This window comes from Halalkalicoccus sp. NIPERK01, from assembly GCF_030287405.1.
In the GTDB taxonomy this organism is placed as follows: Archaea; Halobacteriota; Halobacteria; order Halobacteriales; family Halalkalicoccaceae; genus Halalkalicoccus.
In genome coordinates, this window is the sequence record NZ_JASVVV010000004.1 from 122,006 (window position 1) to 175,589 (window position 53,584).

The following is a 53,584-nucleotide window of genomic DNA, read 5'->3' on the forward strand; positions in this document are numbered from 1 at the left end:
CTCGACGGCGAGGTAGACGACGGGCAGGTCGCCGTGGGTCGGCCGTTCGAACGTCTCGATCCCGGTCACCCGGGCCTCGAACGGCGGGGTGCCGGCGATCGCACGGCGGACCGCCGGGACGAGGCGCGCGTACTCCGCCGGCGTGTGTTCGCCGAGGCGTTTGACCCCGAGCGTGTGGGTCCTGCGGACCCGATCGAACGTGTAGAGGGCGGGTTCGAGGTCGCCCGCGAGGCGCTTTACCTGCCCCGGAACCGGGACGTTCAGGCTGATCGGCACTACCGCTGTCGGACGTACCACAGCAGGATAAGCACGATGATCAACAGGGCGATCGGCGACCGACTGAACACGGGCAGAAGCCCGACGACGGCGTCGACCAGTTCGAGAACCAACAACGCGACCACCAACACGAGGATCACCGTCAACAGCGCCTCGGCGTCGAGTCTGCCGCGCACGTCCATATATTTCGGTTGTGGTTTTAGGATAAAAAAATCGTCGCAACGGATCGTCGAGCCGGAAGGCTTTAATAGGGCCAACGGTGTTGGTTCGGGTAATGAGCGAGACGGCCGCCACGGACTCGTTTCCCGCCGTGAGCGCCGCCGCCGTCTCCCGGGGCGTGGCCCCGCGCTCGTGGCCCGTAGCGCCGCGTGCATCACCCGCGCAGGCCGTAGCCCCGCGCGCCCGACGACCGCGACCGGGCCTCCTCTAGGCCCACCACTATCCTCATCCCGATTCCGACGACTTCGCCCACCAGACGATTCGCCTGCGTTTCCGGTTAGCGACGCCTCTGCGCTTATTTTTCACGATTAAAAAGGAAGAATTTATGTCCCCGTAGGCGCTCGGTTCAAGCAACGATGGAACGCGTGGCACTCGCCTTTTCAGGGGGACTGGATACGACCGTCTGCGTACCGCTGCTCGAGGAGGAGTACGGCTACGACGAGGTGATCGGCGTCACCGTCGACGTCGGCCAGCCCGAAGCGGAGTTCGCCGAGGCCGAGGAGACCGCCGAGGCGCTCGGTCTCGAGAACCACGTCGTCGACGCCAAATCGGAGTTCGCCGAGACGTGTTTCAGTGCCGTAAAAGCGAACGCGACCTACCAGGGATATCCCTTGGGTACGGCACTCGCGCGCCCGGTGATCGCACAGGCCATCCTTGAGGTCGCCGAGGAACACGGCTGTTCGGCGCTCGCCCACGGCTGTACGGGCAAGGGCAACGACCAGCTCCGGTTCGAGGCGGTCTGGCGCGGCTCGGACATGGAGGTCATCGCGCCCGTGCGCGAACTCGGGCTCACCCGCGAGTGGGAGATCGAGTACGCCGACGAGAAGGATCTACCCGTGGAGGCGGGCAACGAGGGCGTCTGGTCGATCGACACGAACCTCTGGAGCCGCTCGGTCGAAGGGGGACAGTTGGAGGAGCCGAGCTACGTGCCTCCGGAGGAGATCTACGACTGGACCGCCGAACCAACTGCTGAAACGGAACTCGTCGAGATCGAGTTCGACGAGGGAGTGCCGGTCGCGGTGGATGGCGAGGAGATGGACGGGGTCGAGTTGATCGAGCACCTCAACGAGGTCGCGGGCGCCCACGGCGTCGGCCGGACCGACCTCATGGAGGACCGCATGCTCGGGCTGAAAGTGCGCGAGAACTACGAGCACCCCGCGGCGACCGTGTTGCTCAACGCCCACGAAGCATTGGAGGACCTCGTCCTGACGAAGGGCGAGCGCTCCTTTAAGGTCGGCGTCGACCACGAGTGGTCCGAAAAGGCCTACGAGGGGCTGCTGTTCGCCCCGCTCGTCAAGGCCCTGAACGGCTTCATCGACGAGACCCAGACGAAGGTGACGGGGACGGTGACGATCAAGTTCGAGGGCGGAAAAGCCCGTCCGGTAGGAAGGGAAAGCGAGTTCGCGGTCTACTCCGCGAGCGCGGCCTCGTTCAACACCGAGACCGTCGACGGGATCGCACAGGAGGACGCCACCGGCGTCGCGAAGTACCACGGCCTGCAGGAACGCCTCGCGAATGCGGTCGAGGCCGACGTGGGCGGAAAGACGCCCGCCGTGACCGACGGCGGGGACGCGGGCGAAAGCGGGAACGGGGAGGACGAGTAGAATGGACGGGGAATCCGGGGACGTGGTCCGCCGCGAGCGCTTCAGCGGCGGCCCCGCTCGCGGGTTCCTCTCCTCGATGGGTGCGGATAAACGGATCTTCGAGGCCGATCTAGCGGTCGATCGGGCGCACGTCGTGATGCTCGCCGAGCAGGGGATCGTTTCCGAGGAGGAGGCCGACGAGATCCTCGGGGCGCTCTCGGAGGTCGAGGCCGCGGGCTACGACGCGCTGCCCGACGGCGAGGACGTCCACGCCGCGATCGAGACGGGCGTGATCGATTCCATTGGACCGGTCGGCGGAAAGATGCACACCGCCCGCTCGCGCAACGACGAGGTGGTGACCTGCATCCGCTACCGGCTGCGCGAGGACCTCGTCGAGGCCCTCGAAGCGACGCTGGCGTTCCGCGAGGCGCTCGTCGAGGCCGCCGGAGAGCATACAGAAACGCTGATGCCCGGCTACACCCACCTCCAGCCGGCCCAGCCGACGACGGTCGCCCACTGGCTCCTGTCGTACGAGGGGGCGGTGGCGCGCGACACCGAACGCCTGCTCGACGCCTATAGTCGGGTGAACCGCTGCCCGCTGGGGGCGGCGGCCTTCGCGGGCACGCCGTTCGACATCGATCGCGAGCGCACCGCGGAGCTGCTGGGCTTCGAGTCAGTACTCGAAAACTCGATGGACGCCTCCTCGACGCGGGACTTCCTCGTCGAGGTGATCGGAACGCTCGCGACCCTCGCGACGACGCTGTCCGGGATGGCCGAGGACCTGATCATCTTCGCGAACAGGGGGTACGTGGAGCTCTCGGACGACTACGCCTCGACCTCCTCGATCATGCCCCAGAAGAAGAACCCCGATACCCTAGAGCTGGTACGGGCGACCGCGGGCGACGCCTCCTCGGGCCTATCGGGGCTGCTGACGACGCTCAAAGGCCTACCGAGAGCCTACAACCGCGACCTCCAGCGCGCGACCCCGTACGCGTGGGAGACGGTCGACGCCGTGTGCGAGGCGACGACCGTCGCGGCCGGCGCGGTCGCGACCGCCGGGTGGAACGAGGGGATTCTGAGGGAAGCCGCCGGCGAGGGCTTCTCGACCGCGACCGGGGTCGCCGACGCGCTCGCGATGGCGGGGTTGCCGTTCCGCACGGCGCACGAACTCGTCGCGCTCGCAGCCGAGAGCGGGAGCGACTACGCCGCCCTCGACGCGGCGAGCGAGGAGGTCCTCGGCGAGCCCCTCACGGAGCACGTCCCCCGCGAGGCGATCGAGGCGGCGCTCGACCCCGCGGAGAGCGTCGCGAGCCGGGACTCGCAGGGCGGGCCCGCGCCCGGGGCGGTCGAGGGGACGCTGACGGCGACACGGGCGGCACTCGCCGCCGACGAGACGGCCGTCGACGGGATCCGGAAGGCGCTCGATGCGGCCGCCAATGACCTGAACGAGGAGGTGCGGTCGTATGATTGAGCGACCGCCCCGCCCGGGGCATGTACACACACCTCATCGCTGATACTCGCGGCGCGATTCGCGGCCTGACGGCTTTTCTGCACGCTTAGAGGGTACCATAGTCATGTTAATTAAACGATAAATTCGACGGGTTTAAGGTGAGTCGCGGGATACGTGGAGGTACAATGGCAGACGACAGCACCATCACGGCGGAGGACCCCCTGACCGGCGACGAGATCGAGATTCCGGCCGACGTGGAGGTCGGCGAGATCATCGACAGTCCCGTGAGCGGGGCGGAACTCGAGGTCGTCTCGACGGATCCCGTCGAGCTCGAGGAAGCGCCCGAACTCGAGGAAGACTGGGGCGAGTGATGGCGACGGCCGGCGACAGCGCGAACGCGATCGAACAGCAATGAACACCGACACAGTAACCCGCTTTCTGGCCCGCCCGAGGCGGAGTCAACACGAATGAACGTAGGTATCCTCTACTCCCGGATCCGCAAAGACGAGAAGCTCCTGCTCAACGAGCTTCGCGAGCGCGACCACGAGATCACGAAGATCGACGTGCGAAAACAGCAGTTCAACGTCCACGACCCGCCGGAGATCTTCGAGGGCGTCGACATCGTGCTCGATCGGTGTCTGGCGACCAGCCGGAGCCTCTACGTGACGCGCTTCTGTGAGGCCTACGGGCTCCCCGTGGTCAACGGCCCCGACACCGCGGAGACCTGCGCCGACAAGGTGAAAAACAGCCTCGCGCTCGCGAGCGCGGGCGTCCCGACGCCCGATACCGACGTCGCGTTCACCACCGAGGCCGCCCTCGAAAGCATCGAGCGCTTCGGCTACCCCTGCGTTCTCAAGCCCGTCATGGGGTCGTGGGGGCGGCTGATGGCCAAACTCGAGTCGCGCTCGGCCGCCGAGGCGGTCCTCGAGCACAAGGAGACGCTGGGTCACTACGAGCACAAGGTGTTCTACATCCAGGAGTTCGTCGCCAAACCCGACCGCGATATTCGAGTGGTGGCCGTCGACGGCGAACCGATCGCCGCGATGGCCCGTTCCTCCGAGCACTGGCTGACCAACGCGGCGAAAGGGGCCGAAACCGAGGTGTTCGAGCCCGACGCGGAGGCCCTGGAACTGGTCGCGCGCGCGAGCGACGCGGTCGGCGGCGGCCTGCTCGGGATCGACCTGATGGAGACCGAGGAGGGATACACCGTCCACGAGGTCAACCACACCGTCGAGTTCAAGGCGCTCAACGAGGTCGTCGACGTCGACGTGCCCTCGAAGGTGGTCGACTGGCTCGAAGCACAGGTCCCGGCCGAGGCAGAGGTGACCGTCTGATGGCGGACGGGGAGAGTTCGGAAGCGCTCAGCGCGGGCGTCGTCGGCGGGAGCGGGTTTACGGGCGGGGAGCTTCTCAGGCTCCTGGACGGACACCCGAACTTCGAGATCGCACAGGCGACGAGCCGATCCTACGAAAACAAGACCATCGGCTCGGTCCACCCCAACCTGCGGGGGCGAACGCTTCGTTTCTCGGATCCCACGGATCTCGAGTCGGTGGACGTGCTCTTCGCGGCGACTCCTCACGGCGTGTCGATGGAGCGCATCGACGCCTTCGAGGACGCGGCCGATACGGTCGTGGACCTCTCGGCCGACTTTCGGCTCGACACGGAAGAACAGTACGAGGAGTGGTACGACGGCCACAGCGCGCCGGAGTACCTCGAGAAGAGTGTCTACGCGCTGCCCGAGCGCTATCGCGAGGAGCTTCCGGGTGCCGAGTTGATCGCCTCGGGGGGCTGTAACGCCACCGCGACGATGCTCGGACTCGGCCCGCTGTTCGACGCCGGACTGCTCTCGGGCGACGAGCAGGTCGTCGTCGACGTGAAGGTCGGCTCCTCCGAGGGAGGTTCGGGCGGCGGCGCGGCCTCCTCGCACCCCGAGCGCTCGGGGATCGTCCGGCCCTACGCGCCGACGAGCCACCGCCACGAGGCCGAGATCGAACAGGAGTTCGGGATTTCAGTGTCCTTCACCGTCCACGCGGTCGACATGATCCGCGGGGCGAGCGCGACCTGCCACGTCTTTCCCGACGGGCCGGTCTCGAAGAAGGAGCTGTGGGGTGCGTACCGCGAGAGCTACGCCGACGAGCCGTTCATGCGGATCGCTTCCGGTGGTGGTGGCGTCTATCGCTACCCCGAACCGAAGGCCGTCGCCGGGACGAACTACGGCGACGTGGGCTTCGAGCTCGATCCAGCTAATAGGAGAATCGTCGTCTTCTCGGCGATCGACAACATGATGAAGGGCTCGGCGGGTCAGGCGGTTCACGCCGCGAACGTCGCGCTCGGACTCGAGGAGACGGCGGGCTTGGAGTTCCAGGGCCTGCATCCCGTGGGGGCTCCATAATGACTTCGCCAAGACGTTCCTGCTCGCGGTGCTGCGCGGTCGCCAGCACGATAAGTGCTGGCTGCCAGAGGGATCAAGGGTCCCTCGCAGGCTGCGACTCGTCTAGTCACATCTGCTCGCGGGCAAAGCCCGTTCGCACGGCTCGAGGGACTCCATCGGAGTCCCTCGCTGCTCGCCACCGGAGGTGGCTCGCGTGACCGTCGTCGTCAAGATCGGCGGCGCGCGCGCCGTCGAACCGGAGGGCGCGCTCGCGGACGTCGCACACCTGACGGCCAACGGCGAGCGGGTCGTGGTGGTCCACGGCGGCTCGACCGCGGTCGACGAACTCTTGGCCGATCTCGGTCGAGACCCCGAGTACGTCACCACGCCGGGCGGCGTCACCGGGCGCTTCACCGACGAGAAGACGATGGAGGCGTTCACGATGGCGATGGCCGGCCGGGTCAACACCGACCTGACGACGGCGCTTCGCAACGAGGGCGTCAACGCGCTCGGGCTTTCAGGAGTCGACGGCGGCCTGCTGACCGGGGCCCGTAAATCCGCGGTCAGGGTGATCGAGGACGGCAGGAAGAAGATCAAACGCGGCGACCACTCGGGGAAGATCGAGTCGGTCAACGCCGACCTGCTCGACACGTTGCTCGAAACGGGCTACACGCCCGTCGTGAGCGTTCCCATGTTGGCTGACGACGGCGTCGCGGTCAACGCCGACGCCGATCGTGCCGCCGCGGCAGTGGCGGGCGCGCTCGATGCGTCGCTCGTGGTTCTCACCGACGTTACGGGCGTCTACGAGGACCCCGACGACCCCGAGACGTTGATCGAGAGCGCCGAGGCGCCCGCCGAGTTGGAGCGCGTCGAGGAGGCCGCCGAGGGGTTCATGACGAAGAAGGTGATGGCCGCGAAGGAGGCGCTCTCGGGGGGCGCCCGCGAGGTGATCGTCTCCGATGCGAACCTCAACGATCCCATACTGGCGGCGCTCGACGGCCACGGCACGCGCTTCGGTCGCGGCGCGCTCGGAGGTGAGGACGAATGACGGGCGGGTTCGTCTTCTCGGAGAAGCCGATCCGTATCCAGCGCGGCGAGGGGCCGTATCTGTACGACGACTCCGGTACTGAATACCTCGATTTCGGCGCGAGCTACGCGGTCACGCCCGCGGGCCACTGTCACCCCGAGGTGGTCGACGCCGCGAAAGACCAGTTAGAGGAGCTGATGTTCGTCCAGGCCTCGTATCCCAACGACGCGCGCGACGCCTGCTACGGGAAGTTGGCGAGCGTGGCACCCGGCGACATCGACAACGTCTGGCTCTGTAACTCGGGCACCGAGGCCAACGAGGCGGCCCTGAAGTTCGCGCGCAGCGCGACGGGACGGAAGAAGATCGTCGCCACCCGCCGGGGCTTTCACGGCCGGACGATGGGCGCGCTCGCCGCCACGTGGAAGCAGAAGTACAAGAAGCCGTTCGAGCCCCTCGCGGGAGCGTTCGAGGCGGTGCCCTACGGTGACGCGGAAGCGCTCGCCGAGGCCGTCGACGAGGAGACCGCCGCGGTGATCGTCGAGCCGATCCAGGGCGAGGGCGGGATCAACCCCGCACCCGAGGGCTACCTCGCGGCCGCCCGCGAGGCCTGCGACGAGACGGGCGCGGCGCTCGTCTTCGACGAGATTCAAACGGGTTTGGGACGGACGGGCGAGTTCTGGGCCTGCGAGCACGACGGTGTGGTGCCCGATATCCTGACGAGCGCGAAGGGACTCGCGAGCGGCCTGCCGCTCGGGGCGACCCTCTGTCGGGACTGGATCGCCGAGGACGCCGGCCCGCACGGCTCGACCTTCAGCGGGAACCCCGTGGTCTGTGCGGCCGCCTCGGCGACGCTCGACGTACTCGTCGAGGAGGATCTACCCACCCACGCCGCCGAAATGGGGACGTATCTCCACGAGGAGATCGAGGCCGCGGACCTGCCGATCCGCGATATCCGGGGGAAGGGACTGATGACCGGGATCGAGGTCAAACGGGGCTCCAATCGCCTCCTGCGGGACCTCGCGTTGAACCACCGGGTGCTCGCGCTGCCGGCGGGTCGGTCGGTTCTCAGACTGTTGCCGCCGCTCGTGATCGACGAGGCGCACGTCGACCGGATCGTCGGGGCGCTCTCGGAGACGATGGGCGCGACCGCCGAATCATGAGCGTTTCGAGCGACTCGGCGCGCGACCTGCTGGTCGACCTCGTCTCGATCCCGTCGCCCTCGGGCGAGGAGCGCGCGGCCGCCGAGCGGTTGGTCGAGTTCTTCGAGGCCCACGACCGCGAGGTCCGGATCGACGACGTGGGCAACGTCCGCGCCCCCGCCGACGACCGCGTACTCTTGACCTCGCATATCGACACCGTTCCCGGGGAGATCCCCGTCAGGACCGAAAACGAGGTCCTCTGGGGTCGGGGTAGCGTCGACGCCACCGGCCCGCTGTGTGCGATGGCGGTCGCGGCCGTCAGTTCTGGAGCGAGCTTCGTCGGCGTCGTCGGCGAGGAGACCGACTCGCGGGGCGCCTGGCACCTGATCGAGGACCGCGAGGAACCCGACGCCGTGATCAACGGCGAGCCCAGCGGCTGGGACGGCATCACCCTGGGGTATCGGGGCATGCTCGCGGGCACCTACGTCGCCACCAGCGAGTCGGGCCACACCTCCCGACCCGAGCCCAACGCGATCCAGCACGCGATCGGCTGGTGGAGCCGCGTCGAGGAGCGTTTCGCGCCCGACGAGGACGAGGAGTGGGAGCCGGTCTTCGAGCGCGTGACGACCAAGCCCGTCTCGGTCGAGGGCGGAACCGACCCCGACGGGCTGTCGGTCTCGGCGACGCTCGACGGCCAGTTCCGCGTCCCGCCCTCGTTGACGATCGAGGAGGTCCGCGAGATGGCGGAGCACGAACTGTACAGCAGCTCGAACCGGTCGAGCGGGCGTGGCCCGCGAGACGGCGAACTCGGCCCCGACACCGACGCCGCGGGCACCGTCAACTGGGGGCGGCCGATCCCGCCCGTCATGGAGAGCCCGCGGACCGATCTCGCGCGGGCGTTCCGGGTCGCCATCCGCGGCGAGGGCGGCGACCCCCGCCTGCTTCGCAAGACCGGCACCAGCGACATGAACGTCTACGCCTCGGCGTGGGACTGTCCGATGGTGACCTACGGTCCCGGCGACTCGGACCTCGATCACGCGCCCGACGAACGCCTCGATCTGGCCGAGTACGACCGCTCCATCGCGGTGCTTCGGGAGGTCGCAAAGCGCCTATGACACGCCACTTCATCGACGTCGACGACCTGAGCGGCGAGGAACTAGATGAGGTCCTCGACCGCGGCGCGGAGTACAAGTGCGAACGCCGCGAGGGGATCGCCCACCCGGATCTGGAGCGAAAGACGCTGGGCATGCTCTTCGAGAAGCCGAGCACTCGTACCCGGGTCTCGTTCGAGACGGGGATGACCCAACTCGGCGGCCACGCCGTCTTCCTGGGCTCCGAGGACATCCAACTGGGCCACGGCGAGCCGCTGAAGGACACCGCGCGGGCGCTGTCGGGCTACGTCGACGCGCTCATGGCCCGCGTCTTCGAGCACGCGCACGTCGAGGAACTCGCGCGCTACGCGACGGTGCCGGTGGTCAACGGGCTGACCGACGACGCCCACCCCTGCCAGACGCTCGCGGATCTGCTGACCGTGCGGGAGACGTTCGACGATCTGGAGGACGTTTCCGTCACCTGGGTCGGCGACGCCAACAACGTCGCCCGATCGTTCGCGCTGGGCTGCGCCCTCGCGGGGATCGACCTCACCGTGGCGACGCCCCCCGAGTACGCGCTCGACGAGGACGTCGTCGAGCGGGCGGATTCGCTGGGAACGGCGCCGACGGTCACCGAGGACCCCAGCGAGGCGGTCGAGGGCGCGGACGTCGTCTACACCGACGTCTGGGTCAGCATGGGCCAGGAGGGCGAACGCGACGAGCGCCTCTCGGCGTTCGAGGGGTTCCAGGTGAACGGGGACCTGCTCGCTCACGCACCTGACGCGCGGGTGATGCACTGCCTGCCGGCCCACCGCGGCGAGGAGATCACCGACGACGCCATCGAAGGCGAGCGCTCGCTCGTCTTCGAGCAGGCCGAGAACCGCCTGCACGCCCAGAAGGGGCTGTTGTCGTTCCTGCTGGCGTAGCCCGGGCGAGGCGCGACGTCCGGCGATCGGAGCCGGGCGTCTCGGGCGAGCCGCCTACCGGACGACCGCGTAGACCGCGCCCAGCACCACGCCGTAGACCGCGTGGCCCACCATGCTCATGGGGTCGAAATTCGGCAGCGGCGGCGCCATCGGGAAGCCGACCGCCGAGAGCCAGACCGGCATGACGACCGCCGCGAGGGCGACCCAGAGGACGATCCCGTAGGCGAGTCCCACGCCGGCGAGCGTTCCGGTGCCCGAGAGGTCGCTCGCGCCGACGATCGCGCCGAAGACGACGCCCAGCACCGCGCTGTTGGACATGTGGATGATCCAGCCGGTGAGGCCGGCCGGTCCCTCGATCCCGTACAGCGCCGGAATCCCCATCTCGATGACGTCCGGCATCATCATGCTCATCATCGCGCCGAAGACCAGCCCGCCGACGAGACCGCCGACCAGTCCGGCCTGCCACGGTTCGAGGCGCGTTTTCGCCGTCGTCGCCGTCTCGGTTCGTGTTTCCGTGCTCATGAATCACCGGAGGCCTGCGACGATAGTAACGATTGTTCGGTAGGGTTCTCGGGGTGCACGGACGATGAAGGTTCATATATGTGAAGCGAACGCTGATTACGCGGAAGGCCGTCCTCGGAAACGGATGGCCGAACCGCTACGCGTCCAGCCGGGTGAACGTTCCGCCGGGGAGCTGATCGAGCTGCTCGACTCCGGCCGCCGGGTGCTGATCGAGGTCGAGATCGCCGGCACGACCCGCCAGGTCGCCCTCAGGCATCGAAACGGCGTCTACTACTGCGACACGCCGACGACGCTCCATACCCACGAGACGAGGGCCGGAATCAAGGAGTGTCTCGAGAACCAGGGGTATGCAGCCGAGAGCGAACGCTGATTACGGCCGGGCGATTCTAGAAGGGTGATGGCCGAGTCCGACGCCGACTTCCACGATCTCGTGCTGATGGACGAACCCGGATTCGAACACGTCATGGGGTGCGTGTTCGGGATTCAGGACCACGAGTGTCGGGCCTACGTCGAACTGCTGGACGTACCTGGGAGCACCGTCGCCGAGTTGGCCGAGGACTTAGAGCGGGATCGGAGCAACGTCAACCGGTCGCTCGCGACGCTCCGGGAGAAGGGGTTGATCGAACGGGAACGCCGACTGCTGGATTCGGGCGGGTACGTCTATCAACACACCGCGGTTCCGCTGCCCGAGGCCAAAGCGCGGATGCACGAGGCTCTAGAGGAGTGGAGCGAACGGGTCCACGGTCGTATCGACGAGTTCGGTTCGCCCGCGTAGCTAGGCGCTTTTGACCCCACGTACCCTCCACCCGACAATGAGTCTCGACCTCACCGACGAGGAGCCACCCGAAGCCGAGGACGGCGTCTGGCTGTCCTGTATCGAGTGTGGGGACGCGATCGCCCCCTTCGAGGACGTCGTCTACCGGTGTCCCGCCTGTTCGGGGCTGCTCGAGGTCCGCTACGGCGACCTGCCGACGTTCGAGGATTTCTCCGGACGCGGCGTCTGGCGCTACGACGCGGCGCTGCCCGTCGAGCGGGGGGTCACCATCGAGGAGGGCGCGACGCCGCTGTACGAGGTTCCTCGACTCGAAGGCGACCTCGGCGTCGAATCGCTCCGGATCAAACACGAGGGGATGAATCCTACAGGCTCTTTCAAGGACCGGGGCATGACCGTCGGCGTCGGGGTCGCCCATCGGTTGGGTGCCGACCGACTGGCCTGCGCTTCCACCGGAAACACCAGCGCCGCCCTCGCCGCGTACGGCGGCCGGGCGGGGATGGAGACGCTCGTCCTCCTCCCCGCGGGGAAGGTCGCGGCGGGCAAGATCGCACAGGCGAGCCTCCACGGCGCGCGCATCCTCGAAGTCGACGGGAACTTCGACACCTGTCTCGACATCGTGCAGGATCTGGCGAGCCAAGGCGAGGCCTACCTGCTCAACTCGCTGAACCCCTTCCGATTGGAGGGGCAGAAGACGATCGGCTTCGAGATCCTCGAACGTCACCGCGAGGAATATGGAGCCTTTCCCGACCGGATCGTCCTCCCCGTCGGGAACGCGGGCAACACCGCGGCGCTCTATAAGTGCTTCCGGGAACTCGTCCGGTCGGGATCGCTCGCCGAGAGCGAGGTCCCCAAACTCACCGGCGTGCAGGCCGAAGGGGCCGCGCCGATGGTCGAGGCCGTCGAGAACGGGTGGGACGAGGTGAAACGCTGGGAGGAGGTCGAGACGCGGGCGACGGCCATCAGAATCGGCAACCCGGTGAACGCGCCCAAGGCGCTGCCGGGGATCCGCGCGACCGGCGGCACCGCGGTCGCCGTCTCTGATGGGGAAACCACCGACGCCCAGCGCGCGCTTGCAAGCGAGGGGATCGGCGTCGAACCCGCCTCGGCGGCGAGCGTCGCGGGCCTGCGGAAACTACGCGAGGACGGAGTGGTAGGGAGCGACGACCGCGTGGTCTGTCTGACGACCGGTCATCTACTAAAAGACCCCGACGCGGCGGCCGAAGCCGGGGTAGAGCCCGAACCCGTGCCGAGCGATACAGCGGGCGTGTTGGAACACCTCGGCGAATGAGGCTTCGTTTTATAGCGAGGTCCGAACCGTGTCCGCCCCGTCGAGGGTGATGTACCGGGCCTCGATGATCCGCTCGTCGTCCTCCAACTGCTCGAGAATCTCGTCGCTCACCTCCTCGTCTAAGTCGTAAACGGTGATCGCCTCGCCGCCGATCGCCTCGCGGGCGTTGAACATCCCCGCGATGTTGATGTCGTTCTCCCCCAGTACCGTGCCGATGAATCCGATGGTACCCGGCTTGTCGTAGTTGCGCGCGACGAGCATGTGCCCGTGCGGAATGGCGTCGACCCGGTAGTCGTCGATCCGGACGATCCGGGGGTCGTCGCCGGCGAAGAGAGTACCGGAAACGCCGAGTTCCGTCTCGCCGTCGCCGTTCCCCACGGTAACGGTGACGACGCTGCGGAAGTCCTCCGCCTGGTGGCTCTTGGTCTCGGTGACGTCGACGCCGCGGTCCTCCGCGACCTGCGGGGCGTTGACGGCGTTGACCTGCCACTCCAGCGGCGAGAACACGCCCTTGAGCGCGCTCGCGGTGACGAGGTCGACCTCCTCCTCGGCGATCTCGCCGGCGTACGTGACGTCGACGCTCTCGACGCGCTCGTCGAGCAGTTGGGCGGCGATCCGTCCTGCGGTTTCGGCGAGTTCGATGTAGGGGCGCACGCGAGGGAACGCGCTCTTGTCGATCGAGGGCGCGTTCAGCGCGTTGATGACGGGTTCCTCGTTGAAGGCGGCGAGCACCTGCTCGGCCGTGCTGACGGCGACGTTCTCCTGTGCGGCCTCCGTGCTCGCGCCGAGGTGGGGCGTGACGATGACGTCCTCGACCCCCAGGAGGGGATTCTCAGGCGAGATCGGCTCCTCGGCGAAGACGTCGAGCGCCGCGCCCTTCAGGGTGCCCTCCTCGACGGCCGCCGCGAGCGCGCTCTCGTCGACGACGCCGCCGCGTGCGCAGTTGATCAGGTAGCCCCCCTCGAGCATCGCGAGTTCGTCGTGGCTGATCAGCCCCTCCGTCTCGGGGGTCAACGGGGTGTGGACCGTCAGGAAGTCCGCGCGTTCGAGACACGCCTCGAACTCGACGAGGTCCGCGCCGATCTGGTCGGCCCGGTCCTCGGAGATGTAGGGATCGTAGGCGACGAGGTCCATCCCGAGGTTGTTCAGGCGCTTTGCGACCTCCTGGCCGACGCGCCCGAGGCCGACGATCCCCAGCGTCTTGTTGTTGACCTCGGTCCCGAGGAAGTCGCCTTTCGCCCACTCGCCGGCCTTCAGCCGCGTGTGGGCCTGCGGGATCGATCGGGCGGCGGCGAACGTCATCGCGACGGTGTGTTCTGCGGCCGCCCGGACGTTGCCCTCGGGGGCGTTGGCGACGATCACGCCGTGTTCGGTCGCCGCGTCGATGTCGATGTTGTCGACGCCGATGCCGGCCCGCCCGACGATCACCAACTCGTCGGCGCCGTCGAGGACCTGCCGGGTCACCTCGGTTCCCGAGCGGACGATCAGGCCGTGAACGTCCCGGAGGGCCTCCTCGAGGTCGGCCCCGCCGTCGATCCCGTAGTCCGTGACGACCTCGTGGCCGGCCTCGCGCAGCGTCTCCAACCCCGCCTCCGCGATGGGGTCCGTAACGAGAATCCTCATGCGAGAGCAGTCCCCCGCGGCGGGGTTAACGCTTGTGTCATCGGCAGGGCTGGCCTTTCGTGCGGGTCGCTACCGCCCTTCACTGGGAGTGATGGACGAGCGGTGCTAGCCCCGTGTATGGCCGACGCCTTCGGACGGATGGTCGAGGACTTCCACCGGGATCGGTCGACCGAACGTCCGGTCTACCGCCGGGACGACGGGCGGGTGAGTGAAGCACACCTAGAGGGATATTTCGCCGACTACGACGAGTGGAGCGACCTCGAAAAACGGATGGTCGAGCGCGTTTCGGGATCCGTTCTCGACGTCGGCTGTGGCGTCGGGCGAACCGCCCTGTGGGCGCGACGGGAGGGCCACGCCGTGTGCGGGGTCGACCGGAGTCCCGGCGCGATCCGGGTCGCCCGCGTCACGGAACCGGGCGGACGGCTCGTCGCGGACCTGGACAACCCGACCCGTCCCGACGGGCGGGCGGAGCCGGAGTGCATGGCCGAACGAACCGTGGAGGACGGGCTTGCGTACCGGCGGTTCCGCGTCGAGTACGACGGGCGGGCGGGCCCGTGGACCGATCTGTTGATGGCGAGTCCGGCGGTCCTCCGCGGGGTCGTCGGGGAGACGGCGTGGACGGTCGAGGAACTCGTCGAGGGCGAGACGTCCGCCTACGCGGTCGTGTTGAGCCGGTAGGTGTCGGAAACGGAGGGTGTAAGTCGCCAGCGGGTCTCGTGGTCGGCGGTCCCCGTCGTGGGTGCCTCTGACGGTTTGCCGCGGTCGACACTGGGCCGGGTTCACGAAAATACCTGCCGTTCGCTGATTCGGCCCCACGACACCCTTGTCGTATGACCGGGAGCGCGTTGGATCGCGAGAGGACTCGTCGTTGATTCAGCGCACGAACGGCCCGAACGATCGTCCGACCCCGAGTTCCCCTCCGAGACGCCCGTTTCGGGGCGATCGGGCGGTCGGCGACCTATCGGATTCGTGTCCGATGCGCTGTCGTCTAGCGGGGAGGTTCGGCTCGCGTCGATGACCGCTCGGATTCGCGTCCCTGGCGGTCGAAGGGGTCTCATACTGTCGGTCATAACTACGTCCATCGCCGGTGACAACGACGGGTACTAGGCGCCGTTGATGATGAATCGTGCCACGGACGGTCATAGTCCCATGACCGACGGTATCAGTCGAGGGCGTCGCGGGCGACCCGCTTGTGGTCGGCGTGCCAGTTCGTGATCGCCCCGACGGGCCGGTACGCGAGGTCGAGGCCCTCGTGGGAGAGCGAGAGGTCGCCGCCGACGCGCTCGCAGCGGTAGGCGATGCCGACGAAGTCGTGGGGGCCGTACCGCCCGGGCGGTCGGTAGTAGACCCCGACGAGGTCCGCGACCCGGACGTCGAGGCCGGTCTCCTCGCGCGTCTCGCGGATCGCCGTCTCCTCGGGGGATTCGCCGGGTTCCGTGTAGCCCGAGGGGAGACACCACGTGCGGTCGTCGACGCGTTTCATCACCAGCAGGCGACCCTCGTCGTCGGTGACGACGGCCTTCGCACCGGTCTTGGGCGTGACGTAGCCGAGTTCGTCGGCGAGGCGGTCGCGGACCTCTTCGGACGGGCGTTCGAGCGCCTCGCCGTAGCCCTCGGCGGCGAGTTCGAGCAGGCGTTCGTAGCGCTCCCGGTCGTAGGGGTCGTCGGCGTCGACGAGGCCGTTTTTCGCCATCACGCGCAGTTCCTCGAACAGGGCGAGCGCGTCCATGCCGGGGGTGGGATGGCAGGGTTGAAAGCCTCCGCGAACGAACCCCGGACGATGACACTGGTGGCGTTCGACTTCGACGGGACCCTCTCGGACTCGGAGATGACCGTTCTGCTCGGCAGGCGGCTCGGAGTGGCGGGGGAGATGGCCGAGATCACCGAGCGCGCGATGAACGACGAGATCGGGTATGCGGAGAGCCTCCGCGAGCGTGCCGGCCTCCTGAAAGGGCTCTCGCAGGGGGAGGCCGAGGACGCCTACGGCGAGGTCCGCCTGCGGCCGGGGGCGGCCGGGTTGATAGAATCGCTCAACGAGGCGGGCGTCCACACCGCCGTCCTCACCGGCGGATTCGAACGCGGCGTCGAGCGCGCGCTCTCCCGCGAGGAGGTCACGGTGGACTCGATCGTCGCCAACCGCCTGCCCATCGAAGGCGGCGAACTGACGGGGGAGGTCGAAGGCTCCCTGATCGAGGGGACGAAGGACGACGCGCTCCGACGACTGGCGAGCGCACAGGGGGTCGATCCCGAGGAGACCGTCGCCGTCGGCGACGGCGCGAACGACCTACCGATGCTCCGGGTCGCGGGACTCGCCGTCGGCTTCCTCCCGAAGCCCGCGGTCGAACCCCACTGCGACGAACTCGTCACCGACATGGCCTCGCTGCGCCGCCTGTTCGAGGAGCGGGGAATCCTCCCTGCCGCCGAATGATTCAGACAATTCATTAAAGATAAAATAGGTAAATATTTCGTACTCCGGGTTTTGTACAATGTATGATCTGGCAAGATTTAGTGTTCCTCGTGGGCAGCAGCCTCTCGATCGTCTTCCTCGCGCCGACGTTACGCGACGTCGACGCGCGGGTCCCGCTGGCGACGAGTTTCCCATCGATGGCGATTGGGGCGGTCTACGCGACGACGTTCGCCTCCCTCGGGATGACTTTCTCGGCGGTCGGGTCGCTCGCGGCGGGCGGGATGTGGTGTCTGATCGCCCTGTTCCGGTCGCCGCCGCGGGTTCCCGAGACGGTGTTGACCCGCCCCGAGCAGGTGCGACTGTTCCTGACCGATCTGGGGCGGTGGGGCCGACGGACCCTGGGTCGTCGACGCGCCTTCGACCGGTACGTCCTCGAGTGAGGACCGAAACAGGGTAGTGAGTCGCCCCCTCATCACGGGACGATGGACCTCACACTCCTGCACACGGGGGCGGAACACCCCGACCTGACGCTGCTCGTGCTGACGGGAATCCTCTCGTTCGCCGCCGGGACCGGACTGGGCGCGTACGCCGCGCTGCGAGGAAAGGTCGCCGACGCCCTCGGCACCACGACGGAGAACTAGCGCGGAAACAGGCTCGCGTGGACCGGCGCGAAGTCGCTGCTCTCGTCGGTTTTCGTGTCGGTTATCGCCTTGCCCGCGAGGCCGTCGTCGATGAAGTCCGCGAGCGGCGGCCCCACCTTCTGGGGTTCGACGAGGAAGGCGTCGTGGCCGTGGTCGGACTCGACGACGTGGTGGGCCACGCCGCTGCCGGTGGCGCGAAACGCCTCCGCGAGGCGTTCGGACTGGGCGACGGTGAAGTGCCAGTCGCCCGTAAACGACATCACCAGCGCCTCGCCCGTGAACGCCGCGAGCGCGTCGGCGTCGGACTCGTAGCCCGAGGCGAGGTCGTAGTCGTCCATCGCCCGCGTGAGATAGAGGTAGCTGTTGGCGTCGAACCGGTCGACGAACTTCGTCGACTGGTAGTCGAGGTACGATTCGACGTCGCGGTAGGGGAAGAACTCCGCGGCGGGATCGGCGGGAAACGCCTCGCGGTGGGCGTCCCGTCCCGCCGAGCGCCGATCGAACTTCCGCTCCATCGAGGCCTTCGAGAGGTACATCATGTGGCCGATCTGGCGGGCGAGCGCCAGCCCGTTTTGCGGTTCGGGCCCCCCGTAGTAGTCGCCGCCCTGCCAGTGTGGGTCGGTCGTGATCGCCCGGCGGGCGATGGCGTCGAGGCCCAGACACTGGGCGTCGAGGCGGCCGGCGGCCGCGACCGGCGCGACCCGGCGGACGTCGTCGGGGTACCGGACCGCCCAGTCGAGCGCGTTCATCCCGCCCACGGAGCCGCCGACGACGGCGTGCAGGCGGCCCACGCCGAGGTGATCGAGGAGTTTTCGCTGGGCGCGCGTCCAGTCGCCGACCGTGACAGGGGGGAAGTCGGTGCCGTAGGGCTCGCCCGTCTCGGGGTTCTCGCTCGCGGGACCCGACGAGCCGTAACACGATCCGGGGATGTTGGCACAGACGACGTAGTACTCGGCGGTGTCGACCGCCTTGCCGGGCCCGACGATGTCCTCCCACCACGCCGAGGCCTGATCCGTCCGCCCCTCGCGAAAGGAGCCCGCGACGTGGGCGCTTCCGGTGAGCGCGTGACAGACCAGCACGCAGTTTTCTCCTGAGAACTCGCCGTAGGTCTCGTAGGCGACCTCCAGATCGGGGATCGACTCGCCACACTCGAAGCGAAACTCCCCGAGCGACGCGACCTCCCGGTTCGCGCTCATCGGTCCCCGGTGGCGGCCTCGATCGCGCGATCGAGGTCGGCCAGTATGTCCTCGGGGTCCTCGATCCCGACCGAGAGGCGAACGAGGTCCTCGGTGACGCCGCTTTTCGCGCGCTGTTCGGGCGTGAGCTGGCCGTGGGTGGTCGATGCGGGGTGGATGATCAGCGACTTGGCGTCGCCGATGTTGGCGACGAAACTCACCAGTTCGACCGCCTCACAGACGCGTTTCCCGCCCTCGAAGCCGTTCTCGAGGCCGAACGCGATCATGCCGCCGAATCCGTTTTCTAGGTACTCGCGGGCGTTGTCGTGGGTCGGATGCGATTCGAGTCCGGGATACGTGACCCACGCGACGTCCTCGTGGCCCGCGAGGAACTCGGCGACGATCCGGGCGTTCTCGCAGTGGCGCTCCATCCGGAGGGGGAACGACTCGAGCCCCTGGAGGGTCTGCCAGGCGTCGAACGGGGCCTGCTGGGCGCCGAGCGCCCGCAGCGAGCGAAACCGGGCGGCGGCGGCGAACGGGGCCTCGGGGAAGTCACGGCTGAAGTTGATCCCCCGGTAGGCGGGGTTCTCGCCCGCGAGTTCCTCGTAGCCCGTCCAGTCGAACTCGCCGCCGTCGACGAGGACGCCCCCGACGGTGGTGCCCGAGCCGTGGAGCCACTTCGTGGTCGACTCCCAGACGAGGTCGGCGCCGCGTTCGAGGGGCCGACACAGCGCGGGCGTCGCGAACGTGTTGTCGACCACGAGCGGGACGCCGTGCGCGTGGGTGATCTCGGCCACTCGCTCGATGTCGGGCGTTACCAACGACGGGTTGCCGATGGTCTCGAGGTGGACGTACGCCGTCGAATCGTCGATCGCTTCCTCATATCCTTCGTAATCGAGGGTGTCGACGAAGCGCGTCTCGACCCCTCGGCGGCCGGCGACGTGGTTGAAGTAGGCCGTCGTCCCCCCGTAGATCGCGGCGGCGGAGACGATCGAGTCGCCGGGCGCAGCCAGCAGGAAGGTCGCGGCGTCGAGGGCGGCCATCCCCGACGACGTGGCGACCGCCCCCGACCCGTTCTCGAGTGCGGCGAGGCGCTCCTCGAGCGCCCGGGTGGTCGGGTTGCTGATCCGGGAGTAGACGTCGCCCTCCGCCGAGAGCGCGTAGAGGTCGGCGGCGTGCTCGGCGCTCTCGAACTCGTAGGAGGTGGTCTGGTAGATCGGCGGCGCGCGCGCGCCCGTCGCCGGGTCCGCACGCGTGCCGGCGTGGACGCTCCGCGTCGCGGGTCCCCATCGGGTCATGTACGTGGTGCATATCCTCGTAGAGTTTTATAACCAGCAATAACGGCAAGATTCGCGGCGATCGACGAATCTCGCCCATTCGAGAAATATCAATTTTTATTGGAAGTGAATTAAGCCGCGTGGACGGGTAGTACGGGTATGGTGACCGTCCCGCAGTCGATCCGAGATCGGCTCGAATCGCTCCCGCACGTCGTCGGCACCGGCGTCGGCAAGAAGCGCGTCGACGGGCGAAAGACCGACGAGACGTGCGTCGTGGTCTTCGTCGACCGGAAGCTACCCGAGGCGCAACTGGCCGAGGAGGAGCGGGTCCCCCGGACCGTCGACTGCGACGGCGAGACCCTCCCGACGGACGTCCAGCAGGTCGGCGACGTCTCGATCCAGGCGGTGCCCGCGGTCGACCGCCAGTCCGAGCGGACGGACAGACACCGCCCCGCGCCGCCGGGGGTCTCGATCGCCCACCCCGCGGTGAGCGCCGGCACCCTCGGCTCGCCCGTGCTCGAAACTGAGGACGGCGATCGGGTGATCCTGACTAACGCCCACGTCGCCGCACCGATCGGGGAGGCGGACGAGGGCGACCCGATCCTCCAGCCCGGTCCCGCCGACGGCGGTGAGCCACCCGAAGGATGGCGATCCTCGTCGGATCGAGAATCCGACGGCGGAGAAGAAGGCGACGAGATCGGCACGCTCGCGGCGTGGAGCGAGATCAGTTCGGAGGAGCCCAACGCGGTCGACTCGGCGCTGGTCGAGGTCGACCCCGACGACATCGACCCGGAGATCCTCGGAATCGGCCCGCTCGCCGGCTTTGCCGAACCCGACCTCGATAGTGAGGAGGAGTACGTCAAGAGCGGCCGGACGACGGGCGTGACGACCGGCGACCTCAGGGGGCGGGACGCCCGGATCCGGGTCGGGGGCTACTACGACGAACCCGTCGTCTTCGAGGGCGTCGACGTCTTCGGCCCGATGAGCGCCGGGGGCGACTCGGGGAGCCTGATCGGGGTGCAGGACGAGGGGTTCTACGCGACGGACCTGCTCTTTGCGGGCAGCGACGAGTCGACCATCGGCGTTCCCATCGGGGTCGCCGAGGCCGAACACGGCGAGTTGCGGCCGGTCGAGGGCGGCGACGACGGGAGCGGGGACGACGGGTCGGGGGACTTCCGCTCGCGGGTGCGAGAACGCCTCGAAACCGAGTACGGTAGCGTCGAGGACGAGGGCGAGGCCTTCCGCGTCGATGCGTGGCCGCTTTCCCTCACGGTTATCGCGACGACCGACCTCGGGGCGGGGATCGAACGGGCGCGCGAGGTGGCGGGCGACGCCGTCGTGCTCGCGGTGCCCGCGGGGACCGAAACGGAGATCCCGTCCATCCCCGCGGGGATCGCGGTCGTCCCGGTCGATCCGTAGAACGTTAGGTGGTCGCCTCCCTAGAGGCGACCGTGACCTCCCCGAGACGCGATCGTGTCGCGCTCGCGACCGTGATATTCGTCGTCCTGCTGGCGCAGGTGTTGCTCTATCCGGGGATCGCGGACCTCGTGGCGGCGCTTGGTGCGAGCACCGACCTCGACGCGAGCATGTGGTTTCTCGTCGCGGAGTTCTCGGCGTTCGTCGTCTGTGCGAGCCTCTGGGGGGCCGCGAGCGACCGGGCCGGCAGGCGCGTCCCCTTCATCGCCGTCGGTGCGCTCGGGGGCGCGGCGGGCTATCTCGTCCTCGCGGGCCTGCCCGCGGTCGTCGACATCACGTTCGGACACGTCCTCGTGATCCGCGTCCTCCAGGGAGCGATGACCATCGCCGCCTTTTCGCTCTCGATGACGATGCTCATGGACCTGCCCGGCGGCCACGGGAAGAACATGGGCGCGGCGGGGATCGCCATCGGCGGCGGCACCGCGACCGGCGCGCCCCTCGGGGGGCAGCTCGCCGCGTTCGATCCGCTGGCCCCGCTGTGGGCCGCCGGCGTGCTCCTGTTGGCGGTCGTCCCCCTCCTCGGGTTCGTCTCCGATCGCGCTCCAGCAGGAGGGCGGCGCTCGATCCGGGCGCTGCTGTCGGGCCTCTCGGAGACGCCCGCCCTGGGACTGCCGTTCGCCTTCGGCTTCGTCGATCGCCTGACGGCGGGCTTTTTCGCGCTCGTGGGCACCTTCTACTTCCGGGACGTCTTCGGGATCGGCCCCGCCGAGACGGGGATCGTCCTCGGGCTCTTCTTCGCGCCGTTCGCCCTGTTGCAGTATCCCTTCGGGATCCTCTCGGACCGGATCGGCCGGACGATCCCCATCGTGATCGGCTCGGCGTGCTACGGCGGGGCGATCGTCCTCGTCGGCCTCGTCCCCACGCTGGCGCTCGCACAGGCGGGGATGGTCCTAGTGGGGATCCTCGGCGCGCTCGTCTCGCCCGCGACGATGGCGCTGGTGACCGACCTGGCGGGCGAGGGCGAACGCGGCGCGTCGATGGCCGGGTTCAACATCGCCGGGAGCCTCGGCTTCCTGACGGGCTTTCTCCTCGGCGGGACCGTCGCCGATACCTACGGCTATCTCGCGGCCTTCCTCGTCGTCGGCGGCCTCGAGGTCCTGATCGCCGCGGTCTGTCTCCCCCTCTTCTTGCGGATCGAGATCCCCGTCGAGGGGACGTTCCGCCCAGAGTGAACCGAAGGTATATATTCATTCTAGTGTGTTATGAAATATGTTCCCCGTCCCGCTGTTCGGCCCGGTTCCGGGCGGCATCGAGCTGACCATCCTTCTGTTGATCCTCCTGATTCTGTTCGGGGTGGTCGGGCGGTGGGTCTACCGGGACGCGCGCTCCCGAGGCAACGAGTGGGCGTGGCAACTGGCGGTCCTGATCGCGGGCGCGTTCTTCCTCGGAGTGGTCCCGGGTCTGCTCGCGCTCGGGGTCTACGTCCTCGCGCGCGGCGAGCGGGGCGAGACGGCATGAACCCCGTACCGCATCGAGAGATGTGTCTGGGCCCCCGTTTGGGCGCCATGACGCGGTTCCGATCGGGGCGAACGAACGGATGACGGGGGCGACCGACCCCACGCGGAGGGCGGTCCTCAAAGGCGCGGGCGCGGCCGCTGCGGGCGCGCTGGCCGGGCGACCGGTCGGCGCACAGGAGGGACAGGAGCCCGCTCTCGCTCCCGCCCCCGATCCCGGGGACCTGGAGACGTTCGTCGACGGGGCGATGGAGACGAACCTCGCGGCCCACGACGTCGCGGGCGCGACCGTCTCGGTCGTCGGCGGCGGCGAACTCCTGTTGGCGAAGGGCTACGGCTACGCCGACGCCGAGCGCGAGGAGCCCGTCCACGCGGAGGAGACGCTCTTTCGGATCGGATCGGTCTCGAAACTGTTCGGCTGGACCGGCGTGATGCAGGGCGTCGAACGCGGCGAACTCGACCTCTCGACCGACGTCAACGAGTACCTGGAGGACGTGACGATCCCCGAGGCCTACGGCGAGCCGATCACGCTCGACCACCTCGGCACCCACACGCCGGGGTTCGAGGAGCGCTATCGTGGTACCTTCGTCGAGAGCGCCGAGGACCTCCGCCCGCTCGGAGAGGTCCTGACCGAGGAACGGCCCGCACGGGTGCGCCCGCCGGGCGAGTTGGCCTCCTACTCGAACTACGGGGCGGCGCTCGCGGGCCACGTCGTCGCCCGGCGGGCCGGGACGACCTTCGGGGAGTACGTCCGCGAGAACCTCTTCGAGCCGCTGGGGATGGAACGAAGCACGTTCGCCCAACCCGTTCCCGACGGGTTCGAGTCGGTTTCGAAGGGCTATCGATACCGGGAGGGCGAGTTCCGCGAGGGCGAGTTCGAGTACGTGGGGGTCCCGCCCGCGGGGTCGATGAGCGCGAGCGCGACCGACATGGCGCGGTTCATGCTCGCGCACCTGAACGGCGGGGCGATCGAGGGCGAGCGGATCCTCGGCCCCGAGACGGTCGAGGCGATGCACCAACGGCGGTTCGCCCACGACGAGCGGGTCAACGGGATCTGTTACGGCTTCTACGAACTGGGCCGGGACGGCGAGCGGGTGATCGGCCACGGCGGCGACACTGAACTGTTCCACAGCCAACTGCTGCTCGTGCCCGAGCGCGACCTCGGGCTGTTCGTCTCGTACAACAGCCCCGGCGGGGCGGCGGCCCGCGAGGAGTTCGTCGACGCGTTCCTCGACCGCTACCTCGGCGACCCCGAACCGCCGGCGCCGACCGACGGGGTGACCCGCGGCGAGGAGCTGTCGGGCTCGTACCGCCCGATCCGGATGCCCTACACCACCTACGAAAAGGTCGGCGCGTTCGGACAGGCGCTCGACGTCCGGGTCGAGGACGGAGCGCTCGTCACGGCGATCCCCGGCGGTGGCGTCGAGCGCTGGGTCGAGGTCGAGCCGCTGGTCTTCCGCCGCGAGGACGGCGGGGACACGCTGGTCCTCCGCGAGGGCGAGGGCGGGATCACGCACCTCTTTCTGGGGAGCGTGCCGGTGTTCGCCTTCGAGCGCCTCGAGTGGTACGAGACCACGACGACGCAGGCCGCGGCGATCGGGCTCTCGGCGCTCGTGTTCCTCTCGGCGGCGGTCGGCTGGTCGACCCTCGGACTCTGGCGGCGTGCACGGGGCCGACCGCCGGGCGAGGAACGGCCGCGTATCGCCCGCTGGAGCGCGGGGCTCGCCAGCGCGCTGTTCCTGGGGTTTCTCGCCGGTTTCGGCTGGTTTCTGCTCACGGACCCGACGCGACTGATCCTCGGAACGCCGACGGCGCTTCTCGCGCTGCTCGTCCTGCCGGTGCTGGCCGGCGTGGCGACCCTCGGCACGCTCGCGTTCTGCGCCCTCGCGTGGCGCGATCGCTACTGGGGGGTGCCCTCGCGGCTCCACTACACGCTGGTGGCGCTTTCGAGCCTCCTGTTCCTCGCCGTGCTTCGCTACTGGAACCTGCTGGGGTTCGCGCTCTGAGGGTCGACCTGCAGGCGCAGGGAGGCTTTTTGTCCGTCTGGGGCGTCAGAATCGGGTATGGCACCGAACCTGCCGGACCTGCTCGGACGGGGCGTCGAACGGGGGACCGAGGCGGTCTTCGCGGTCGATTCGCTCACGCAACTCGTCGAGGCGGTCGACTTCGAGGCGCTCGAACGCGGCGACCCCGAGGCGATGGACTTCGAGCGCATGGGCGAACTGGTCGGCCAGATGACCGGGCGGCTGGTGGTCAAACAGACGGTGGGAAGATACACGCCCGGCCAGTTCGCGGAACAGACCGTGGGATACGCCATCGGCGGGGCGATCGGCCGCGAGGGCGGACGGCTCGTCCTCCAGGTGGTCGAGGACCAACGGGGCGACCCCGTCGAGGTCGACATCGACGTGATCGACGAGGAGGAGGTCGAGGACGCGGACGACATCCACGACCTCGGTGACGGGGAGGACGCCGGCAGCCTCGACGATATAGGGGACGGACTCGACGACGAAGACCGGGGCCCCGACGCCGACGAGGAATAGCCCCAACCTTTTTCCCCTCGACGGCGAGTGCCCGGTATGGAACCACGGATCACGCGGATCCAGACGACGGAGTTCTCCTATCCCATCGAGGACGTCGGCACCGACACCAACGGCTTCAACCTCACCTACGAACCCGGCGCGGTCACGGAGCGAAAGCTGTTCGCCATCCAGATCGAGACCACCGAGGGGATCACCGGCGAGTACGTCGGCGGCAACTCACCGGCCTTTGCCCAGATCAACACCGTCGCCGACTATTTGATCGGGAAGAACCCCCTGCACCGCGAGCGCCACTGGAGCGAACTCAAGCGCGCGCTCAGGAAGTACGACCGCATGGGGATCGGCCCGCTCGACGTCGCACTGTGGGACTTCGCAGGAAAATACCACGACGCCCCGATCCACGAGCTACTGGGGACCTACCGCGAGCGCCTGCCCACCTACGCCTCGACCTATCACGCCGACGACAGCGGCGGGCTCAACTCCCCCGCGGCCTACGCGGATTTCGCCGAGGAGTGTCGCGAACGGGGCTTTCCGGCGTTCAAAATCCACGGCTGGGGCGGCGGCGACGACGCCCGCCAGATAGACAGGGAGATCGCCACCGTCCACGCCGTCGGCGAGCGCGTCGGCAGCGGGATGGACCTCATGCTCGACCCGGCCTGCGAGTACGAGACGTTCGCTGACGCGCTCAAGGTGGGCAAGGCGTGTGACGCACAGGACTTTTACTGGTACGAGGACCCGTATCGCGACGGCGGCATCTCCCAGCACGCCCACCGGAAACTGCGCCAGCACCTCGAGACGCCGATCCTCCAGACCGAACACGTCCGGGGGCTCGAACCCTTTACGGATTTTATCGCGAGCGAGGCGACCGACTTCGTGCGCGCGGACCCCGAGTACGACGGCGGGATCACGGGCGCGATGAAGCGCGCGAAGGTCGCGGAGGGGTTCGGCCTCGACGTGGAGTTCCACGCGCCCGGCCCCGCCCAACGGCACTGCATCGCCGCGACGCGAAACGCGAACTACTACGAACTCGCGCTGGTCCACCCGAAGTGTCAGAATACCCAGCCGCCGGTCTATCTCGGGGGCTATTCGGACCAACTGGACGCGGTCGACGCCGAGGGAACCGTCCCCGTCCCGGACGGCCCCGGTCTCGGCGTCGAGTACGACTGGGAGTACGTCGAGTCGCGGGCGCTGGGCGGCCGGGAGTACGAATAGGTGGACCGTGTCAGTCCGTGTCCAAGGGGTTAAGTAGGGGCTGTCTGTTTCTACCGGTAACGATGGTACTACGTACGATCGGTCACAGGGGGTGGCGCTGATGGCGGGAGAATCGCAAACGATGACGGATCGACTCGGCGGCGGGTTCACGACGCTCGCGTGGGTGCTGATCCCCGTCGCGGTCGGGATCAACGTCGTCGGCGGGGCGCTGACCAACGCGCTTCGCATCCCGCTGTTCCTCGACGTGATCGGCACGCTGCTGTTGGCGATCCTCGCCGGGCCGCTCGTCGCGGCGGTCGGCGGGATCCTGACGAACGTCGTGCTCTCGGTGGTGCGCTCGCCGACGATGCTGCCGTTCGCGCTGACGCAGGCGGCCATCGCGCTGGTCGCGGGCTACCTGGCGATGCGCGGCTGGTTTTTGATCCGCGAGAAGCGCGACTACCTCAAGCTGGCCGGCGTGGCGATCGCGGTCTCGGCGGCCTCGGTGCTCGTGAGCTGGCCGATCCTCGTCTGGCTGTTCGGCGGGATCACCGGCACCGCGCCCGACGTCGTCGTCGCGGTGTTCCTCGCGTCGGGCTTCAGCACCGAACTCGCCGTGCTCGGCTCCCAACTGGTGATGGAGCCGGTCGACAAGGGCGCGAGCGTCGTGATCGCGTACTTCATCGCCAAATCGGTCCCCGAGCGCTACCGGCCCTCGTTCGGCCAGCGGGCGCTCGCACGCGATCGATGAGCGGCGGTGGCACCGCAGGAACGACGGACGTCGACGTCGAGGCGCTGATCGAGAACGCGGAGGGTGCCGACTCGCCCTTCGAGTACCGCCCCGGATCGAGCCCGCTCCACCGGCTGAACCCGGTGACGAAACTCGTCGCGAGCGGCGCGCTGATCCTGATCGCCTTTCTCCTCCCCACCTTCTGGGGCCCGCTCGCGCTGACGGTCGGGCTGTTCGCGCTGGTCGCGACGGCGGGGGCGGGCGTCGCACGCTCGGTCGGAACCGTCCTCGTCGCCGTCGGGGGACCGCTCGCGCTCTCGCTGGTGCTCATTCAGGGGCTCTTCTATCCGCAGAACGAGACGGTGCTGGTCTCGCTCGCCGTGCCCGTGATCGACCGACTGGCGTTCTACGAGGAGGGCATCGAGTTCGCGCTGTTGATCCTCTTTCGGCTCACCGTCCTCATGATCGCGTTGCTGGGCGCGATCGTCACGACCCACCCGAAGAAGCTGACGGTCGCGCTGATGGAGAAGGGCGTCTCGAACAAGGTCGCGTACGTCTTCATGGCCGCGCTCCAGTTCATCCCACAGATGCAGACCCGGGCGAAGGCGATCCTCGACGCCCAGCAGGCCCGCGGGCTCGACACCGCCGCGAACCTCCGCCGACGGCTGAAGTCCTACGTCGCGCTGATGGCGCCGCTTCTGATCGGAACGCTGATCTCGACCGAGACCCGCGCGCTCGCGCTCGAATCGCGCGGGTTCACCCGGAAAGGGGAGCGAACCTACCTGCTCGACGTCTCGGATAGCGCGTTCGACAGGGCGATCCGCTGGCTTTCGGTGCTCGCGGTGATCGCCGTCTTCGTCTGGAGGCTGTTACTGTGACCCGGATCACGTTCGACGACGTCTCGTGGGAGTACCGAACCGGGGAGGGGCGCGCCGTCTCCGGCCTCGACCTGGAGATCGAGTCGGGCAGTTTCATCGGGATCACCGGCCCGAGCGACGCCGGCAAGTCGACGTTCTGCCGGCTGATCCCCGGCTACGTTCCCCACTACTTCGACGGCGAGCTAGAGGGGAGCGTCCGGGTGGGCGACCGGGAGGTGCGCGAGGCCTCGATCGGCGAACTCGCCGAACGCGTGGGCATGCTCTTCGAGAACCCGTTCGATCAGCTGACCGGCGCGAGCACGACGGTGTTAGAAGAGGTCGCCTTCGGCCTCGAGAACCTCGGCTACCCGCGCGAGGAGATAATCGAGCGCGCGGTCGAGAGCCTCCGGCGGGTGGGCATCGAGGAGCTGATCGACCGCAACCCCCAGCGCCTCTCGGGCGGGCAGTCACAGCGGGTCGCGCTGGCCTCGGTGCTCGCCATGCGCCCGGACGTGCTGGTGCTCGACGAGCCGACCTCCCAGCTCGACCCCCACGGTGCGGAGGCGGTCTTCGAGATCGTCGCCGGGATGAAGGAGCAGGGGTATACGGTGATCGTCGTCAGCCAGCGCCTCGACCGACTCGCGCCGCACCTCGACCGCCTGCTGGTGATCGAGGACGGCGAGATAGCGCACGACGCGGGCCCCGAGGAGGTGTTCACCACGTCGGGGATCGACGACCTGGTCGACGTCCCTCAGTCGGTCCGGGTGGGCCGCCGGCTCCGGGAGGCGGGACACGACGTCGACGGGGTCCCGCTGACCGTCGAGGCGGCCATCGAGGAGCTTCGCCCGCACGTGACCGGCGCGACTGACGGGGGCGTGACGGTTCCCTCCGCCGAGGAGGGGAGGGAGGCGGCTGGCGACGCTCGCGTCACCTTCGAGGACGTGCGCCACGTCTACGAGGGCGGCGTCGAGGCGCTCTCCGGCGTCTCGATCGACATGGCGTCGGGCTGTGTCTGTCTCGTCGGGCAGAACGGCGCGGGCAAGACCACCTTCGTCAAGCACATGAACGGGCTGCTCGAACCGACCGAGGGCGTCGTTCTCGTCGAGGAAACGGACACGCGGGAGGCCCGCGTCGCCCAACTGGCCCGGCACGTCGGCCTCTCGTTTCAGAACCCCGACGACCAGCTGTTTCACGACAGCGTCGAGGCCGAAGTGCGCTACGGGCCGAAGAACCTGGCGTTCGACGAGGAGCGGGCCGACGAGACCACGGAGCGCGCGATCTCCCGCCTCGACCTCGAGGACGCCCGCGATCGAAACCCCTACGACCTCGGGATGCCGCGGCGCAAGCGCGTGGCCGTCGCCTCGGTGCTCGCGATGGACACCGACACCGTCGTCCTCGACGAACCGACCGGCGGGCAGGACGCCCCCGGCACCGCCCTGCTGAGCAACGCCGTCGAGGAACTGGTCGCGGATGGACGGCTCGTCGTCGTCATCACCCACGACGTGGGCTTCGCGCGCCGGTACGCCGACCGCGTGATCGCGCTCGGGCGGGGTGAGGTCCTCTTGGACGGGAGCCCGCGGGAGGTCTTCGGCAACCCCGAGATCCTCGCCGAAACCGACGTCGACCCGCCCGTCGTCACCCGGATCGGTCACGAACTCGGCCTGCCGACGCTGCTCTCGATCGACGAACTGTTCGAGTACGTCGAGTGATCTACAGGGCGGACTCGATCGCTCGCGCGAGCGACGCGCGAAACGCCGACACGTCGATGTCGGTCGCCACGCGGCCGTTCTCCGCCTCGTCGGTGACGCCGTACTCGTCGCTGACCAGCGCCCCCCGACACGGCCCCTCGCGCGTATCGATCTCGAGGGCGCGCTCCTCGACGGTGAGGACGTCGTCGGTGAGCTGGGCGATCACCGCCGCGTCGTGGATCGGCGAGTGCTCGATCCCGTAGCGCCCGCGCACGTGGTCGGGGTAGTACTCCAGCCACTCCTCGACGACCTCGCCGCGTCGACCCGAGAGATCGAGGGTAGCGGGGTCGAGCGTCGCCCGAACCGTGACGCCGAGGCCGACGAACGTGGGGTCGAGGGATTGGAGAACTCGGCTGGCGGCGTCGGGATCGGCGTGGAGGTTCGCCTCCGCCGCGGGCGTGCGGTTGCCGGGCGCGTAGACCGCCCCGCCCATGACCAGCACCCCGTCGAGAAGATCGGGCAGATCGGGCTCGATCCCGAGCGCCAGCGCGAGGTTCGTCAGCGGGCCGATCGCGGCGATCGTGAGGTTTCCGTCCTTCCGTGCCTGCTCGACGATGAACTCGGCTCCCGACGTATCGACGGGCCCCCGTCTCGGGTCCGGGAGGTCGCCCTTCAGACCGCCCTCGCCGTGGATGAACTCGGCGGTGTCCTGGCGTTTCACGAGGGGCCGGTCCGCGCCGCGGGAAACGGGCAGATCGCCGTCGAGGAAGTCGAGCAGCGCGAGCGTGTTTCGGGTGGTGTTCTCGACGGAAGAGTTGCCGGCGACGGTCGTCAGTCCGACGATGTCGAGATCGCTTTCGAGCGCGAGCAGGAGGGCGAGCGCGTCGTCACAGCCGGGATCCGTGTCGATCAGAAGGGACATGGCCCCGCCTACGGAGGCCGGAGGGAAAAGCTTCAGTCGGGTTCGGGAGGCTTACAGGTCGGCGACGTCCTCGATGGCGTCGGTGAGCGCTCGAATGCTCTCGACGTCGTGTTCGCCCATGTGGCCGATGCGGAACGTCTCCTCGCCCAGCTGTGAGCCGTAGCCGTTCGAGAAGACCATGTCGTACTCCTCGCTCACCGCGTCGATGGTCCCGGCGACGTCGATCCCCCGGGTGTTCTCGATGCAGCTCACGGTTCGGGACTCGTAGCCCTCCTCGGGGAAGAGGCCGAAGTGCTCGCGGGCCCACCCGCGGGTGTACTCGGCCATCTCGCGGTGACGTTCGCTTCGAGCGTCGTGCCCTTCGGAGAGCATGTGCTTCATCTGCGTTCGGTACGCGAGCATGACCGGGATCGCCGGGGTAGAGTGGGTCTGGCCCTTGCGGTCGTAGTAGTCGAGCGAGCGCTGGAACCCGCCGTACCACGAGGCCGACTCGCTCTCGACCTCGCGCTCGTAGGCGTCCTCGCTGACGACACAGACCGCGAGCCCCGGCGGCATCGCGAAGGCCTTCTGCACGGAGGTGAAGACGACGTCGATCCCATGCCTATCGATGTCGACGTGGTCCCCGCCCAGCGCCGAGACCGCATCGACGACGAAATAGGTGTCAGGAAACTCGGCGACGACGTCCCCGATCTCCTCGATGGGGTTCCGAACCCCGGTCGAGGACTCGTTCATCACGCAGGTGACCGCGTCGTAGTCGGTGTCGCTCTCCTCGAGGGTCTCGCGGACGTCCTCGGGTTTGACCGCCCGGCCCCACTCGTACTCCAGCGTGTCGACGTCCTTCCCGAGGCGCTCGGCGACGTTCGCCTGTCGCTCGCTGAAGCTCCCGCAGGTCGTCACGAGGACGTTCTCGTCGACGAGGTTGAGGATCGAACTCTCCATGAACTCGGTCCCGGAGGCCGTGAGTACGATCACGTCGTGGTCGGTGCCCAGAAAGTCCTTGGTGTCCTCGACGATCGTGGTGTAGAGGTCGGTCATCCGCTCGCTCCGGTGACCGAACATCGGCTGGGCCATCGCCTCGACCACGTCCTCGCGCACTTCGGTCGGTCCCGGGATGTACAGCGTCTTGTCCGTGTAGTCGTCCGTGTACTCGCGTTTCTCGGTCACGTGGATCACCAGGGGGAGTCGATGCCGTCCCGCGCGCTTGCCGAGCGCCTCGAGAGCGGGAGGGTCACCGACCCGTCCGTACCTCGCGGTTCGCGCGCGAGGGGATAAGCCCCGGGGATCTCCGCAAATGGCGCCGTCGGGGAGGTCATGATACCGTCGCCCACGCAAGCACCACGACTTACCGGCGGATCGTCGTACCGAGAGGTGATGTTCTTCCACGAAAACGAACTCCAGTACCCGGTCGAGGTAGAGGAGCCCGACCCGGCGTTCGCGCGGATGCTCCAGCAGGCGATCGGGGGCGTCGAGGGCGAGATCCGGGTGTTCATGCAGTACCTGTTCCAGGGGATGAACCAGCCGCCGGAGAACGAGCGGATGCGAATGTTGCTCTACGAGACGGCGATGGAGGAGCTGGGCCACGTCGAGATGCTCGCGACGGCGGTCGCGAAGAACCTCGAAGGAGCCCCGGTCGGCATGCGCGAGGAGTTCGCCCGGGACGGCGCGGTCAACGCCGCAATGGCTGGCTACCTGCCCCGGCAGTTCCTCTCGGCGGGCTTCGGCGCGATGCCCGAGGACAGCCAGGGCAACCCCTTCAGCACGGACCACGTCTACGCGAGCGGCAACCCCGCGGCCGACCTCTACGCGAACGTGACCGCCGAGGCCACCGGGAGAACGCTCGCGACTCGACTCTACGAGATGACCGACGATCCGGGTATGAAGGACATGCTGTCGTACCTGATCGCCCGCGACACCATGCACCAGAACCAGTGGCTCGCGGCGCTCCAGGACCTCGGGAACCCCGACGACGCGTTCGACCACCTGCCGGTGCCCGACAGCTTCCCGCAGGAGGAGGAGAACCGAGAGTTCAACTACGAGTTCCTCTCGACGACGCGGGAGCCGACCGACGACCCCGAGACGGCGTGGACGACGGGCGAGTCGGTCGACGGAAAGGGCGAGTTCTCCTTCGGTCGTCAACCCGGCGGCGGGAAGCCCGACCTGCCCTCGCCGGACCCGCGGGCGTACAACGAGCCGACGGACTGATCCGACGGCCTGCACCCGTTCGCGCCTTTTTTCGCCGGCCGTAGGCCTATGAGCGTCGCGGCCGAAGGTCGGCGGGATGACGGACGACCTTCGCGTGATCGTCTCGGGCGGGTCGATGGGCGGGCTGTTCACTGCGCTCGCGCTGGGCGAGGCCGGCCACGGGGTCGACGTCTTCGAGCGCGCGGCGGGCGAACTGGAGAGCCGTGGAGCGGGTATCGTCGCCCAGCCTCGGATGTTGCAGTACCTCGAAGAGCGCGGGATCGCGAGCGAGGAGATCACACTCACGACCCAGCGCAGGGAGTACCTGAAGCGCGACGGGAGCGTCCGCGAGGCGCGGAGCGATTCGATGACGTTCACGGGGTGGGACACGCTCTACCGCCGACTTCGAAAGGCGGTCGACGACGAGCGCTACTACGAGGGTCGGGTCGTCGGGTTCGAGCACGAGGACGAGGAGGTCTCGGTGCGGTTCGAGGACGGATCGGAGGGACGAGCGGACCTACTAACTATCGCCGAAGGCGGGCGTTCGGAGACGCGCGAGCAACTCCTCCCGGAGGTCTCCCCGGAGTACGCCGGCTACGTCGCCTGGCGGGGGCTGATCGACGAGCGGGAGCTCTCGGAGAGCCTCGTCGAGCGATTCGAGGGCACCTTCCTCTTTTTCGAGGGCGACTGTCAGTTGATTCTGGGGTATCTGATTCCCGGCCCCGACGGCGGGACGCGGGCGGGAACGCGCCGACTCAACTGGGTCTGGTACGACAACGTGCGCGACGAGGATCGGCTGAACGAGCTTCTGGCCGACTCTCGGGGGGTCGAGCACGACTTCTCGGTCGCGCCCGGCGACCTCCGGGGAGAGGTCGAACGCGGGTTGCGGGCGAGTGCCGAGGAGTTTCCCGACGTCTTCTCCCGGCTGGTCGGGGAAACCGAAAACCCGTTCGTCCAGACGATCTACGACCTCTCCGTACCCGAGATGGCCTTCGATCGGGTCTGCTTGCTGGGCGACGCGGCGTTCGTCGCCCGACCCCACACCGCCGCGGGGACCGCGAAGGCCGCCGCCGACGCGATCGACCTCGGGAGGGCGCTCGACGGGCACGAAAGGGTGGAGTCGGCGTTCGAGAAGTGGGAGGGGAAACGCCTCGCGGCGGGCCGGCAGCTGGTTCGGGAGGGGATCAGGATGGGCGAGAGCTACATGGGCTGATAGGGAGTATCGTAGCCAGCCGGAACCACGGCGCGTCTCGACTGGGTCCGGCGTTCGATGCTCGGAGAGGGGATCGCTGAACGTCTACGATGCTCCCTACGAGTTCGGGTGTGCGTACGGCGGAGACGGCGGCGTTTTTGATCGGCGGGCGAAAAGAGCGGACAATGAGCGACGAGAACCCCTATCTTCGGGAGCCGCCGGAGCAGCTCGCCCCCGTCGACGAACTGAGCGAGGAGGACGCAGAGCGCGAGGCCCGCCGGTTGAGGGAGGCGATCCGACACCACGACCGCCGGTACTACGTCGAGAACGACCCCGTCATCGCGGATCGGACCTACGACACCCTCTTTCAGCGGCTGGTCGACATCGAGGAGTCGTTCGGCCTCCAGACGCCCGACAGCCCCACCCGACGTGTGGGCGGTGAACCGCTCGACGAACTCGAGACGGTCGAACACGTCGCGCCGATGCTCTCGATCCAGCAGAGCGGCGAGGCCCAAGACGTAAGAGAGTTCGCCGACCGGATGGAGCGCGAGGTCGGCGACGTCGAATACACCTGCGAGCCGAAGTTCGACGGGGTGTCGATCGAGGTCGTCTACGAGGGCGGCGTCTTCGAGCGGGCAGTGACCCGTGGCAACGGGCGGGAGGGCGACGACGTGAGCGCAAATGTTAGAACGATCCGCTCGATTCCTCAACGCCTACGCGGGGAGTACCCCGACTTTCTGGCCGTCCGCGGCGAGATCTTCATGCCCCGCGACGCGTTTCAGGAGTACAACCGCGAGCGCGTCGAGCACGGCGACGAGCCCTTCGCGAACCCGCGCAACGCCACCGCGGGGACGATCCGCCAGCTCGACCCCTCGATCACCGCAGAACGCCCGCTCGACTGCTTCTTCTACGACGTTTTGGATGCCAGCCGCGAGTTCGAAACCCAGTGGGAGGAGATCACGACCCTTCCGGAGTTCGGCCTGCAGACCAACGACCGGGCCGAGCGCGTCGCCGACATAGAGGAGGCGATCGAGTACCGCGACGAACTGATCGAGGAGCGCGAATCGCTGAACTACGAGATCGACGGCGTCGTGATCAAGGTCGACGACAGGGCCGCCTGCGAGGAGTTGGGCGCGACCTCCCGGCACTATCGCTGGGCCTTCGCGTACAAATTCCCCGCGCGGGCCGGCGAGACGGCGATCGGGGACGTCGCCCTGCAGGTCGGGCGGACTGGACGGCTCACCCCGGTCGCGCTGCTCGATCCCGTCGATGTCGGCGGCGTCACCGTCTCGCGGGCGAGCCTGCACAACCCCGCGGAGATCAGGGAGAAGAACGTCAACGTCGGCGACGTGGTGCGCGTCGAGCGCGCGGGCGACGTGATCCCCTACGTCGCCGAAGTGGTCGAGAAACGCTCGGAGGGGTTCTTCGAGTTCCCCGAGACCTGCCCGGTCTGTGACAGCGCGATCGAGCGCGACGGCCCGATCGCCTTCTGCACCGGCGGGCTGGCCTGTCCCGCCCAACTGCGGCGGTCGGTGCAGTACTACGCGAGCGATCAGGGACTGGATATCGAGGGGCTGGGCGGCGAGCGGGTCGACGGGCTCGTCGAGGCGGGGCTGATCGGGAGCGTCGCCGACCTCTACCGGCTCGACCGGGAGGCCCTCGTCGAACTGGAGGGCTGGGGGGAGAAAAGCGCCGAGAACCTTCTCTCGGAACTCGAGGCCTCGAAATCCCCGCCGCTCGACGCCTTCCTCGCCGCGATCGGCATTCCCCACGTGGGCCGGGCGACCGCCCGAGAACTCGCCGGCGCCTTCGGCGACCTCGACTCCCTGATGGCGGCGAGCGAGGCCGACCTCGAGGGGGTCGACGAGATCGGCGAGGTCGTCGCGGGGGAGATCCGCGGCTTCTTCGACAGCGAACAGAACAGGCGCGTGATTCGCGAACTCCGCGGGGCGGGCGTCGAACCCGAATCGGTCGACCGGGAGGAGGGCGAGGCGCTCTCGGACCTCACGTTCGTCTTCACCGGCTCGCTCCCCGAGCGGACCCGAAGCGAGGCTCGAGAGGTGATCGAGCGCCACGGCGGGTCGGTCACGGGCAGCGTCTCGGGCAACACCGACTACCTCGTCGTCGGCGAGGGCTCGGGGGCGACCAAGCGCGAGGACGCCGCGGAGAACGACGTACCCGAACTCGATCCGGGGGAGTTCGAGGCGCTGCTCGACGAGCGGGGCGTGTCGACATGAGGGCGGTCCCATGAGCGCCACGCGGATCGCCGTCGCCCTCGGGGCGGGTCTGTCGGCGTTTCTGGTCGTCGGAGCGCTGACGACCGAACTGCTCGCCGGGACGATCGCGTTCTCCGCCCTCGTCGGGCTCCCGGCGGGCGCGCTCGCGGCGTTCGTCGTTTTCGCGTTGGTCTCCGCTCGGTTCGACGGGATCGGCCGGCCGGCGGGGCGGGCCGGCGCCGCCATCGCCGGGTTCGGCTACGCCGTCCTCGCGTACGCGGCGCTCGCGTACGTCGCGGCCGGGATCGCCTTCGACGTTCATCGGGCGGTCGGCCTCGCCGCGGTCGTCGCGGCGGCGATCCACGGCTGGCTGGCCGTTCGGGCGCGAAGCGGGGGCCGACCGAGCTAGAGGTCGGCGTCGCGGAAGGCGAGGTAGCCCAGTAGCGGCGGAACGGCCAGCCACGCGAGGAAGGCGACCGCGACGACCGGGTCCGAGAAGTACGCGGGGAGGGGATCGAGCGCCTGCCCGTACACCTGCCCGGCGAGTCCGCCGCCGAACAGCGAGAGGCGCGCGCCGAGCGCGTCGCTCGTCCAGAGGATCGCCGCCAGCGACTGGTAGGCGTCGACCGGGTTGAGGAGTCGAACGGCGAGCTGGACCCGCACGAGCGTCTCGAACGCCGCGCCGGTGTACTCGTTGAGCAGGTTGACCAGCCCCTCGGCGAAGCTCCCCCAGAACAGCGAGAAGATCACGTAGATGCCGACGTTCCCGAGCATGGCCTGTCGCCGGGTCCCGGCCGCCGCGCTGATCCCGACCGAGAGCGAGACGAACACCACCCCCAGGAGCGCCGACAGCAGCGCGAACGCGAGGTAGTTGCCGGCCTCGAGCGAGACGGGCGTGATCAGGAAGACGACCGCGGCGGCGAGGAAGCCGACGAGCACGGGCAGCACGATCACGGCGCTTCGCCCGACGATCTTCCCCAGGACGACGTCACGGCGCGAGTGCGGCAGCGCGAGCAGCAGCTTCAGCGTGCCCGAATCGCGCTCGCCGGCGACCGAGGCGTACGCGAGCACGATCGCGACGATCGGGATGAGGAAGGCGACGAACGACGCCAGCAGGCTGATGAAGGCGTCCGAGGAGATCTGCTCGCCGGTCTGCTCGACGACGGCCCCGCCGACGCCCTCCGCGAGGAAGTACGCGGGCACGACGAACAGGACGACGAACAGCGCCGAGAGGGCGACGATCCACCACGAGCGGATCGAGTCCTCGAAGTCCTTGCGCGCGACGACCCGCCAGCTCATGCCGCGCCCTCCGTGTAGGCCCGAAAGAGGTCCTCCAGCGAGGCCTCCTCGGTCTCGAAGTCCCGGACCTCCGCGCCCTCCTCCTCGAGGGTGCTCAGGACGGCGGTCTTCGAGCCGTTCTCGACCCCCACCCGGAGGGTCGAGCCGTCCCGTTCGACCCCCGAGACGCCGTCCATCCCGCGGAGTTCGTCGACCGCCCGCGAGGGGAGTTCCCCGACCGTGATCCGCAGCGTCGCGTCGGCCCCGGCGGCCTCCCGGAGCCCGGAGACGCTGTCCTCGGCGACGAGCCGACCCTCGCGGAGGATGCCCACCCGATCACAGACCGCCTCGACCTGCCCGAGGATGTGCGAGGAGAAAAACACCGTCGCGCCGCGATCGACCTCCTCTCGTACTATCTCTCGCATCTCGAGCGCGCCGTTGGGGTCCAGCCCCGTCGAGGGCTCGTCGAGGACGAGCAGGTCGGGGTCGCCCACGAGCGCCATCGCCAGCGCGAGGCGCTGGCGCATCCCCTTCGAGTAGTCGCCGGCCTTGCGATCCGCGGCATCGGCGATTCCCACACGCTCAAGAAGGGCGTCGGGGTCGTCGCCCGCCCCCTTGGAGTCGACGGCGAACGCGACGTGTTTCCGGCCCGTGAGCCGGTCGTAGACGTCGAACCCCTCGGGGAGGACGCCGATGCGCTCGCGGATCCGGAGGCTGTCGGCGTGGGCGTCGTAGCCGAGCACCTCGATGGACCCCCGGGAGGGGTGGACGAAGTCGAGGATCATGTTGATCGTCGTCGACTTGCCCGCGCCGTTGGGCCCGAGGAAGCCGAAGACCTCGCCCTCCCGCACCTCGAGGTCGAGGTCCTCGACCGCGACGACGTCGTCGTAGCGTTTACTCACGCCGTGCAGTTCGATCGCGGCCATGGGCGGGGCTTGCCACAGGTCGGATATAGGTCTTTAGGTCGATCAGATCGACTCGTCGGGGTCGTGGCGCTCGGCCATCCGCTCTGCCTCGCCCGCGTAGCGCTCGGCGTTCGCCTCGTCGATGGGATCGAGCCTCCCGGGGTCGACCTCGACCGCCGCTGTGGCGTCGACGCCGCTCGCGGCCGCGCGCTCGGTGACGAACTGGCCCGATCCGTCAGGAGGGGCGTAGACGAGGCGGATCAGCCCCTTGTCGTCGTACGTGCGCTCGACCAGCCAGCACCGGACGGAGTCTGCCATACCCCCGCTTCGGATCCGCCGGGTTTGTATGCGGCGCTTACTCGCCGCGCACCGGGAACGCGATCTCGACGGTCGCCTTGTACTGGGTGATCTGGCCGTCCTCGACGCTCGCGGTCCAGTCCTCGACCTCGATCCCGCTGATCCCCTCGACCGACTCGTTCGCCCGCTCGATGGCCTCCTTCGCGGCCGCCTCCCAGGACTCCTCGGAGGTGCCGAGCACCTTGATGATCTTGACTGCGGTCATGGGGACCCGATACGACCGACGCGAGCATATAGTTAACCAGATGACTGATTTCGGAGGCGTTTCGCTCAGATGAGGAATCGATAGACGCATTCGGGTGGTGGCCGTAGATCGGGCATGCTCGCGCCGTTGCAGGCGGATCTGCTCGCGCTGGGGCTCGTCTACCTGCTGGTCCCGATAGTCGTCGGCTACTGGACCTACCGCGACGCCGACGGGCGCGGCAGCGAGAAGGCGCTGAACTGGGCGCTGGCGCTGTTCCTGTTCGGCCTGCTGAACCCGCTCGCGCTCGCGGTCGGCGTCGCCCTGTATCTCTCCGTTCGCGGGGAGTTCGAGGTGTCGGCAGGTTCAAGCGATTCGGAGGACTAGTCCGGGTGAATGGACGGGGCCGAACTCAGGGAGCGCGCAGCGACGCTGCCGCACGAGCCGGGGGTCTACCAGTTCCTCGCGGACGGGACGACGCTGTACGTCGGGAAGGCCGTCGACCTGCGCGACCGGGTACGCTCGTACGCCGACCCCAGAGGCGAGCGCATCCGCCGGATGGTACGGGGTGCCGAGGCGATCGACTTCGCGGTGACGGACACCGAGACGCAGGCCCTACTTCTGGAGGCGAACCTGATCAAGCGCCACCAGCCCCGCTACAACGTCCGGCTGAAGGACGACAAGTCCTACCCGCTGGTACAGCTCACGAACCACGAGTTCCCCCGGATCGAGATCACGCGCGACCCGGATCCGGCCGCCACCGCCTTCGGCCCCTTCACGGACAAGGGGGTCGTCGAAGTGGTGGTGAAGGCGCTTCGGGAGGTCTACGGCGTGCGGGGCTGTTCGGACCACAAGTTCTCGGGCAGAGCGCGGCCCTGTCTCGATCACGACATCGGGCTGTGTACCGCGCCCTGTACCGGCGAGATCGGGCGCGAGGCGTATATCGAGGACGTCGAGTCCGTCAAGCGCTTCTTCGCGGGCGAGACCGGCGTGCTGGCCGATCCCCTCAGGCGGCGCATGGAGCGGGCCGCCCAGGAGCAGTCCTTCGAGCGCGCGGCGAGCCTTCGGGATCGGCTGGAGGCGGTCGAGGGCTTTCACGAAGGGCGGGGCGAGGCCGTCCACGACGCGAACGACGCGCGCCGCGTCGACGTCCTCGGGGTGGCGACCGAGGGCGAGCGCGCTGTCGTCGCCCGCCTCCACGCGGAGGGCGGCCAACTGGTCGACCGCGAGCGCCACCACCTCTCGATCCCCGACGCGAGCGACGGCCACGCGGGCGTTCTCGCCGCCTTCGTCGCGCAGTACTACGCCGAGCGCGAGTTGCCCGACGCCCTGTTGGTCCCCGAGGACCCCGCGGACGACGAACTCCGCGAGTGGCTCGAGGGCGAGGGCGTCGACCTCCGGGTGCCCGGCGCGGGCCGCGAGGCCACCCTCGTGGACCTGGCGATCAAGAACGCCCGCCGAAGCGACTACAGCGACGACCCCGTGAGCGCGCTGGCCGAGGCGCTCTCGATGGATCGTCCGGAACGCATCGAGGGGTTCGACGTGAGCCACGCGCAGGGCAGGTCGGTGGTCGGGAGCAACGTGCTGTTCGTCGGCGGCGAGGCCGACACGTCGGGGTACCGCCGGAAGAAACTCGACGAGCGAAACGACGACTACGCCAACATGCGCGCGCTCGTGCGCTGGCGCGCGCTGCGGGCGGTCGAGGGCCGCGACGACCGCCCCGACCCCGATCTCTTACTCGTTGACGGCGGGGAGGGACAACTCGACGCCGCACGCGAGGCGCTTCGCGAGGTCGGCTGGGACGTCCCCGCGATCGGCCTCGCGAAGGCCGAGGAACTCGTCGTAACGCCCGACGGCCCGCTCGACTGGCCCTCGGACGCCACCCATCTCCACCTCCTCCAGCGGGTGCGCGACGAGGCCCACCGCTTCGCGGTCCAGTACCACCAGACGCTCCGGGACGACGTCTCGACCGTCCTCGACGACGTGCCGGGAGTCGGCCCGAAGACGCGGACGGCGCTACTGAGGAGGTTCGGCAGCGTCGAGGGGATCAGGAAGGCCTCCCCGGCGGACCTCCGGAGCGTCGAGGGCGTGGGGGAAAAGACGGCGCGAACGATATCCGAGCGGCTCTAACGGTCGGCGGCCTCGACCATCTCGTAGCCGACGGTCCCCTCGCGCAGCGTCTCGGTGTGGGCCGCCAGTCGGTCGGCGGCGGCCAACAGGAGGACGTCCAGTCCCTTCGTCGCCGCTTCTCGCACTGCTTCAGGGGTGCCGAACCGGATCTCGGGATCGATCTCGGCTACTCGGGCCGCCGCGACCGCCTCGGCGCCCGCGACCGCCACCAGGTCGTGCCCCGTGGCGTAGTCGGCGATCACCCCGGGGTCGGCGGCCGCGCTCCCGCCGTCGACCACCGTCGGGAGCGAGACGATCGTGACCTCGCCCAACTCGTAGTCGAGAACCCCCTGGAAGTCGGTGATCCCGACGTCCCGTCCCTCGGTTGCGCTCGTGACCGCGACGGCCGTCGCACCCCCGTCCTCGCCGGGCGTCGCCCGGAGGACGCCCCCCGCCATCGACAGCGTGACCGGTTCGCCCTCCTCGATCGCGTCGGTCGCGATCGCCGTCTCGACCTCGACCTGGCCGATGACGTCCTCCGCGACGTGGGCCGTAAACGCCCGGAGTTCGTCGGTCCGGGAGATCAGCCAGTCGACGCCCTCCTTGCTCACTTCGTACCGTCCGCGCCCGCCCTTCTCGACGAACCCCTCCTCGACCAGTCCCCCCAGGTAGTCGCTGACCGCCTGGGCGGTGACGCCGATGGCGTCCGCGATCTCCTGTTGGCTGACTGCAGGCTGGCGTTCGGCGATCTGGACGAGGATCTGATAGCGCGTGGCGTCGCGCTTGCTCCGCAGGACGCTCGAAGCGCTCCCCTCGTCGGCGTCGTCCGCCATTGGCTCCCCTCCGGACGCGCCGGACAAGTAGCTTTGTGCTACGGTCGTCCGACGACGGGGTCCGGTCCAGTCGGCTTGGACTGCGCGATCGGGTGGGCGCTCGCTGCCGGGCGACCTCAGAACTCGGCGTCGGGTTCGGGGACGACGCCCTCCTCGTCGGAGAGCGCGTCGAACTCCTCGCGCAGGTCGCGGATCCGGTCGCGGATGTCGGCGGCGAGTTCGAACTCGAGGTTGCTCGCGGCCTCGTTCATCCGCTCCTCGAGGGCCTGGATCCGGGCCTGTGCGGCCTCGGCGTCCTCGGGCGCGTCGCCGGTCACACCCGAAGTGTCGGTCTTACTGCCCGGCAGGTTGGTCTCGCCGACCTCCTTCTCGATGGTCGTCGGCGTGTAGCCGTGTTCCTCGTTGTACTCGCGCTGGATCGCCCGGCGCCGTTGGGTCTCGTCGATGGCCTCGGCCATCGCGTCGGTCGTCTCGTCGGCGTAGAGGACGACCTCGCCCTCGGCGTTTCTCGCGGCCCGCCCCATCGTCTGGATCAGGGTGGTCCGCGAGCGGAGGAACCCCTGCTGGTCGGCGTCGAGGATCGCTACCAAGGAGACCTCGGGGATGTCCAATCCCTCCCGGAGGAGGTTAATACCTACAAGAACGTCGAACTCGCCGAGTCGAAGGCCGCGGATGAGTTCGTGGCGCTCCAAGGTGTCGGTCTCGTCGTGCATGTACTCCACCGCGACGCCCGCGTTCTCGAGGTACTCGGTGAGGTCCTCGGCCATCCGCTTGGTGAGCGTCGTGACGAGCACGCGCTCGTCGCGCTCTGTTCTCCCCCGGATCCGGGCCATCAGGTCGTCGATCTGCTCGTCGGCCGACTGGACCGAGACCGCGGGGTCGACGAGGTGCGTGGGTCTGACGATCTGTTCGACGACCTGGTCGCTCACCTCGCGTTCGTACTCGCCGGGCGTGGCCGAGACGTACAGGCGCTTTCCGACCCGTTCCTCGAACTCCTCGAACGTCAGCGGGCGGTTGTCGTACGCGGTGGGGAGTCGAAAGCCGTTCTCGACCAGCGAGTCCTTGCGCGACTTGTCGCCGGCGTACTGGCCCTTTATTTGAGGAAGGGTCTGGTGGGACTCGTCGATGACGGTCAAAAAGTCCTCGGGGAAGTAGTCCAGCAGGGTGTAGGGGGCGTCGCCGGGGTCGCGATCCGAGAGGTAGACGGAGTAGTTCTCGATGCCCGAGCAGTAGCCCGTCTCGCGCATCATCTCGATGTCGAAGGTGGTGCGCTCCTCGATGCGCTGGGCCGCGAGCATGTCGCCGTTTCGCTCGAAGTAGCGGATCCGCTTCTCCAGATCGTCCTCGATCTCCGAGATGGCCTCTTCCATGCGCTGTTCGGGGATCGAGTAGTGTTCGGCGGGGTGAACGAGGACGGCGGGTTCCTCGCTCTTGAGTTCGCCTTCGAGGGGATCCAGTTTGCTCAACCTATCTATCTCGTCGCCCCAGAACTCCACGCGGACGGCGTAGCGGCCGTACATCGGGAAGACCTCGACGGTGTCGCCGCGAACGCGGAAGGTCCCCTGCGTGAAGTCCACGTCGTTTCGCTCGTAGTTCAGGTCGACCAGACCCTTCAACAACTCGTCGCGGTCGATCCGCTCGCCCTCCTCGAGCCGGAGGCTCATGTCGACGTAGTTGCGCGGATCGCCAAGGCCGTAGATGGCCGATACGGAGGCGACGACGATCACGTCGTCGCGGGTCAGAAGCGACCGGGTGGCGCTGTGTCTCAACCGATCTATCTCGTCGTTGATCGAGGCGTCCTTGTCGATGTAGGTATCGGAGGCCTCGACGTAGGCCTCGGGCTGGTAGTAGTCGTAGTACGAGACGAAGTACTCGACGGCGTTATCCGGGAAGAGATTTCTGAACTCCTCGTACAGTTGGGCGGCGAGCGTCTTGTTGTGGGCGATAACTAAAGTGGGGGTCTGGATCCCTTCGACGGTCCAGCTCACCGTGTTGGTCTTTCCCGAGCCCGTCACACCCAGGAGAGTCTGGCGGTCCATTCCCGACTCGTAGCCCGAGACCAGTTGTTCGATCGCCTCGGGCTGGTCGCCCGCTGGCTCGAAGGGGGCCTCGACGCGGAAGGGCTTCTCGGCCTCCGGCCTGTCGGGCTGGAGCGGGCCCGAACTGGTGTTGCTCATTGAGTGTGCAAGGGTCCGGAGCCACTTGATCCGCTCGCCTGCAGGGTGAAAGTGAACCGTCCCTCTGAACTCGATTACGACCGGCACCGGTCGCCTCAGGGGTAAAACACCTCAACTACGGGACTCACGACGGGGTTAAGCTATGCTATGATGTAACACAGTATATGGGAACGAGATGCACGCTCTGCCGACATCGCTTCCCGGACTACACATTTCAGGAGTGGTGTGAGTGCGGGTGGTGTATGGACGAGAACTGCAAGCGCAATCACGAGCCGTTCTGCCCGGCCCACGGCGAGGACCGCTGGATCGGCACAGTCGAGTTCTGAATCGGTTCAGTGGATCGGTTTCCGGATTCGCCTGCAAGCCGAATCCTCAACGGGGCCACGCGAATAGGCGTGTCCCTGAATGGCATTCGCGCTCGGTACCGGAGTCCTCCTCGCCCTCGCCGTCCTCTCGTTTCTCGGCGGGATCATCGTCTCGACGATCGGTCCCGGCGGGATCCTCATCGTCACCGGCCTGTACCTCCTGACGCCGCTTTCGAGCGCTGAGATTGCGGGCACCTCCAGCTCGACGTTCGTCGTCGGCGCGATGCTCGGTAGCGCCGTCTACGCGCGCTCGGGCGAGATCGACTGGCGGGTCGCGGGCGTCGTGGGCGCCGCGGCCGCCGTCGGCACGTGGCTGGGGGTGCAGGCCAACGCGTACCTCTCGCGGAGGCTCTACGGACTGATTCTGGCCGCGATGCTCGCTGCGGTCGGACTCAACGTCCTCTATCGGGAGTACCGCGACCTCGAACCCCGTATCGAGATCGGGCGCGAGGGCCGGGATCTCCTCGCGTTCGTCGCGATCGGCCTCGTGATCGGCGTTTTTGGAGGACTCCTGGGAATCGGCGGGGCGGCGCTGTCGGCGCCGGCGCTCGTGCTCGTCGGCGTCCCGATGCTCGCGACCATCGCGGTCACGCAGGTCGTCGTCCTCTGTACCGCGCTGTTCACGACCGCGAACTACCTGCTGCTGGACGCGGTCGTCGCGCCGCTGGTCTTCCTGATCACGGCCGCCTATCTGGGGGGCGTCACGCTGGGGTGGTGGCTCGCCCATCGGATCGCGGCCGACCGGCTGAAACTCGCGCTCGGGGTCGTCCTGCTGGGCCTCGCCGCGTCGCTCGTGATCTGATAGGGTTCGTTCGTACTTCTCTCCCGGCAGAGATGCTCCGTCGTCCGTTTCGCCCTGCAGAAACCCGTCTCCGCTGAGGCCGGCTGAAAACGGTTACGAACGACCCTATGAGCGGGACCGAACGAGTCGTAATGACTATGCGACTGACAGCCGCACGACCCCTCGATGAAGGTCACCGACGCGCTCGACGGCGCCCTCTCGACGCTGGTCGAAAAGCCCGCGGCGGTCCTCCCGGCGTACTTCGTCGGCTACGGCGCGGGCACCGTCGCGCGGACGATCCCCCTGCTCGGACTCTTTCTCGCCTACCTCCTCCTGCTCGTCCAGGGGCGACTCGCCCCCCTCGAGGAGGCGCTCGTGGCGACCGACCTCGACGCCCTCGGTGAACCGGGTCCCCAACCGGTCGATCCCGATGCCCTCCCGACCGAACAGTTGGACGAGGCGCTCGCGGGCCTCGTCTCGCCGGGCGTCGTGGCGATCCTGGGCGTCTCGATCCTCTTGGGGCTCGTCGTCTGGCTCCTCGTCGGCGCCGCGTTCCACGCGGGGCAGATCCACACCGTCTACGCCGCCCTCCGGGATCGCCCGCCGGTCGAGGCGGGCGTTTCGGGCGCGATCGGGGATGCGAAGCCGTTCGTCGGCCTCGCGCTGCTGGAGTACGGCCTCTACCTCCTCGTGAGTCTGGTCTACGGCCTCGTGGTGTTCGTCGCGAGCGCGGTCTACGCCGCCGATCCGGGGGTCGGTCTCGTGGTCGCGGTCGGGGCGGCGCTGCTGGCCCCGGTATGGCTGCTCTCGCTTCTCGCCATCGCCGCCGCCTTCGTCTTCGCGCCGCAGGCGGTCGTCGTCGACCGCGTGGGCGCCCTCGACGGGTTCAAACGGAGCGTGGGGTTCGTCCGGCGGCGACCCGCCGCGTTCGTCGTCTACCTCGTCGTCGCGCTCGGCCTCTCGACCGCGGTCGGCGGAGCGGCGGCGCTGCTGGCCGTCCTCGGCGTCTCGCAGGTCGCCGGCCTCCTCACGCTGCTGTTCGTCACGCCGTTTCTCCACCTCCTGAAGACGGGGATCTACGCCGAGGACGGGCGAATCGAGACCCGTCCGTTGCTCTCGGGCGAGGGTCGGGGGGTGCGGACACGTCTCGGGGACGGGTGGGCGGCGGGTACGGGAGCGCTTCGCTCCTTCACGTTCTCGAAGGCGGGACTCGCGCTGACGGGGGCGAGCCTCCTAGTGTTCGGTCTGGGCACCCTCGGGGGGTATCTCGCGGTCGGCGAGTTCGCCGTCGAGATGGGCGATATCGAGGACCCGACGGCGGTCTTCGGCGTGTTCCCGGTCGGCACCTTCGCCATGATCGCCGCGAACAACTGGCTGGTTGCGGTCGGCCAGACGTTCGCCGGCCTCGTGCTCGGCGCCCCGACGGTCGTGAACCTGCTGTTCAACGGCGCGATCGTCGGAATCGTCGCCGGGATCAGCGCCGACCTGCGCGTCGTCGCGGCGCTCGTCGTCCCGCACGCGCTGCTCGAGGTCCCCGCACTCGCGGTCTCGGGCGCGCTCGGCCTCCACCTCGGACGCGCGGGCTGGCGGCGTTTCCGGGGGACGCTCGACGACGCGACGCTCGCGGCGGAGATCCGCTCGGCGTTCTGGGTCCTCGTGGGACTGGCCGCGGTCTTCGTGGTCGCCGCGTTCGTCGAGGCCTTCCTCACCCCCCGGATCGCCGGCTGGCTCCTGTGATTCCAGCCGAAACGGAGGGGTTGTGAACGCCTCACACCCTGATTATCGTGTGAGGTATTCGTCTGGAAAAATCGGTTCGCTGACGGCCAGGGTCCGGTCGTCGCGGTTGTAATCCGTCTTTGCGGCCGATATTCGGGAAAATCGGAGGGTGGAATTCTCGGATAAACGAGGGTGCGTTTCGGGTGGAGCTACGGGACGACGCCGACCGTCAGCAGGGTCCCGTAGGTCCGGTAGCGCTCGACCATTTCGTCCCTGGCCTCCCAGCCGTCGGTCGGGAACTCGCACTCGTCCGGGATCTCGATCTCGCGGTCGGGGATGGCGTCCTGCTCGGCGACGTGAAAGCCCGCCTCCCGGAACGCCTCGCGGTACTCCGCGCGCGACCAGCGGGTCATCTCGACGGCGATGTCCTCCTGCCAGTCGTGGGAGTGGACGTTCTCCTCGTAGTAGTTCACGGCACAGAAGAACGTGCCGCCGGGCCGGAGGATCCGGGCGAGTTCCGAGAGGGTCTGGATGGGATCGCTCGCGTAGTAGAACGCCTCCATCGAGAAGGCGTGGTCCACCGAGTCGGCCGCGAGCGGGAGGGAGTCGAAGTCGCCGATCAGGAAGGAGATAGAGGAATCGTCGGTGTACGAGCGGGCGTTTCGCGCCATCTCGGGCGAGCCGTCGAGCCCGTAGCCCCGGCCCGCGCCCGTGGCCTCGCGAAGCGCCCGGAGCGCGTAGCCGCTGCCGGTCCCGAGGTCGAAGACCGTCTCGCCCTCCTCGACGGGCATGCGCACCAGCGCGTGTTTCGCGGTGTGCCAGTGGCGCTCCTCCATGCCCCGGTCCCGCCCCTCGGCGGCCCACTCGTCGAACTCCTCGCGGACGCTCATACGGGGTGGTCGACCGGCGGCGACAAAACCGGTTCGGAACGCGAAAACGCGAACGGGAAGCGGCGCGAATCAGACGACGAGCGTTGCCAGTCCGAGGAAGACGAAGAAGCCGAGGACGTCCGTCGCGGTCGTGATGAAGATGGTGGCCGAGGTGGCCGGGTCCAGATCGAGGCGGTCCAGCCCGAGCGGGATGACGGCCCCGAAGAAGCCGGCGATGATCAGGTTCAGCACCATCGAGACGCCGATCACCAGCCCCAGAAGCGGGCTCTGGTTGAACACCGAGGCGATGACCGCCACGAGGACGCCCGTGATGAGGCCGTTGGCACCGCCGGCGATCACCTCGTTGAGAACGACGCGCCCGCCGGTCGGCAGCGAGACCTGTTCGAGCGCGATACCGCGGACCGTCACCGCCATCGACTGGGTGCCCGCGTTCCCGCCCATCCCGGCGACGACGGGCATGTACACCGCGAGCAGCGTGAACGCCGCGATGACGTCCTCGAACAGGCCGACGACCGCGGCGGCCAGGAACGCCGTCCCGAGGTTCAGGATGAGCCACTTGTAGCGGCTGCGGATCTTCGCGAGCGGCCCGTCGAGGACGCTCTCCTCCTCGGCGACGCCGGTGAACTCATACAAGGTCTCGCCGGCTTCCTCCTCGATGGCCCGGAGGATGTCGTCGGCGTAGATGACTCCCAGTACGTCGTCGTCCTCGTCGAGGACGGCGACCTTGCTTCCGGGGTTCGAGCGGAACACGTCGAGGACGTCCTCGTCGGGCCTGTCGTACCTGATGGTGGGGATGGGACGGAGGTACTCGGTCACGTACGCCGAGTCGTGGTCGATCAGCGCCAGCGTGTGCCCCGGGAGTTCGCCCAGGAGCCCGTCGTCGCCGACGACGAACACCGTCGGGAAGCGCCCGGTCCGGTCCTCGTAGCGCCGGACGCGCCGGGCGACCGCCTCGAAACCGCTGTCGTGGCCGACGACGACGTAGTCGAGGTGCATCATCCCGGCGGCGCTCTCGGGGCTGAACTCGAGGAGGAACTCGACCTTCTCGCGGCGGTTCTCGTCGAGGCGCCGGAGGACCGCCCCCCGGGTCTCCTCGTCGACCAGTCCGAGGACGTCCGTCGCCTCGTCGGGGTCGAGCCTGCGGACGAACCGCTGGAGCTGGTCGCGGCTCATGTCGTCGACGACCGACTGTTGGACCGTCTCGGGGAGCGTGAAGAACAGCCGGCGCTGCTGGGCGCCCGGGAGGTCCAGGAACCGCGCCGCGGGCGTCGCGGACGTGGCGATCGACTGCTGGACGTCCGGCGGGGAGAGGGACATACGCCGAGGCGGTCTCGCACCCACTAAAACGGTGCTGTTCGGAGCGGAAGCGTCGATCAGATCACGACGCTCGCCACGGCGAAGAGGATCAACACGCCGACGATGTCACAGACGTTGGTGACGATCGGGATGGTGGTGTCGTCGGGGTTGTAGCCCAGCCGGAACGACCCCCACACCGAGAGCACGCTGAGGACGACCACGAGGACCGCGAGCGCCATCCCGCTGACCATCGAGATCGTGAGGACTTCGAGGAATCCCAGACTGCCGTCGAGCACCCGCCCGATCGCCCACGCGGCGATCCCGACCGCGAGGAAGACGGTGGCCGCGAGTCCGAGGATCGCGAGCGTGTTCGCACGGACGTCGGGGTTCGAGGGGTCGAGTTCGAACGTTCCGAGGTGGAGCTGGGTCGACAGGCGCGCGCACATGATCGAGGCGAGGTTGCCCGCGGTGCCGATCTGGACGGGGACGAGGACGAGAAGCGACGGATACGCGAGCAGCGTCTCCTCGAAGGTCTGGAGGACCGACCCCGAGACCATCTGGAGGACCGACAGCGCCGCGAGCAGCGGGAGCATCGTCGTCACGATCGTCCGGGCCGACCACTCCTCGAGAGGGTCGTCGTCCTCCCCGAGCAGGTCCTCGTAGAACCCGTCGAGCCGGTCGCTCATCCCCGAGAGGTCGTCGCCGGTGAGGCTCACACGAACCACCCGACGACCACCACGCCGACCAGCAGGAAGAACACGCCGAAGACGTCGCCCAGCGTCGTCACGAGCGGGCCGACGACGTTGTCGGGGTCGTACCCCCGCCGGTAGCCGACGAGGACGACGCTCACGAGCACCGAGAGCATGAGCAGCGCGCTCAAAAAGCCCGCGACGAGCATGATCCCGAGCAGTTGCAGGAGGCTGCCCCCGCCTCCCGAGAACGCGAGGACGAGGAAGGCCACGCAGGCGATGAACGCCGAGACGGCCATCCCGTTGACGAACGAGGCGACGACCGCGTTCGCGAGGCGTTCGTCGTACTCGAAGCGGGGTTCGATCACGCCCTGGTGGAGGCCGCTCGAGAGGCGCGCGCCCAGCGAGCCGTAGACGCCGCCGCGTGTCGCCAGAAACGCCGGGAGCAACAGGAGCAGCCCGGGAACGCTCTCGATCCCCGCGCGCATCGTCTCGCTCCCGAGGATCGTTCCCGCGAACAGCCCGGCGACGAGGCTGACCAGAACGACCGGAAGCGCGCCGCGATAGACCTCCAGTGCCGTGTCGTGGGACATCGTGTTCGTTCGGTACGACTCGTCGCCGGTAGAAAAGGCGTACGACGGAGAGGGTGAGCGTACTCGACGCGTCGAACGCGCCGAGGGCCTTGCGATCCACGTACGCTTAAGTCGGTTCGTCGGCACCCATCGGTATGGACTACGCGCTGGCGATCGACGGGGCACCCGAGACGGTACCGGGCGGAACCGGCGTCCTCCTGTTGCACCCGAGCACCGGCGAGACCGACCGGATCGACACCGACTTCCTCGCGACCGACACCGACCACTTCCTCGTCATCTCGACCCGGACGACTGCCCGCGAGGTCACCCAGAAACTCGACTACTACGACGTCGACGAGTCGCGTGCGGTGATCCTCGACACCCTCTCGGTCGAGCGGGGCTACTCCCGGCGAAGCGGCGAGAACGTCCACTACGTCTCCGCACCTCACGACTTGGCGGGGATCGTCTCTCAGGCGCGGAACTTCCTCGAATCACACGACGGAAAGCTCCGCATCACAGTCGACTCGGTCACCGAACTCGCCTACTACGCCGACGAGAACGCGGTCTACGAGGCGATGGGCGAACTCATCGACCTGCTCGCGGAGTACGACGCCGTCGGCCTCTTTCACCTCTCGAAGGAGGTCCACGACGAGGAGACCACCCGGAAGTACGTCGACCTGTTCGACGGGACGATCGACCTCGAGGTCGACGGCAGCATCCGCTGTGAGTTCTGACCGCTCGACTCGCTCGTACTGTCGGCTGTAACTCGTTACGTGGGACTCTGCTGCTCCGACCGCTCCCGGCGGCGTCTCGGCCACTCGTTCCCGGCGGGTACGTACAGCCAGTCTCAGACCTCCTCGTCCCGGATCGCCTCGAACGTCTTCTCGGCCCACCGCACCGCGAACGCCGGGCCGTGGTCGCGGTAGGCCCTCGTGTCGAGCGCGTCGAACGGGGCGGGGAGGTCGAGTCCGTGTTTGATCGCGCCACAGGCGAGTTCGGTCGCCTCGGCGAAGTCGAGTTCGTTCGTCGCGACGAGCGTCGGTAGCTCCCCGACCCGACCTTCGAGGCGCTCCCCGGCGTCGACCCACGCGTCGTACAGGGCGGGTTCCCCCTCGCCCCATCCCGCGAAGACCTCGCGGGTGTGGAGCCCGCGCCACCCCGCGTAGAGGGCCGTGGCGACCTGGTAGGTGGCGTTCGGACCGAGCGAGGTCGCCCGCGCGAGGGCGGGATACTCCTCGCCGAAGAAGTCCAGGAAGCCCTCAGGGAGGTCGAGACCGATCTCGACGAGCGCCTCCGCGATCAGGAACTCGACGAACCCCTCGGGGACGCCCTCGACCCGTGCTTTGACGAGACAGAGCGGCGGCGCCGTCTGGGCCGTCCACGCGACGCTCCCGGCCCCGGGTAGCCCGACGACGAGGTCCGATCCGGCGTACCGCCGGAGGATCGCGGGGGCGTCCTCTGGGACCCACTCGTCGGGGTGGCTCGTCGGCGTGACGTCCTCGACCAGAAGCGCCAGTTCGTCGAGCGCCTCCGGAGGGAGGGTCTCGAAGTCGCCCTCGCAGTCGAGGACGAGCGTCCCCGGGGCGCGTTCCTCGCGCACGCGCGAAAGCGGGGGCGAGAGCGCACGCTCCTCGAACATCAGACGAGGAGCGTGTAGTACGCGACCAGCACGAACGATACCGCCGCCGAGACGGCGACCGTTCCCACGACGATCTTCGTAGCTTGGCTCATACCGAGTGGGTCGTCACCCTCGCGTATAAAGGGTGAGCATCCGATTCTCCCGAACTCCGAGGCGAGTACACCCCTCCTTCGAGTGGAACGAACCCCCGGTTTCGACGTTCGTCAGTGATTCTAGACGTGTTGCAGGCGAAACGAAGGGGTCGTCGCTCGATCGGGACTCGGCGTGCTGATAGGGATCATCGTAGAAGTTCATGGATTTTCTCACTCGGAACCATGGGACTGGGTCGGACGATTGGCCACAGGAGTTTTCGATTGGCTACGATGATCCCTATCAGTTCTCGGGGCCGCGCCGGAACGACTCGGGCACCTCGATGACGTACCGGCCGTTCTCCTGGAGGGCGATAATGAACTCCTCGCGCTTGTAGAGCTCCATCAGGTTGAGTTCGTACTGGCCGTGATCCACGATCCGGATACTCTCGAACTGGTCGTTCAACTCCTCGCGCAGTTGGGCGAGGTCGGTCGGTTCGTCGGGGGCGGGTTCGGATGCGGGTTCGCTCGCCGCCTCCGACAGTTCGTCGGCGTCGACCATCGAGGAGCGGGCGTCGGCCTGCGCGCTGTCCTCGCGGTCGGCCCCGACGGTCGGTTCGTCGGGTTCGTGGAGCTCTTCGGGTTCGGCCGCCGGCTCGGCCGGCTCGGGCGGCGACCGGGCCGGGGAGCGGTCGGCGCCCTCGGGGAGGAACTGGAACTTGTTGCCGCCACACTCCGGACAGCCCGAGAGCATCTCCTTCGAGCCGTCCGCGAAGGTGTGGCCGCACTCGGTACACTGGTGGGGCACGGTTATCGTCGGGAGACGAGCGCGCTGATGAGCGTCTCGTCCTTGTGGAGGGTCTCGATCTGGTTGGCCGGTCCGATGACGGTGAGCTTCTTGGTCGAGCCCTTGCCCATCAGCCGACCCAGGAAGCCGCCGTTGCTGGTCTGGGACTGGGGGTAGGTCTCGATCTCGATGCCGTTGAACCCGTCGGGGTTGATCTCGCTCATCGTGACCTCGATCAGTTTCGACTCCTCCTCGGGCGAGAGGCCCTCCTCGAGGATGACGATGTTGCCCTCGTGGACGCCGTCGAGGATCATCCGGATCTTCTCCATGCTCGTGAGCGCGTCCATGCGCTCGCCGCTGATGAGGTCGATCTGCACCCCGTTGCCGTCCGAACCGGTTATCTCTGGCATCGAATCACCCGAAGTACTCCGCGATCTTGTCGTACACTTCGTCCATGTTCTGTCCTTCGAGCGCCGATAGCTCGACCGTCTCGTGCTGCGGGAAGGCGTTCTCGATGCGTTTGACGTTCGCCTCGTCCAAGTCGATCTTGTTCGCGAAGATGAGGACCGGGAGGTTCTGGCTCTCGATGATCCCCACCAGCATCGTGTTGACCTGCGTGAAGGGATCGTCCGTCGAATCGAGCACGTAGATGACGCCGTCGACGTCCTCGCGGAGCCAGTGCATCGCCTCGGCGACGCCTTCGGTGG

Annotated in this window: 59 protein-coding genes (2 of these 59 cut by a window edge); 35 read left to right on the top strand and 24 right to left on the bottom strand. The window is 68.3% G+C overall.

Going from position 1 to position 53,584, the window contains the following annotated elements; translation table 11 throughout:
- Together QRT08_RS12835 and QRT08_RS12840 are read right to left on the bottom strand one after the other, a co-directional pair.
- Window positions 1-276, bottom strand: partial view of a 2'-5' RNA ligase family protein gene (locus QRT08_RS12835; RefSeq protein ID WP_286046361.1) — the 5' portion only. Its footprint begins 234 nt before the window's first position; the window shows 276 of its 510 coding nt (coding positions 1-276); its start codon is at window positions 274-276; its stop codon lies beyond the left edge, outside the window.
- Window positions 276-458 carry a DUF7554 family protein gene (locus tag QRT08_RS12840; RefSeq protein WP_286046362.1) on the bottom strand — a complete coding sequence of 61 codons (183 nt, stop codon included), beginning with the start codon at window positions 456-458 and terminating at the stop codon, window positions 276-278. Before QRT08_RS12840 ends, QRT08_RS12835 begins: the two co-directional genes overlap by 1 nt.
- Window positions 459-851: 393 nt before the next feature.
- Here QRT08_RS12840 and QRT08_RS12845 point away from each other — a divergent pair, with 393 nt between their 5' ends.
- The 9 genes from QRT08_RS12845 (at window position 852) to argF (ending at window position 10,082) form a co-directional block, all read left to right on the top strand.
- On the top strand, window positions 852-2,099 hold the full coding sequence (locus tag QRT08_RS12845; protein ID WP_286046363.1) for an argininosuccinate synthase: 1,248 nt from the start codon (window positions 852-854) through the stop codon (window positions 2,097-2,099).
- A gap of 1 nt (window position 2,100) precedes the next feature.
- On the top strand, window positions 2,101-3,549 hold the full coding sequence (argH, locus tag QRT08_RS12850) for an argininosuccinate lyase (RefSeq protein WP_286046364.1): 1,449 nt from the start codon (window positions 2,101-2,103) through the stop codon (window positions 3,547-3,549).
- 164 nt (window positions 3,550-3,713) lie between these two features.
- Window positions 3,714-3,899, top strand: coding sequence for a lysine biosynthesis protein LysW (gene lysW / locus QRT08_RS12855; RefSeq protein ID WP_286046365.1), 186 nt, complete (start codon window positions 3,714-3,716; stop codon window positions 3,897-3,899).
- A gap of 96 nt (window positions 3,900-3,995) precedes the next feature.
- Entirely contained in the window at window positions 3,996-4,862 is an 867-nt protein-coding gene (gene lysX / locus QRT08_RS12860) for a lysine biosynthesis protein LysX (protein ID WP_286046366.1), read from the top strand.
- Window positions 4,862-5,920, top strand: coding sequence for an N-acetyl-gamma-glutamyl-phosphate reductase (argC, locus tag QRT08_RS12865; protein WP_286046367.1), 1,059 nt, complete (start codon window positions 4,862-4,864; stop codon window positions 5,918-5,920). The genes lysX and argC overlap by 1 nt, the downstream gene beginning before the upstream one ends.
- A 154-nt stretch (window positions 5,921-6,074) precedes the next feature.
- Window positions 6,075-6,947 (top strand): acetylglutamate/acetylaminoadipate kinase, encoded by an 873-nt coding sequence (locus QRT08_RS12870; RefSeq protein ID WP_483299963.1) that lies wholly within the window; start codon window positions 6,075-6,077, stop codon window positions 6,945-6,947.
- Window positions 6,944-8,086, top strand: a complete 1,143-nt coding sequence (locus tag QRT08_RS12875) for an aspartate aminotransferase family protein (RefSeq protein WP_286046369.1) — start codon at window positions 6,944-6,946, stop codon at window positions 8,084-8,086. The genes QRT08_RS12870 and QRT08_RS12875 overlap by 4 nt, the downstream gene beginning before the upstream one ends.
- Entirely contained in the window at window positions 8,083-9,180 is a 1,098-nt protein-coding gene (locus QRT08_RS12880; RefSeq protein ID WP_286046370.1) for a [LysW]-lysine hydrolase, read from the top strand. The genes QRT08_RS12875 and QRT08_RS12880 overlap by 4 nt, the downstream gene beginning before the upstream one ends.
- Window positions 9,177-10,082 (top strand): ornithine carbamoyltransferase, encoded by a 906-nt coding sequence (argF, locus tag QRT08_RS12885; RefSeq protein WP_286046371.1) that lies wholly within the window; start codon window positions 9,177-9,179, stop codon window positions 10,080-10,082. The genes QRT08_RS12880 and argF overlap by 4 nt, the downstream gene beginning before the upstream one ends.
- 54 nt (window positions 10,083-10,136) lie before the next feature.
- On the opposite strand, the gene QRT08_RS12890 is transcribed toward argF, so the two are convergent.
- Window positions 10,137-10,604, bottom strand: coding sequence for a histidine kinase (locus QRT08_RS12890; protein WP_286046372.1), 468 nt, complete (start codon window positions 10,602-10,604; stop codon window positions 10,137-10,139).
- A 124-nt stretch (window positions 10,605-10,728) separates the two neighbouring features.
- Between QRT08_RS12890 and QRT08_RS12895 the strand changes: the two genes are divergently transcribed.
- Genes QRT08_RS12895 through thrC form a run of 3 tightly spaced genes read left to right on the top strand, consistent with a single transcriptional unit; the run spans window position 10,729 to window position 12,667 of the window.
- Window positions 10,729-10,974, top strand: coding sequence for a DUF8001 family protein (locus QRT08_RS12895; protein WP_286046373.1), 246 nt, complete (start codon window positions 10,729-10,731; stop codon window positions 10,972-10,974).
- A 27-nt stretch (window positions 10,975-11,001) separates the two neighbouring features.
- Window positions 11,002-11,379, top strand: a complete 378-nt coding sequence (locus tag QRT08_RS12900) for a helix-turn-helix domain-containing protein (protein ID WP_286046374.1) — start codon at window positions 11,002-11,004, stop codon at window positions 11,377-11,379.
- A gap of 37 nt (window positions 11,380-11,416) precedes the next feature.
- Window positions 11,417-12,667 (top strand): threonine synthase, encoded by a 1,251-nt coding sequence (gene thrC, locus QRT08_RS12905; RefSeq protein ID WP_286046375.1) that lies wholly within the window; start codon window positions 11,417-11,419, stop codon window positions 12,665-12,667.
- Between the two features lie 9 nt (window positions 12,668-12,676).
- Here the strand turns inward: thrC and serA are convergent, their stop codons facing one another.
- Window positions 12,677-14,290, bottom strand: a complete 1,614-nt coding sequence (gene serA / locus QRT08_RS12910; RefSeq protein ID WP_286046376.1) for a phosphoglycerate dehydrogenase — start codon at window positions 14,288-14,290, stop codon at window positions 12,677-12,679.
- A 117-nt stretch (window positions 14,291-14,407) separates the two neighbouring features.
- On the opposite strand from serA, the gene QRT08_RS12915 reads away from it, so the two are divergent.
- Window positions 14,408-14,968, top strand: coding sequence for a class I SAM-dependent methyltransferase (locus QRT08_RS12915; RefSeq protein WP_286046377.1), 561 nt, complete (start codon window positions 14,408-14,410; stop codon window positions 14,966-14,968).
- A gap of 484 nt (window positions 14,969-15,452) precedes the next feature.
- Here QRT08_RS12915 and QRT08_RS12920 read toward each other — a convergent pair whose 3' ends face one another.
- The gene (locus QRT08_RS12920; RefSeq protein ID WP_286046378.1) at window positions 15,453-16,019 is read right to left on the bottom strand and encodes an NUDIX hydrolase N-terminal domain-containing protein; all 567 of its coding nucleotides are present in this window, start codon (window positions 16,017-16,019) and stop codon (window positions 15,453-15,455) included.
- Window positions 16,020-16,070: 51 nt separating this feature from the next.
- Between QRT08_RS12920 and serB the strand changes: the two genes are divergently transcribed.
- The 3 genes from serB (at window position 16,071) to QRT08_RS12935 (ending at window position 17,338) form a co-directional block, all read left to right on the top strand.
- Window positions 16,071-16,718, top strand: a complete 648-nt coding sequence (serB, locus tag QRT08_RS12925) for a phosphoserine phosphatase SerB (protein WP_286046579.1) — start codon at window positions 16,071-16,073, stop codon at window positions 16,716-16,718.
- Window positions 16,719-16,780: 62 nt separating this feature from the next.
- Complete coding sequence (locus QRT08_RS12930) at window positions 16,781-17,137, top strand: hypothetical protein (RefSeq protein WP_286046379.1); 357 nt, start codon at window positions 16,781-16,783, stop codon at window positions 17,135-17,137.
- A gap of 42 nt (window positions 17,138-17,179) precedes the next feature.
- A complete protein-coding gene (locus tag QRT08_RS12935; protein WP_286046380.1) occupies window positions 17,180-17,338 on the top strand; it encodes a hypothetical protein in 159 nt (52 codons plus the stop codon).
- Here the strand turns inward: QRT08_RS12935 and metX are convergent.
- Together metX and QRT08_RS12945 are read right to left on the bottom strand one after the other, a co-directional pair.
- Window positions 17,335-18,534 carry a homoserine O-acetyltransferase MetX gene (metX, locus tag QRT08_RS12940; RefSeq protein ID WP_286046381.1) on the bottom strand — a complete coding sequence of 400 codons (1,200 nt, stop codon included), beginning with the start codon at window positions 18,532-18,534 and terminating at the stop codon, window positions 17,335-17,337. The two genes, QRT08_RS12935 and metX, sit on opposite strands and share 4 nt — an antisense overlap.
- On the bottom strand, window positions 18,531-19,811 hold the full coding sequence (locus QRT08_RS12945) for an O-acetylhomoserine aminocarboxypropyltransferase/cysteine synthase family protein (RefSeq protein WP_286046382.1): 1,281 nt from the start codon (window positions 19,809-19,811) through the stop codon (window positions 18,531-18,533). Before QRT08_RS12945 ends, metX begins: the two co-directional genes overlap by 4 nt.
- A gap of 138 nt (window positions 19,812-19,949) precedes the next feature.
- On the opposite strand from QRT08_RS12945, the gene QRT08_RS12950 reads away from it, so the two are divergent.
- The 9 genes from QRT08_RS12950 to QRT08_RS12990 all read left to right on the top strand — a co-directional run bounded on the left by QRT08_RS12950 (window position 19,950) and on the right by QRT08_RS12990 (window position 29,744).
- A complete protein-coding gene (locus tag QRT08_RS12950; protein ID WP_286046383.1) occupies window positions 19,950-21,209 on the top strand; it encodes a hypothetical protein in 1,260 nt (419 codons plus the stop codon).
- A 32-nt stretch (window positions 21,210-21,241) separates the two neighbouring features.
- Window positions 21,242-22,438 carry an MFS transporter gene (locus tag QRT08_RS12955; RefSeq protein WP_483299964.1) on the top strand — a complete coding sequence of 399 codons (1,197 nt, stop codon included), beginning with the start codon at window positions 21,242-21,244 and terminating at the stop codon, window positions 22,436-22,438.
- A gap of 37 nt (window positions 22,439-22,475) precedes the next feature.
- Entirely contained in the window at window positions 22,476-22,724 is a 249-nt protein-coding gene (locus QRT08_RS12960; RefSeq protein WP_286046385.1) for a hypothetical protein, read from the top strand.
- Between the two features lie 79 nt (window positions 22,725-22,803).
- Complete coding sequence (locus tag QRT08_RS12965) at window positions 22,804-24,726, top strand: serine hydrolase domain-containing protein (protein WP_286046386.1); 1,923 nt, start codon at window positions 22,804-22,806, stop codon at window positions 24,724-24,726.
- Window positions 24,727-24,783: 57 nt separating this feature from the next.
- Window positions 24,784-25,260 (top strand): hypothetical protein, encoded by a 477-nt coding sequence (locus QRT08_RS12970; RefSeq protein ID WP_286046387.1) that lies wholly within the window; start codon window positions 24,784-24,786, stop codon window positions 25,258-25,260.
- A 36-nt stretch (window positions 25,261-25,296) separates the two neighbouring features.
- A complete protein-coding gene (locus tag QRT08_RS12975; RefSeq protein ID WP_286046388.1) occupies window positions 25,297-26,469 on the top strand; it encodes an enolase C-terminal domain-like protein in 1,173 nt (390 codons plus the stop codon).
- Window positions 26,470-26,590: 121 nt separating this feature from the next.
- A complete protein-coding gene (locus QRT08_RS12980; protein ID WP_286046389.1) occupies window positions 26,591-27,199 on the top strand; it encodes an ECF transporter S component in 609 nt (202 codons plus the stop codon).
- Window positions 27,196-28,056, top strand: coding sequence for an energy-coupling factor transporter transmembrane component T family protein (locus tag QRT08_RS12985; protein WP_286046390.1), 861 nt, complete (start codon window positions 27,196-27,198; stop codon window positions 28,054-28,056). The genes QRT08_RS12980 and QRT08_RS12985 overlap by 4 nt, the downstream gene beginning before the upstream one ends.
- Complete coding sequence (locus tag QRT08_RS12990; RefSeq protein ID WP_286046391.1) at window positions 28,053-29,744, top strand: ABC transporter ATP-binding protein; 1,692 nt, start codon at window positions 28,053-28,055, stop codon at window positions 29,742-29,744. Before QRT08_RS12985 ends, QRT08_RS12990 begins: the two co-directional genes overlap by 4 nt.
- 1 nt (window position 29,745) lies before the next feature.
- On the opposite strand, the gene QRT08_RS12995 is transcribed toward QRT08_RS12990, so the two are convergent.
- Both QRT08_RS12995 and QRT08_RS13000 read right to left on the bottom strand, forming a co-directional pair.
- A complete protein-coding gene (locus QRT08_RS12995) occupies window positions 29,746-30,645 on the bottom strand; it encodes a nucleoside hydrolase (protein WP_286046392.1) in 900 nt (299 codons plus the stop codon).
- Window positions 30,646-30,696: 51 nt separating this feature from the next.
- Window positions 30,697-31,809 carry a pyridoxal-phosphate-dependent aminotransferase family protein gene (locus QRT08_RS13000; protein ID WP_286046580.1) on the bottom strand — a complete coding sequence of 371 codons (1,113 nt, stop codon included), beginning with the start codon at window positions 31,807-31,809 and terminating at the stop codon, window positions 30,697-30,699.
- Window positions 31,810-32,016: 207 nt separating this feature from the next.
- On the opposite strand from QRT08_RS13000, the gene QRT08_RS13005 reads away from it, so the two are divergent.
- From QRT08_RS13005 to QRT08_RS13020, 4 genes are all read left to right on the top strand, one after another.
- Window positions 32,017-32,847, top strand: a complete 831-nt coding sequence (locus tag QRT08_RS13005) for a manganese catalase family protein (protein WP_286046393.1) — start codon at window positions 32,017-32,019, stop codon at window positions 32,845-32,847.
- A 76-nt stretch (window positions 32,848-32,923) separates the two neighbouring features.
- The gene (locus QRT08_RS13010; RefSeq protein ID WP_286046394.1) at window positions 32,924-34,039 is read left to right on the top strand and encodes an FAD binding domain-containing protein; all 1,116 of its coding nucleotides are present in this window, start codon (window positions 32,924-32,926) and stop codon (window positions 34,037-34,039) included.
- A 164-nt stretch (window positions 34,040-34,203) separates the two neighbouring features.
- Window positions 34,204-36,255, top strand: coding sequence for an NAD-dependent DNA ligase LigA (gene ligA / locus QRT08_RS13015; protein WP_286046395.1), 2,052 nt, complete (start codon window positions 34,204-34,206; stop codon window positions 36,253-36,255).
- Window positions 36,256-36,265: 10 nt separating this feature from the next.
- Window positions 36,266-36,643 (top strand): DUF8147 domain-containing protein, encoded by a 378-nt coding sequence (locus QRT08_RS13020; RefSeq protein WP_286046396.1) that lies wholly within the window; start codon window positions 36,266-36,268, stop codon window positions 36,641-36,643.
- Here QRT08_RS13020 and QRT08_RS13025 read toward each other — a convergent pair.
- The 4 genes from QRT08_RS13025 to QRT08_RS13040 are packed head-to-tail and all read right to left on the bottom strand — an operon-like array spanning window position 36,640 to window position 38,979.
- Entirely contained in the window at window positions 36,640-37,533 is an 894-nt protein-coding gene (locus QRT08_RS13025) for an ABC transporter permease (protein ID WP_286046397.1), read from the bottom strand. The two genes, QRT08_RS13020 and QRT08_RS13025, sit on opposite strands and share 4 nt — an antisense overlap.
- The gene (locus QRT08_RS13030; protein ID WP_286046398.1) at window positions 37,530-38,438 is read right to left on the bottom strand and encodes an ABC transporter ATP-binding protein; all 909 of its coding nucleotides are present in this window, start codon (window positions 38,436-38,438) and stop codon (window positions 37,530-37,532) included. Before QRT08_RS13030 ends, QRT08_RS13025 begins: the two co-directional genes overlap by 4 nt.
- Window positions 38,439-38,480: 42 nt before the next feature.
- Window positions 38,481-38,735, bottom strand: coding sequence for a DUF7967 family protein (locus tag QRT08_RS13035; protein ID WP_286046399.1), 255 nt, complete (start codon window positions 38,733-38,735; stop codon window positions 38,481-38,483).
- 37 nt (window positions 38,736-38,772) lie between these two features.
- Window positions 38,773-38,979 carry a dodecin family protein gene (locus QRT08_RS13040; RefSeq protein WP_286046400.1) on the bottom strand — a complete coding sequence of 69 codons (207 nt, stop codon included), beginning with the start codon at window positions 38,977-38,979 and terminating at the stop codon, window positions 38,773-38,775.
- Window positions 38,980-39,093: 114 nt separating this feature from the next.
- On the opposite strand from QRT08_RS13040, the gene QRT08_RS13045 reads away from it, so the two are divergent.
- Entirely contained in the window at window positions 39,094-39,342 is a 249-nt protein-coding gene (locus QRT08_RS13045; protein ID WP_286046401.1) for a hypothetical protein, read from the top strand.
- Between the two features lie 9 nt (window positions 39,343-39,351).
- A complete protein-coding gene (locus QRT08_RS13050; protein ID WP_286046402.1) occupies window positions 39,352-41,085 on the top strand; it encodes an excinuclease ABC subunit C in 1,734 nt (577 codons plus the stop codon).
- On the opposite strand, the gene QRT08_RS13055 is transcribed toward QRT08_RS13050, so the two are convergent.
- Both QRT08_RS13055 and uvrB read right to left on the bottom strand, forming a co-directional pair.
- Entirely contained in the window at window positions 41,082-41,897 is an 816-nt protein-coding gene (locus tag QRT08_RS13055) for a DUF7839 domain-containing protein (RefSeq protein ID WP_286046403.1), read from the bottom strand. The two genes, QRT08_RS13050 and QRT08_RS13055, sit on opposite strands and share 4 nt — an antisense overlap.
- A 116-nt stretch (window positions 41,898-42,013) precedes the next feature.
- Window positions 42,014-44,074, bottom strand: a complete 2,061-nt coding sequence (gene uvrB, locus QRT08_RS13060; protein WP_286046404.1) for an excinuclease ABC subunit UvrB — start codon at window positions 44,072-44,074, stop codon at window positions 42,014-42,016.
- Between the two features lie 164 nt (window positions 44,075-44,238).
- Between uvrB and QRT08_RS13065 the strand changes: the two genes are divergently transcribed.
- The 3 genes from QRT08_RS13065 to QRT08_RS13075 all read left to right on the top strand — a co-directional run bounded on the left by QRT08_RS13065 (window position 44,239) and on the right by QRT08_RS13075 (window position 46,957).
- Window positions 44,239-44,400, top strand: coding sequence for a hypothetical protein (locus tag QRT08_RS13065; RefSeq protein ID WP_286046405.1), 162 nt, complete (start codon window positions 44,239-44,241; stop codon window positions 44,398-44,400).
- Between the two features lie 79 nt (window positions 44,401-44,479).
- Complete coding sequence (locus QRT08_RS13070) at window positions 44,480-45,241, top strand: sulfite exporter TauE/SafE family protein (RefSeq protein WP_286046406.1); 762 nt, start codon at window positions 44,480-44,482, stop codon at window positions 45,239-45,241.
- Window positions 45,242-45,406: 165 nt separating this feature from the next.
- Window positions 45,407-46,957 (top strand): stage II sporulation protein M, encoded by a 1,551-nt coding sequence (locus QRT08_RS13075; RefSeq protein WP_286046407.1) that lies wholly within the window; start codon window positions 45,407-45,409, stop codon window positions 46,955-46,957.
- Window positions 46,958-47,145: 188 nt separating this feature from the next.
- Here QRT08_RS13075 and QRT08_RS13080 read toward each other — a convergent pair whose 3' ends face one another.
- From QRT08_RS13080 to QRT08_RS13095, 4 genes are all read right to left on the bottom strand, one after another.
- A complete protein-coding gene (locus QRT08_RS13080; protein ID WP_286046408.1) occupies window positions 47,146-47,826 on the bottom strand; it encodes a class I SAM-dependent methyltransferase in 681 nt (226 codons plus the stop codon).
- Between the two features lie 69 nt (window positions 47,827-47,895).
- The gene (locus tag QRT08_RS13085) at window positions 47,896-49,143 is read right to left on the bottom strand and encodes a magnesium transporter (protein ID WP_286046409.1); all 1,248 of its coding nucleotides are present in this window, start codon (window positions 49,141-49,143) and stop codon (window positions 47,896-47,898) included.
- Between the two features lie 56 nt (window positions 49,144-49,199).
- Window positions 49,200-49,808 (bottom strand): magnesium transporter, encoded by a 609-nt coding sequence (locus tag QRT08_RS13090; protein WP_303650344.1) that lies wholly within the window; start codon window positions 49,806-49,808, stop codon window positions 49,200-49,202.
- A 26-nt stretch (window positions 49,809-49,834) separates the two neighbouring features.
- The gene (locus QRT08_RS13095; protein WP_286046411.1) at window positions 49,835-50,404 is read right to left on the bottom strand and encodes a magnesium transporter; all 570 of its coding nucleotides are present in this window, start codon (window positions 50,402-50,404) and stop codon (window positions 49,835-49,837) included.
- Between the two features lie 134 nt (window positions 50,405-50,538).
- Between QRT08_RS13095 and QRT08_RS13100 the strand changes: the two genes are divergently transcribed.
- On the top strand, window positions 50,539-51,117 hold the full coding sequence (locus QRT08_RS13100; protein ID WP_286046412.1) for a DUF7090 family protein: 579 nt from the start codon (window positions 50,539-50,541) through the stop codon (window positions 51,115-51,117).
- A 113-nt stretch (window positions 51,118-51,230) separates the two neighbouring features.
- Here the strand turns inward: QRT08_RS13100 and QRT08_RS13105 are convergent, their stop codons facing one another.
- The 5 genes from QRT08_RS13105 to QRT08_RS13125 all read right to left on the bottom strand — a co-directional run.
- A complete protein-coding gene (locus tag QRT08_RS13105) occupies window positions 51,231-52,022 on the bottom strand; it encodes a DUF7089 family protein (protein ID WP_286046413.1) in 792 nt (263 codons plus the stop codon).
- Window positions 52,022-52,114 carry an adenosine deaminase gene (locus tag QRT08_RS13110; RefSeq protein WP_286046414.1) on the bottom strand — a complete coding sequence of 31 codons (93 nt, stop codon included), beginning with the start codon at window positions 52,112-52,114 and terminating at the stop codon, window positions 52,022-52,024. Before QRT08_RS13110 ends, QRT08_RS13105 begins: the two co-directional genes overlap by 1 nt.
- 280 nt (window positions 52,115-52,394) lie before the next feature.
- Window positions 52,395-52,898 carry a Zn-ribbon domain-containing protein gene (locus QRT08_RS13115; RefSeq protein WP_286046415.1) on the bottom strand — a complete coding sequence of 168 codons (504 nt, stop codon included), beginning with the start codon at window positions 52,896-52,898 and terminating at the stop codon, window positions 52,395-52,397.
- A 2-nt stretch (window positions 52,899-52,900) separates the two neighbouring features.
- Window positions 52,901-53,287 carry a DUF2073 domain-containing protein gene (locus QRT08_RS13120; protein ID WP_286046416.1) on the bottom strand — a complete coding sequence of 129 codons (387 nt, stop codon included), beginning with the start codon at window positions 53,285-53,287 and terminating at the stop codon, window positions 52,901-52,903.
- Between the two features lie 4 nt (window positions 53,288-53,291).
- On the bottom strand, window positions 53,292-53,584 hold the final stretch of the coding sequence (locus QRT08_RS13125) for an Era-like GTP-binding protein (RefSeq protein ID WP_286046417.1). 349 nt of this gene lie beyond the right edge of the window; the window shows 293 of its 642 coding nt (coding positions 350-642); its start codon lies beyond the right edge, outside the window; it ends in the stop codon at window positions 53,292-53,294.

What these genes read in the sequence shown, in the direction of transcription:
- QRT08_RS13070 (WP_286046406.1), top strand. Translation starts at nt 44,480, where the DNA reads ATGGCATTCGCGCTCGGTACCGGAGTCCTCCTCGCCCTCGCCGTCCTC.
- QRT08_RS12980 (WP_286046389.1), top strand. Translation starts at nt 26,591, where the DNA reads ATGACGGATCGACTCGGCGGCGGGTTCACGACGCTCGCGTGGGTGCTG.
- QRT08_RS13090 (WP_303650344.1), bottom strand. Translation starts at nt 49,808, where the DNA reads ATGAGCGACCGGCTCGACGGGTTCTACGAGGACCTGCTCGGGGAGGAC.
- QRT08_RS12960 (WP_286046385.1), top strand. Translation starts at nt 22,476, where the DNA reads ATGTTCCCCGTCCCGCTGTTCGGCCCGGTTCCGGGCGGCATCGAGCTG.
- QRT08_RS12945 (WP_286046382.1), bottom strand. Translation starts at nt 19,811, where the DNA reads ATGACCCGATGGGGACCCGCGACGCGGAGCGTCCACGCCGGCACGCGT.
- argH (WP_286046364.1), top strand. Translation starts at nt 2,101, where the DNA reads ATGGACGGGGAATCCGGGGACGTGGTCCGCCGCGAGCGCTTCAGCGGC.
- argC (WP_286046367.1), top strand. Translation starts at nt 4,862, where the DNA reads ATGGCGGACGGGGAGAGTTCGGAAGCGCTCAGCGCGGGCGTCGTCGGC.
- QRT08_RS13075 (WP_286046407.1), top strand. Translation starts at nt 45,407, where the DNA reads ATGAAGGTCACCGACGCGCTCGACGGCGCCCTCTCGACGCTGGTCGAA.
- metX (WP_286046381.1), bottom strand. Translation starts at nt 18,534, where the DNA reads ATGAGCGCGAACCGGGAGGTCGCGTCGCTCGGGGAGTTTCGCTTCGAG.
- QRT08_RS13005 (WP_286046393.1), top strand. Translation starts at nt 32,017, where the DNA reads ATGTTCTTCCACGAAAACGAACTCCAGTACCCGGTCGAGGTAGAGGAG.
- QRT08_RS12995 (WP_286046392.1), bottom strand. Translation starts at nt 30,645, where the DNA reads ATGTCCCTTCTGATCGACACGGATCCCGGCTGTGACGACGCGCTCGCC.
- QRT08_RS13045 (WP_286046401.1), top strand. Translation starts at nt 39,094, where the DNA reads ATGCTCGCGCCGTTGCAGGCGGATCTGCTCGCGCTGGGGCTCGTCTAC.
- ligA (WP_286046395.1), top strand. Translation starts at nt 34,204, where the DNA reads ATGAGCGACGAGAACCCCTATCTTCGGGAGCCGCCGGAGCAGCTCGCC.
- QRT08_RS13030 (WP_286046398.1), bottom strand. Translation starts at nt 38,438, where the DNA reads ATGGCCGCGATCGAACTGCACGGCGTGAGTAAACGCTACGACGACGTC.
- uvrB (WP_286046404.1), bottom strand. Translation starts at nt 44,074, where the DNA reads ATGAGCAACACCAGTTCGGGCCCGCTCCAGCCCGACAGGCCGGAGGCC.
- serB (WP_286046579.1), top strand. Translation starts at nt 16,071, where the DNA reads ATGACACTGGTGGCGTTCGACTTCGACGGGACCCTCTCGGACTCGGAG.
- QRT08_RS13085 (WP_286046409.1), bottom strand. Translation starts at nt 49,143, where the DNA reads ATGTCCCTCTCCCCGCCGGACGTCCAGCAGTCGATCGCCACGTCCGCG.
- QRT08_RS13040 (WP_286046400.1), bottom strand. Translation starts at nt 38,979, where the DNA reads ATGACCGCAGTCAAGATCATCAAGGTGCTCGGCACCTCCGAGGAGTCC.
- QRT08_RS12845 (WP_286046363.1), top strand. Translation starts at nt 852, where the DNA reads ATGGAACGCGTGGCACTCGCCTTTTCAGGGGGACTGGATACGACCGTC.
- serA (WP_286046376.1), bottom strand. Translation starts at nt 14,290, where the DNA reads ATGAGGATTCTCGTTACGGACCCCATCGCGGAGGCGGGGTTGGAGACG.
- QRT08_RS13035 (WP_286046399.1), bottom strand. Translation starts at nt 38,735, where the DNA reads ATGGCAGACTCCGTCCGGTGCTGGCTGGTCGAGCGCACGTACGACGAC.
- QRT08_RS13080 (WP_286046408.1), bottom strand. Translation starts at nt 47,826, where the DNA reads ATGAGCGTCCGCGAGGAGTTCGACGAGTGGGCCGCCGAGGGGCGGGAC.
- QRT08_RS13100 (WP_286046412.1), top strand. Translation starts at nt 50,539, where the DNA reads ATGGACTACGCGCTGGCGATCGACGGGGCACCCGAGACGGTACCGGGC.
- QRT08_RS12985 (WP_286046390.1), top strand. Translation starts at nt 27,196, where the DNA reads ATGAGCGGCGGTGGCACCGCAGGAACGACGGACGTCGACGTCGAGGCG.
- QRT08_RS13120 (WP_286046416.1), bottom strand. Translation starts at nt 53,287, where the DNA reads ATGCCAGAGATAACCGGTTCGGACGGCAACGGGGTGCAGATCGACCTC.
- QRT08_RS12875 (WP_286046369.1), top strand. Translation starts at nt 6,944, where the DNA reads ATGACGGGCGGGTTCGTCTTCTCGGAGAAGCCGATCCGTATCCAGCGC.
- QRT08_RS12930 (WP_286046379.1), top strand. Translation starts at nt 16,781, where the DNA reads ATGATCTGGCAAGATTTAGTGTTCCTCGTGGGCAGCAGCCTCTCGATC.
- QRT08_RS12880 (WP_286046370.1), top strand. Translation starts at nt 8,083, where the DNA reads ATGAGCGTTTCGAGCGACTCGGCGCGCGACCTGCTGGTCGACCTCGTC.
- QRT08_RS12915 (WP_286046377.1), top strand. Translation starts at nt 14,408, where the DNA reads ATGGCCGACGCCTTCGGACGGATGGTCGAGGACTTCCACCGGGATCGG.
- argF (WP_286046371.1), top strand. Translation starts at nt 9,177, where the DNA reads ATGACACGCCACTTCATCGACGTCGACGACCTGAGCGGCGAGGAACTA.
- thrC (WP_286046375.1), top strand. Translation starts at nt 11,417, where the DNA reads ATGAGTCTCGACCTCACCGACGAGGAGCCACCCGAAGCCGAGGACGGC.
- QRT08_RS13010 (WP_286046394.1), top strand. Translation starts at nt 32,924, where the DNA reads ATGACGGACGACCTTCGCGTGATCGTCTCGGGCGGGTCGATGGGCGGG.
- lysX (WP_286046366.1), top strand. Translation starts at nt 3,996, where the DNA reads ATGAACGTAGGTATCCTCTACTCCCGGATCCGCAAAGACGAGAAGCTC.
- QRT08_RS12935 (WP_286046380.1), top strand. Translation starts at nt 17,180, where the DNA reads ATGGACCTCACACTCCTGCACACGGGGGCGGAACACCCCGACCTGACG.
- QRT08_RS13110 (WP_286046414.1), bottom strand. Translation starts at nt 52,114, where the DNA reads ATGAGCCAAGCTACGAAGATCGTCGTGGGAACGGTCGCCGTCTCGGCG.
- QRT08_RS13025 (WP_286046397.1), bottom strand. Translation starts at nt 37,533, where the DNA reads ATGAGCTGGCGGGTCGTCGCGCGCAAGGACTTCGAGGACTCGATCCGC.
- QRT08_RS12840 (WP_286046362.1), bottom strand. Translation starts at nt 458, where the DNA reads ATGGACGTGCGCGGCAGACTCGACGCCGAGGCGCTGTTGACGGTGATC.
- QRT08_RS12965 (WP_286046386.1), top strand. Translation starts at nt 22,804, where the DNA reads ATGACGGGGGCGACCGACCCCACGCGGAGGGCGGTCCTCAAAGGCGCG.
- QRT08_RS12890 (WP_286046372.1), bottom strand. Translation starts at nt 10,604, where the DNA reads ATGAGCACGGAAACACGAACCGAGACGGCGACGACGGCGAAAACGCGC.
- QRT08_RS12895 (WP_286046373.1), top strand. Translation starts at nt 10,729, where the DNA reads ATGGCCGAACCGCTACGCGTCCAGCCGGGTGAACGTTCCGCCGGGGAG.
- QRT08_RS13095 (WP_286046411.1), bottom strand. Translation starts at nt 50,404, where the DNA reads ATGTCCCACGACACGGCACTGGAGGTCTATCGCGGCGCGCTTCCGGTC.
- QRT08_RS13055 (WP_286046403.1), bottom strand. Translation starts at nt 41,897, where the DNA reads ATGGCGGACGACGCCGACGAGGGGAGCGCTTCGAGCGTCCTGCGGAGC.
- QRT08_RS12975 (WP_286046388.1), top strand. Translation starts at nt 25,297, where the DNA reads ATGGAACCACGGATCACGCGGATCCAGACGACGGAGTTCTCCTATCCC.
- QRT08_RS12920 (WP_286046378.1), bottom strand. Translation starts at nt 16,019, where the DNA reads ATGGACGCGCTCGCCCTGTTCGAGGAACTGCGCGTGATGGCGAAAAAC.
- QRT08_RS13020 (WP_286046396.1), top strand. Translation starts at nt 36,266, where the DNA reads ATGAGCGCCACGCGGATCGCCGTCGCCCTCGGGGCGGGTCTGTCGGCG.
- QRT08_RS12950 (WP_286046383.1), top strand. Translation starts at nt 19,950, where the DNA reads ATGGTGACCGTCCCGCAGTCGATCCGAGATCGGCTCGAATCGCTCCCG.
- QRT08_RS13050 (WP_286046402.1), top strand. Translation starts at nt 39,352, where the DNA reads ATGGACGGGGCCGAACTCAGGGAGCGCGCAGCGACGCTGCCGCACGAG.
- lysW (WP_286046365.1), top strand. Translation starts at nt 3,714, where the DNA reads ATGGCAGACGACAGCACCATCACGGCGGAGGACCCCCTGACCGGCGAC.
- QRT08_RS12970 (WP_286046387.1), top strand. Translation starts at nt 24,784, where the DNA reads ATGGCACCGAACCTGCCGGACCTGCTCGGACGGGGCGTCGAACGGGGG.
- QRT08_RS13105 (WP_286046413.1), bottom strand. Translation starts at nt 52,022, where the DNA reads ATGTTCGAGGAGCGTGCGCTCTCGCCCCCGCTTTCGCGCGTGCGCGAG.
- QRT08_RS12900 (WP_286046374.1), top strand. Translation starts at nt 11,002, where the DNA reads ATGGCCGAGTCCGACGCCGACTTCCACGATCTCGTGCTGATGGACGAA.
- QRT08_RS13065 (WP_286046405.1), top strand. Translation starts at nt 44,239, where the DNA reads ATGGGAACGAGATGCACGCTCTGCCGACATCGCTTCCCGGACTACACA.